The organism is Aequorivita sinensis (assembly GCF_006346335.1).
In the GTDB taxonomy this organism is placed as follows: domain Bacteria; phylum Bacteroidota; class Bacteroidia; order Flavobacteriales; family Flavobacteriaceae; genus Aequorivita; species Aequorivita sinensis.
Map to the genome: position 1 here is coordinate 518,924 of NZ_VDMC01000002.1, position 57,671 is coordinate 576,594.

The 57,671-nt window shown below is 34.4% G+C and carries 50 protein-coding genes (2 of these 50 running past the window's edge); 29 read left to right on the plus strand and 21 right to left on the minus strand.

All coding sequences use genetic code 11. The features are described 5' to 3' along the window. From FHP04_RS05370 to FHP04_RS05390, 5 genes are all read left to right on the plus strand, one after another. Positions 1-578, plus strand: partial view of a DUF3810 domain-containing protein gene (locus tag FHP04_RS05370; protein WP_139854958.1) — the 3' portion only. The gene continues 490 nt to the left of window position 1, outside the view; the window shows 578 of its 1,068 coding nt (coding positions 491-1,068); its start codon lies beyond the left edge, outside the window; it ends in the stop codon at positions 576-578. 150 nt (positions 579-728) lie between these two features. Continuing rightward, entirely contained in the window at positions 729-1,439 is a 711-nt protein-coding gene (locus FHP04_RS05375; protein ID WP_139854959.1) for a carboxypeptidase-like regulatory domain-containing protein, read from the plus strand. Next, the gene (locus FHP04_RS05380) at positions 1,423-2,058 is read left to right on the plus strand and encodes a hypothetical protein (RefSeq protein ID WP_158319119.1); all 636 of its coding nucleotides are present in this window, start codon (positions 1,423-1,425) and stop codon (positions 2,056-2,058) included. The genes FHP04_RS05375 and FHP04_RS05380 overlap by 17 nt, the downstream gene beginning before the upstream one ends. A 14-nt stretch (positions 2,059-2,072) precedes the next feature. Beyond that, positions 2,073-2,912, plus strand: a complete 840-nt coding sequence (locus FHP04_RS05385; RefSeq protein WP_139854961.1) for a TrmH family RNA methyltransferase — start codon at positions 2,073-2,075, stop codon at positions 2,910-2,912. 104 nt (positions 2,913-3,016) lie between these two features. Continuing rightward, the gene (locus FHP04_RS05390) at positions 3,017-4,249 is read left to right on the plus strand and encodes a M48 family metallopeptidase (protein WP_139854962.1); all 1,233 of its coding nucleotides are present in this window, start codon (positions 3,017-3,019) and stop codon (positions 4,247-4,249) included. 5 nt (positions 4,250-4,254) lie between these two features. Here the strand turns inward: FHP04_RS05390 and FHP04_RS05395 are convergent, their stop codons facing one another. The 6 genes from FHP04_RS05395 to FHP04_RS05420 form a co-directional block, all read right to left on the minus strand. Continuing rightward, on the minus strand, positions 4,255-5,547 hold the full coding sequence (locus FHP04_RS05395) for an erythromycin esterase family protein (RefSeq protein WP_139854963.1): 1,293 nt from the start codon (positions 5,545-5,547) through the stop codon (positions 4,255-4,257). Positions 5,548-5,653: 106 nt separating this feature from the next. Next, positions 5,654-7,015: an aldehyde dehydrogenase gene (locus FHP04_RS05400; protein WP_139854964.1), complete on the minus strand. Its 1,362-nt coding sequence runs from the start codon at positions 7,013-7,015 to the stop codon at positions 5,654-5,656. A 222-nt stretch (positions 7,016-7,237) separates the two neighbouring features. Further along, positions 7,238-8,002 (minus strand): carboxypeptidase-like regulatory domain-containing protein, encoded by a 765-nt coding sequence (locus FHP04_RS05405; RefSeq protein WP_139854965.1) that lies wholly within the window; start codon positions 8,000-8,002, stop codon positions 7,238-7,240. 278 nt (positions 8,003-8,280) lie between these two features. Next, positions 8,281-10,074, minus strand: coding sequence for a DEAD/DEAH box helicase (locus FHP04_RS05410; RefSeq protein ID WP_139854966.1), 1,794 nt, complete (start codon positions 10,072-10,074; stop codon positions 8,281-8,283). Between the two features lie 238 nt (positions 10,075-10,312). Then, entirely contained in the window at positions 10,313-10,885 is a 573-nt protein-coding gene (locus FHP04_RS05415) for a non-canonical purine NTP diphosphatase (protein ID WP_139854967.1), read from the minus strand. 53 nt (positions 10,886-10,938) lie between these two features. After that, positions 10,939-11,592, minus strand: a complete 654-nt coding sequence (locus tag FHP04_RS05420) for a TrmH family RNA methyltransferase (RefSeq protein ID WP_139854968.1) — start codon at positions 11,590-11,592, stop codon at positions 10,939-10,941. Positions 11,593-11,807: 215 nt separating this feature from the next. Here FHP04_RS05420 and FHP04_RS05425 point away from each other — a divergent pair, with 215 nt between their 5' ends. The 5 genes from FHP04_RS05425 to FHP04_RS05445 all read left to right on the plus strand — a co-directional run bounded on the left by FHP04_RS05425 (position 11,808) and on the right by FHP04_RS05445 (position 17,732). Further along, complete coding sequence (locus FHP04_RS05425; RefSeq protein ID WP_139855030.1) at positions 11,808-12,491, plus strand: SIR2 family NAD-dependent protein deacylase; 684 nt, start codon at positions 11,808-11,810, stop codon at positions 12,489-12,491. A 168-nt stretch (positions 12,492-12,659) separates the two neighbouring features. Further along, complete coding sequence (locus tag FHP04_RS05430; RefSeq protein ID WP_139854969.1) at positions 12,660-14,768, plus strand: tetratricopeptide repeat-containing sensor histidine kinase; 2,109 nt, start codon at positions 12,660-12,662, stop codon at positions 14,766-14,768. Positions 14,769-14,794: 26 nt separating this feature from the next. Then, a complete protein-coding gene (locus FHP04_RS05435) occupies positions 14,795-15,346 on the plus strand; it encodes a globin family protein (RefSeq protein WP_139854970.1) in 552 nt (183 codons plus the stop codon). Between the two features lie 93 nt (positions 15,347-15,439). Further along, a complete protein-coding gene (locus FHP04_RS05440) occupies positions 15,440-15,931 on the plus strand; it encodes a Dps family protein (RefSeq protein ID WP_139854971.1) in 492 nt (163 codons plus the stop codon). Between the two features lie 184 nt (positions 15,932-16,115). Next, a complete protein-coding gene (locus tag FHP04_RS05445; protein WP_139855031.1) occupies positions 16,116-17,732 on the plus strand; it encodes an FMN-binding glutamate synthase family protein in 1,617 nt (538 codons plus the stop codon). Positions 17,733-17,756: 24 nt separating this feature from the next. On the opposite strand, the gene FHP04_RS05450 is transcribed toward FHP04_RS05445, so the two are convergent. From FHP04_RS05450 to menA, 5 genes are read right to left on the minus strand one after another with little or no spacing between them, the layout of a single operon-like run. Continuing rightward, complete coding sequence (locus tag FHP04_RS05450; RefSeq protein ID WP_139854972.1) at positions 17,757-18,824, minus strand: AMP-binding protein; 1,068 nt, start codon at positions 18,822-18,824, stop codon at positions 17,757-17,759. After that, complete coding sequence (locus FHP04_RS05455) at positions 18,824-19,795, minus strand: CPBP family intramembrane glutamic endopeptidase (protein WP_139854973.1); 972 nt, start codon at positions 19,793-19,795, stop codon at positions 18,824-18,826. Before FHP04_RS05455 ends, FHP04_RS05450 begins: the two co-directional genes overlap by 1 nt. A 38-nt stretch (positions 19,796-19,833) precedes the next feature. Next, positions 19,834-20,868 carry an o-succinylbenzoate synthase gene (locus FHP04_RS05460; RefSeq protein WP_139855032.1) on the minus strand — a complete coding sequence of 345 codons (1,035 nt, stop codon included), beginning with the start codon at positions 20,866-20,868 and terminating at the stop codon, positions 19,834-19,836. A 41-nt stretch (positions 20,869-20,909) separates the two neighbouring features. Beyond that, positions 20,910-21,590 (minus strand): metal-dependent hydrolase, encoded by a 681-nt coding sequence (locus FHP04_RS05465; protein ID WP_139854974.1) that lies wholly within the window; start codon positions 21,588-21,590, stop codon positions 20,910-20,912. Between the two features lie 14 nt (positions 21,591-21,604). Further along, positions 21,605-22,564 (minus strand): 1,4-dihydroxy-2-naphthoate octaprenyltransferase, encoded by a 960-nt coding sequence (gene menA / locus FHP04_RS05470; RefSeq protein ID WP_139854975.1) that lies wholly within the window; start codon positions 22,562-22,564, stop codon positions 21,605-21,607. A gap of 113 nt (positions 22,565-22,677) precedes the next feature. Between menA and FHP04_RS05475 the strand changes: the two genes are divergently transcribed. Then, on the plus strand, positions 22,678-23,055 hold the full coding sequence (locus tag FHP04_RS05475; RefSeq protein ID WP_139854976.1) for a DoxX family protein: 378 nt from the start codon (positions 22,678-22,680) through the stop codon (positions 23,053-23,055). Positions 23,056-23,085: 30 nt separating this feature from the next. Here the strand turns inward: FHP04_RS05475 and holA are convergent, their stop codons facing one another. Continuing rightward, positions 23,086-24,090, minus strand: a complete 1,005-nt coding sequence (holA, locus tag FHP04_RS05480; protein WP_139854977.1) for a DNA polymerase III subunit delta — start codon at positions 24,088-24,090, stop codon at positions 23,086-23,088. A gap of 86 nt (positions 24,091-24,176) precedes the next feature. Here holA and FHP04_RS05485 point away from each other — a divergent pair, with 86 nt between their 5' ends. The 4 genes from FHP04_RS05485 to FHP04_RS05500 all read left to right on the plus strand — a co-directional run bounded on the left by FHP04_RS05485 (position 24,177) and on the right by FHP04_RS05500 (position 27,077). Beyond that, complete coding sequence (locus tag FHP04_RS05485) at positions 24,177-24,620, plus strand: type I restriction enzyme HsdR N-terminal domain-containing protein (RefSeq protein ID WP_139854978.1); 444 nt, start codon at positions 24,177-24,179, stop codon at positions 24,618-24,620. A gap of 35 nt (positions 24,621-24,655) precedes the next feature. Continuing rightward, positions 24,656-25,648, plus strand: a complete 993-nt coding sequence (locus FHP04_RS05490) for a glycosyltransferase family 2 protein (protein ID WP_139854979.1) — start codon at positions 24,656-24,658, stop codon at positions 25,646-25,648. Between the two features lie 100 nt (positions 25,649-25,748). Continuing rightward, positions 25,749-26,612 carry an OmpA/MotB family protein gene (locus FHP04_RS05495; RefSeq protein ID WP_139854980.1) on the plus strand — a complete coding sequence of 288 codons (864 nt, stop codon included), beginning with the start codon at positions 25,749-25,751 and terminating at the stop codon, positions 26,610-26,612. Positions 26,613-26,738: 126 nt separating this feature from the next. Next, positions 26,739-27,077, plus strand: a complete 339-nt coding sequence (locus tag FHP04_RS05500; RefSeq protein WP_139854981.1) for a tellurite resistance TerB family protein — start codon at positions 26,739-26,741, stop codon at positions 27,075-27,077. Between the two features lie 26 nt (positions 27,078-27,103). On the opposite strand, the gene FHP04_RS05505 is transcribed toward FHP04_RS05500, so the two are convergent. Continuing rightward, entirely contained in the window at positions 27,104-27,721 is a 618-nt protein-coding gene (locus FHP04_RS05505) for an L-threonylcarbamoyladenylate synthase (RefSeq protein WP_139854982.1), read from the minus strand. Between the two features lie 115 nt (positions 27,722-27,836). On the opposite strand from FHP04_RS05505, the gene FHP04_RS05510 reads away from it, so the two are divergent. Beyond that, on the plus strand, positions 27,837-28,709 hold the full coding sequence (locus FHP04_RS05510; protein WP_139854983.1) for an alpha/beta hydrolase: 873 nt from the start codon (positions 27,837-27,839) through the stop codon (positions 28,707-28,709). Here the strand turns inward: FHP04_RS05510 and FHP04_RS05515 are convergent, their stop codons facing one another. Further along, positions 28,710-31,028, minus strand: a complete 2,319-nt coding sequence (locus tag FHP04_RS05515) for an ATP-dependent helicase (protein ID WP_139855033.1) — start codon at positions 31,026-31,028, stop codon at positions 28,710-28,712. A gap of 173 nt (positions 31,029-31,201) precedes the next feature. After that, positions 31,202-32,059, minus strand: coding sequence for a hypothetical protein (locus FHP04_RS05520; RefSeq protein WP_139854984.1), 858 nt, complete (start codon positions 32,057-32,059; stop codon positions 31,202-31,204). Between the two features lie 131 nt (positions 32,060-32,190). Between FHP04_RS05520 and FHP04_RS05525 the strand changes: the two genes are divergently transcribed. Then, positions 32,191-32,715 carry a DUF7935 family protein gene (locus FHP04_RS05525; RefSeq protein WP_139854985.1) on the plus strand — a complete coding sequence of 175 codons (525 nt, stop codon included), beginning with the start codon at positions 32,191-32,193 and terminating at the stop codon, positions 32,713-32,715. Here FHP04_RS05525 and FHP04_RS05530 read toward each other — a convergent pair. The 6 genes from FHP04_RS05530 to FHP04_RS05555 all read right to left on the minus strand — a co-directional run bounded on the left by FHP04_RS05530 (position 32,712) and on the right by FHP04_RS05555 (position 40,274). Then, a complete protein-coding gene (locus tag FHP04_RS05530; RefSeq protein WP_139854986.1) occupies positions 32,712-33,344 on the minus strand; it encodes a response regulator transcription factor in 633 nt (210 codons plus the stop codon). The genes FHP04_RS05525 and FHP04_RS05530 overlap by 4 nt on opposite strands. 37 nt (positions 33,345-33,381) lie before the next feature. Continuing rightward, positions 33,382-34,134: a sensor histidine kinase gene (locus FHP04_RS05535; RefSeq protein WP_246051392.1), complete on the minus strand. Its 753-nt coding sequence runs from the start codon at positions 34,132-34,134 to the stop codon at positions 33,382-33,384. A gap of 644 nt (positions 34,135-34,778) precedes the next feature. After that, entirely contained in the window at positions 34,779-35,447 is a 669-nt protein-coding gene (locus FHP04_RS05540) for a hypothetical protein (protein WP_139854987.1), read from the minus strand. A 182-nt stretch (positions 35,448-35,629) separates the two neighbouring features. After that, positions 35,630-36,544, minus strand: a complete 915-nt coding sequence (locus tag FHP04_RS05545) for a patatin-like phospholipase family protein (RefSeq protein ID WP_139854988.1) — start codon at positions 36,542-36,544, stop codon at positions 35,630-35,632. Between the two features lies 1 nt (position 36,545). Beyond that, complete coding sequence (locus FHP04_RS05550; protein WP_246051393.1) at positions 36,546-38,576, minus strand: M1 family metallopeptidase; 2,031 nt, start codon at positions 38,574-38,576, stop codon at positions 36,546-36,548. Positions 38,577-38,702: 126 nt separating this feature from the next. After that, positions 38,703-40,274, minus strand: a complete 1,572-nt coding sequence (locus tag FHP04_RS05555) for a T9SS type A sorting domain-containing protein (protein WP_139854990.1) — start codon at positions 40,272-40,274, stop codon at positions 38,703-38,705. 185 nt (positions 40,275-40,459) lie between these two features. On the opposite strand from FHP04_RS05555, the gene recG reads away from it, so the two are divergent. The 12 genes from recG to FHP04_RS05615 all read left to right on the plus strand — a co-directional run. Further along, the gene (recG, locus tag FHP04_RS05560) at positions 40,460-42,565 is read left to right on the plus strand and encodes an ATP-dependent DNA helicase RecG (RefSeq protein ID WP_139854991.1); all 2,106 of its coding nucleotides are present in this window, start codon (positions 40,460-40,462) and stop codon (positions 42,563-42,565) included. A gap of 525 nt (positions 42,566-43,090) precedes the next feature. Further along, the gene (locus FHP04_RS05565) at positions 43,091-44,155 is read left to right on the plus strand and encodes a T9SS type A sorting domain-containing protein (RefSeq protein ID WP_139854992.1); all 1,065 of its coding nucleotides are present in this window, start codon (positions 43,091-43,093) and stop codon (positions 44,153-44,155) included. A gap of 205 nt (positions 44,156-44,360) precedes the next feature. Further along, positions 44,361-46,565 (plus strand): RelA/SpoT family protein, encoded by a 2,205-nt coding sequence (locus FHP04_RS05570; RefSeq protein WP_139854993.1) that lies wholly within the window; start codon positions 44,361-44,363, stop codon positions 46,563-46,565. A gap of 166 nt (positions 46,566-46,731) precedes the next feature. Beyond that, on the plus strand, positions 46,732-47,202 hold the full coding sequence (locus FHP04_RS05575; protein ID WP_139854994.1) for a Fur family transcriptional regulator: 471 nt from the start codon (positions 46,732-46,734) through the stop codon (positions 47,200-47,202). Positions 47,203-47,208: 6 nt separating this feature from the next. Continuing rightward, the gene (locus FHP04_RS05580; protein ID WP_139854995.1) at positions 47,209-48,483 is read left to right on the plus strand and encodes an adenylosuccinate synthase; all 1,275 of its coding nucleotides are present in this window, start codon (positions 47,209-47,211) and stop codon (positions 48,481-48,483) included. Positions 48,484-48,592: 109 nt separating this feature from the next. Further along, the gene (locus FHP04_RS05585; protein ID WP_139854996.1) at positions 48,593-50,290 is read left to right on the plus strand and encodes an OstA-like protein; all 1,698 of its coding nucleotides are present in this window, start codon (positions 48,593-48,595) and stop codon (positions 50,288-50,290) included. 162 nt (positions 50,291-50,452) lie between these two features. Beyond that, entirely contained in the window at positions 50,453-51,643 is a 1,191-nt protein-coding gene (locus FHP04_RS05590; protein ID WP_139854997.1) for an aspartate aminotransferase family protein, read from the plus strand. Positions 51,644-51,779: 136 nt separating this feature from the next. Further along, on the plus strand, positions 51,780-53,180 hold the full coding sequence (locus tag FHP04_RS05595) for a tetratricopeptide repeat protein (protein ID WP_139854998.1): 1,401 nt from the start codon (positions 51,780-51,782) through the stop codon (positions 53,178-53,180). A 35-nt stretch (positions 53,181-53,215) separates the two neighbouring features. Next, positions 53,216-54,196 carry a DUF368 domain-containing protein gene (locus FHP04_RS05600; RefSeq protein WP_139854999.1) on the plus strand — a complete coding sequence of 327 codons (981 nt, stop codon included), beginning with the start codon at positions 53,216-53,218 and terminating at the stop codon, positions 54,194-54,196. A gap of 24 nt (positions 54,197-54,220) precedes the next feature. Then, positions 54,221-55,243: a DUF368 domain-containing protein gene (locus FHP04_RS05605; protein WP_139855000.1), complete on the plus strand. Its 1,023-nt coding sequence runs from the start codon at positions 54,221-54,223 to the stop codon at positions 55,241-55,243. Further along, complete coding sequence (locus FHP04_RS05610; protein WP_139855001.1) at positions 55,236-55,967, plus strand: shikimate dehydrogenase family protein; 732 nt, start codon at positions 55,236-55,238, stop codon at positions 55,965-55,967. The genes FHP04_RS05605 and FHP04_RS05610 overlap by 8 nt, the downstream gene beginning before the upstream one ends. 102 nt (positions 55,968-56,069) lie before the next feature. Beyond that, positions 56,070-57,671: the 5' portion of a DUF349 domain-containing protein gene (locus tag FHP04_RS05615; protein WP_139855002.1), read on the plus strand. It continues 393 nt past the right edge of the window; 1,602 of the gene's 1,995 nt are visible here — the first part of the coding sequence; the start codon lies at positions 56,070-56,072; its stop codon lies beyond the right edge, outside the window.

The window sequence follows — 57,671 nt, forward strand, 5'->3', positions numbered from 1 at the left end:
CAATGTTGGAAAAATCCACAAACGGTTATGTTAATTTAGAAAAAGAATTTCCACAACTCGCCTATTCTCCTAGAAGTATCAAAAATAGCGGTTGGAGCTTAGGTTTGACGTATATGGGGTACAGTGGATACTTAAATCCATTTTCTGGGGAAGCACAAGTGAACAATTTAATTAAAACTTATAAGTTCCCTGTAGTAACATGCCACGAAGAAGCGCATCAAATTGGTTATGCTGCAGAAAACGAAGCTAATTTTATTGCGACTTTAGCAACCCTTCACAACAACGAAACTTATATACAATACGCTGGTCACATATTTACACTTCGCTATTTATTAAGCGATGTGTTTAGAAACAGTGAAGATGATTTTTTTGAATTAACAAAAACCATTAACCCAGGAATTTTAGCCAGTTATAGAGAAATGCAAGATTTTTGGGGAAACTATGAAAATCCTTTCGAAACATTTTCAAAAGTGTTTTGGGATAATTTCTTAAAAGTGAATAACCAAAGTGATGGTATAAAAAGTTATAATTATATGGTGGCTTTGGTGGTTAATTATTTTGAAGGGAAAGCTTTATAATCGTTTTGGTTTCTTTAAATAATAATTAAATAAGACGATTTAATTGATGAAATGATTAAATCAGCCCTGTTTTCAAAGTAAAAATTAGCGATTTCTTTAACAATTGAGGTATTTTTTTATTATTCTTGCCGCATTGAAAATTGCCTATTTATGAAAAGAAAACATTTATTTCAATACTTATTTTTAGGTATTGCGTTTGTTCTTCAATCTTGTGAGGTTGATATAATGAATGATAAACGTGTTTTGGTTACAGGAACCATTGTTGACAGCAACAACAACCCTATTTCAAATATTTCTGTTCGTTCTGAGACTAGCCGTGAAGCATTATTAGGTGAGACTATAAGTGACGAGAATGGACAATTTGAATTCACTTCGCTTATGTCAAAACCTCCATATAATTTTTATATAGCTGTTAATTCAAAACCGTTTAGCGAAATCTGGCATTATCACTATGATACCGAACTAATTGAAAATATAGATTATTCTGCCAAAGCCTTTTACGACGAAAGCAATAATCGTAATGCTTCTACATATCATTTAGGTGTTATTCAGCTAAATAAGTATGCAAAACTTAACCTTCATATTAACAATATTCCAGGAGACACAAACACCCTTGAATACAAACTAAATTATGATTCCGCTATTTGTAGAGTAAACTTAAATGGCAATGATTTAAACCGATGTGAGGATGATGAATCTGAATTTCGGTTTTTAGATTCAGAATACTCAGATATTCATATAAATGTAGAAAGCCAATTAGGTACGACTGTAACGTTTATTTACAAATTGAATGGCGAGCCTGAACAAACAATTTCCATCCCACTAACAAACCCTGAAAATACATATGTTTTTGAATATTAGAACTTTTGTGTTGGCGTTATTTATTTCATCTACCGCATTTGCACAACAAACAGAGACTACTAAAATAGACAGCTTAGGACCAGGTAAGAACATTGGCAATATCAGTTTTGGCCCATATTTTCCAATTGCATTTGGTGATAATTTTGCAAATAATGGTTTGGATTTAAAAATGGGGGCGAGATTTTCTTTTAAAATTAAAACAACTAAAGACTTTTATGTTGGCCCATATTTTAGTTTCTTCAAATCTAATGTTTCGGACCCAGAGCTAATAGGAAACTACTTCCGTTCAAACAACTATTTAGTTGGAGGTATGGTTAACTATGAAAAGCACATAGGAGATTTTGACGCTAGCATCGGAATTGGTGTTGGGTATTCAACCTATCGCAATCACGCCACAGGTGACAATTTTAGCGATACCGCGACTGCAGTTTGGTTAAATCCAGAGCTAAGCTATCGATTTTCAAATTATTTAGGTGTTTATGCTTCTACTGAATTACGTCACGATTTTATGAATGTGAATGTTCCTAAGGAATTAAAAGACACTTTTAATGGTGCTAATTACATCAACATTAGTTTCGGACTTCGTATAAATTTAGGAACTGCACATAAGTATATGTAGCTTATCTTTGCAAAATGCAAAAATCAATTAAAAGTCTTCAAAATCCGTTGATAAAACAGATTGTTCTCCTTCAAGAAAAATCGCGTGAACGTAGAAAAACAGGTCTTTTCTTTGTAGAAGGACTACGTGAAATTTCACTTGCAGTTAAAGGAGAATATCAGTTAAAAACCTTATTATATTGTCCTGAAATTATTTCTGAAAAAGATTTTGATGCGCTAAAGAAATATGTAAGTACTAACACTGAAATCATAGAAATCACTTCAGAGATCTATGAAAAACTAGCTTATCGAAGTTCAACGGAAGGAGTTTTGGCGATTGCAATGGTAAAAGATTTAAGTCTTTCTACATTAACGATTTCGAACTCGCTTAATAACGGTTCCTCGAACGAATCTAGAGGACCTTTAATCTTAATTGCTGAAGCTCCCGAAAAACCCGGCAACATTGGGGCAATTCTTCGTACTGCCGATGCTGCTAATGTTGATGCTGTAATAATCGCCAACCCTAAAACTGATATGTACAACCCAAATATTATCCGCAGTAGTGTGGGATGTATATTTACAAATAACATTGCGACGGGAAGTACTTCGGAAATCATCTCTTTTCTGAAAGAAAACAATATCAACATCTATTGTGCTGCCTTACAAGCGTCCGTACCATATCACACTTGCGATTTTATAGAAAGTACAGCAATTGTAGTTGGCACCGAAGCAACTGGTTTAAGTGATGAATGGTTAGAAAACAGCAATCAAAACATCATCATCCCAATGCAAGGGGAAATTGACAGTATGAATGTATCTGTAGCTGCGGGAATCCTTATATTTGAAGCTAAAAGGCAGCGAAATTTTCTAAAGTAAATTTCGCAAATCACATAAGTGCAAATCCTAAATCCCAAACTAAGTCAGAGTTTTATTTAATGACTTTTATTGGATTTTGGTGCTTAAAATTTAGAACTTAAATTATGAGTCCAGAAACTCTTTTCTATATAATAATAGCGATATTAATTGTCAGTTTTATTATTGACCAGGCGTTGGATTACTTAAATGCAAAACACTTTGGAGATAAGCTACCTAAGGAGTTAGAAGATATTTTTGATGAACAGGAATATCAAAAATCCCAACGATATAAATCGGAACGTTATAAATTCGGACTGCTTACTTCAACCATTTCTTTAATAGCCACGCTCCTATTCTTCTTTTTTGATGGCTTCGCGTATGTTGATAATTTAGCGCGTTCTATTTCCAACAATGAAATTCTAATTGCCTTGGTTTTCTTTGGCATTATAATGATCGCTAGTGATATATTAAGTACTCCATTTAGCTATTACAGCACATTTGTTATTGAAGAAAAATACGGTTTTAATAAAACAACTCGAAAAACATTCTTTCTCGATAAATTGAAAGGATGGCTTATGGGTGCTGTTCTTGGTGGAATAATTCTAGGAGCAATAATTTGGATTTATCAAACCACAGGAGAAAACTTTTGGCTTTATGCTTGGGGAATTATAACCGTATTTACTGTACTGATGAATTTATTTTACGCACGTTTTATTGTTCCTTTATTTAACAAACAAACTCCTTTAGAAGAAGGCTCACTGCGTTTAGAAATTGAAAAATACGCGTCGAAAGTTGGTTTTACTTTAGATAAAATTTTTGTTATTGACGGAAGTAAAAGAAGTACAAAAGCAAATGCATATTTCTCAGGATTTGGAAGCGAGAAACGAGTAACACTTTACGACACATTAATTAATGATTTAAACGAAAAAGAAATAGTAGCTGTACTTGCTCACGAGGTGGGTCATTATAAACGAAATCACATTATTATCAACCTAATAGTTGCCATTTTAACCACAGGATTTACTTTGTGGTTATTGTCTTTATTTATTGGTAATCCCTTACTTTCTGAAGCATTAAATGTTTCTCAACCTTCATTTCACATTGGGTTGGTAGCATTTGGAGTGTTATATAGCCCGATTTCCGGGATTACGAGTTTAATAATGAATTACCTAAGTAGGAAGTTTGAATACCAAGCAGATGATTATGCTAAAAACACTTTCGCATCAGAACCGCTAATTTCAGGTTTAAAAAAGCTTTCGAAGAATAGTTTAAGCAACCTTACCCCGCACCCACTGTATGTTTTTGCACACTATTCACACCCTACGCTGTTGCAAAGATTTAAGAATTTGAATAAGTAGCAATTCTATTTATGCAAGGGCTGCAAAGCTTTTGTTTCATTGAAAAAAATTAACGCATCGTAACGAAGTGGCACAATAGTAGGCACAAACTGTCTTCTGTCAAATTGAGGATTGTAAACCACTCCTATCGCACGGTGCCCCCTAACCTTTAAATTTTCTTCCTTTCTATCCTCTTCGTCAAAAATAAGATAGAAAGAATCCAAACCTGTTTTCTTAAGTTTATACTCAACACTACTTCTTAAAGCTCTAGGAATCGTCATTTCTTCCATTCTAGCGCCCCAACTAGAACCAGCAATTACTTTTCCTTTGTAACTAGAAAAACCTATTAGAAAAACATTTTCCTTTCCTAAACTTTCTCGTTTTAGCTGACCAATATTTTTTTCACCAGTATTTCGCATACTGGTAAACGAAGCATCGCCTATATGCGTGTTGTGTGCCCAAACCACACCTTTAGAGTTTTTACCATAGAGCGCCAGTAAATCGCCTACTGTTTCTCGCATATGAAAAACTCTAGAGTTCCAAGAAACAGCATCTTTAGAAGCTATACTTTCACGATAAAATTCTTCAGCATTATGTACTACAATTGCATTCTGAAGCAAGTAAAAATATTCATCATTTGAAAGGCCTTTTAAGATTTCACGATTATTTCTAATATAAGAAACTACCCTTTCGGTAGCAGCTTCGCAATCTGGTTTTCCGTCTTTTACTGCACGAGCATATTGCCAACTATCGCCTTTATGAGGATTAAAGCAATTGTATTGGAGTTTAACGTAATTATAGCTCGATTCATCTATTTTTTTAAGCGTTTCCAACACCATTTGTTTTGAAACCCATTCATCGTAAACATCCATTCCGTAAAAACCAACTTTCTTATCTTGCGGCAAACGATCATTATACTCTCGTATCCATTCAGCAAGAGCTACAACTTCTTCATTTGCCCACATCCACGTAGGCCAACGATTGAGCCGCATTAAAACCTCTCTTGCCGACTTTCCTGAACCCTCAATATTCTTAACATATTGGTTTAACTTATAAAGACTAGCGAAATCACCTTCCACGGCAATGAAATTAAAACCGTGTTCTTCTATAAGCCTTCTGCTAATTTTATCGCGCCATATGTAATACTCATGGGTACCGTGGCTGGCTTCTCCTAGCAAAACTAACTTTTTATCACCTGAAGCCGCAATAAGTGGGTCTAAACTAGATGTACCATCCAGTTTAATTGCTTTATCTGTAAGATTTTGAGCAGAGAGCATCATAAGTGAAAGAACCATTAATAGCGTTAATCGCAACTTCATATATTGACTTATTAATTAGTACAGAATATAAGCAATAATAATGAGATTACTCAAAATGAGTTTCTTCCTACTTGTAAAAGGTAAGCTTGAAGTTATAGAGAGGTTCTTACAACTTCATAATCCAGCGCATCAGCTTTAATCTAAAGCTTGTATGAGGATAATATTTTATAAAAGGATCGAACCATGTTGGTTTATCCATAATACTTTTATAATGGGTAAAAGCTTTAAATCCTGCTTCTCCGTGATAATTACCAATTCCACTAAAACCAACACCTCCAAATAGTAAATTTTCGTTTGTGATGTGCATTACGGTTTCATTAATTGCCCCGCCACCGAAAGAGATTTCTCTTAAAATTTTCTTTTTAATTGTATTGCTTTTTGTGAATACATAGCAAGATAATGGTTTTGGCAAGATATTTACTTTGGCAATCGCTTCTTCAATAGTTTCATAGGTAATTACAGGAAGTATAGGCCCGAATATCTCTTCTTGCATCACGGCATCGTCAAAACTTACATTTTGCATTACAGTAGGTTGAATATAGCGCGATTCGCGATTCGTTTCGCCTCCGTAAAATATTTTTTGTGGGTCGAGCATTTTAACCAACCTATCAAAGTTTTTATTATTGATAATTTGAAGAAAATTATCATTTTCAAAAGCAAAATGCTGACTTTCAATTTCTATTTTTAGTTGATTGAGAAATTTTTGTTCAATACTTTTATGAACCAGTACATAATCTGGAGCGATGCAAGTTTGGCCGGAATTTAAAAATTTACCCCAAACTAATCGTTTTACTGAAACTTTCAAATGACAATTCTCCGTAACAATAGCAGGGCTTTTGCCTCCAAGCTCTAGGGTTACCGGAGTTAAGTTTTCGGCAGCAGCTTTATAAACTATTTTACCAACTGTAGTACTTCCAGTAAAAAATATTTTATCGAATTTCTGTTTTAATAATTCTTGAGTTTCTTCCACTCCACCTTCTACCACTGTAAAAAACGCAGGATCAAAATTCTCCCTTACAATTTTAGACATAGCTGCCGCAGTATTGGTCGGTAATTCACTAGGCTTTAAAATTACAGTATTACCTGCGGCAATTGCAGCAATTGCTGGAGCAAAGGAAAGCTGATAAGGATAATTCCACGCCCCAATAACTAAAGAAACTCCTAAAGGCTCAGGAATAATATAACTTGAGGCAGGAAAATTGAGAATTCCAGTAGGCACACTTTCCTTTCGCGCCCATTTGTAAATCATTTTTCGCGCTTCCTTTATATCTTTATAAAGCAGGGAAAGCTCAGTACTGTAATTATCAAATTCAGATTTTTTGAAGTCTTTGTATATTGCTTCGTGAAGTAATGCTTCATTTTGCTCTAAAGCTTGTTGAAGTTTTTTTAACTGAGTCCTTCTAAACTGTATGTCTTTTGTAGCGTGAGTATTAAAGAAGTTACGTTGCGCATTAATGATTTCTTTCATAATTGTTGTATTTTCTTAAATTTAGAAAACTTCCTTAAGCTAAACAACACAGAAGCACAAAGGAACACAGAGATACCAAAGAAATAATCAATAAATAAATTTAAATTTCAGTTTAAAGTAACTGAACCAGGCCGAAAGGCGACTTCATCTTCGATTTCAATTTCAATTTCAATTTCGATTACGTTTTCGATTTCGATTTCGTTTTCGATTTCGATTTCCAGACTACTTATCCCTATTCAAAATTTTATACTCCTCATAACAACCACTAATTGCATCTAAAATTTGAAGGTCGTTTGCTGTTCTAATAAAATCTTTAGAGTAATTACATTTATTTAATATCTCATCAATATCAACACGTTCTAACTGCAGTACGGCCATTAGGGTTTCACGGTCGAACTTACTTTGAAGCAAGTTTCTTATTTCATCATCCTCTTTCATCTTGCGCATTTTCCGCATCTGTTGTGGCCGCTTCCCAAATACATTATAGAGGAAGTCGGCAGGATTAAAAATAGAGCTTAAAACTTTGCTTACAGCGCCTGGTTGATTACTACCTCCTTCATAACCCGTGCTCAACCCAGAAATTCTATAACGGTAATTGTCATAAACAGGTATTAACTTAGCGTCAATTTCTACATAACCCGTTAGCTGAACAGGTTTTACAACTACCTCTTCTAACGCAATCCCAAGTTCAGTCATTTTTACTTTAATATCTCCGAATTTAAGCCAATCATTGGTAACACGAACGCGAAGCGATTTAAAACCTAGATATGAAAAATACAGTGTATCGTTTACTGCTGCTTTTAATGCAAACTCTCCTTTGTCGTTAGTAGTAGTTCCTTTTACCTGATTAAGGTTTACGATGTTTACGTTTTCTAAAATTTTATCGTTAGCATCATTCATTACAACTCCTTTTATATCGTGTAATTCCTGGGAGAATGATGAAATTGAAACAAAAAACAGAAGAATTAGTAAGAGATTTTTTTTCATAGTAAAAATTTCATTCGTCTTATTCAAAAATAACAATTAACAAACTAAGACAAATTAATGTTTATTCAAACCCTAATATGGTAAACATTATAATTTAAAGTAACATTTTTAAGAAGCTAACCTTAGGGATGGTAAACCTCCTAATTAATCAGTACACGCTCTATGCCAAAAGCTCATTTTAAATAAATAAAAAACGGGCCCTTTTAAAAGGCCCGTAAATATAATTATATAGTCGTTAAGATGTCGCTAAACTTTAATAATTCAGTATTATGAATTATTTATGCATTTCTTCTACGTCTTCCGCCAGTCCCTTTTGCATTTGGGCGCTCGCTACTTCTTCTACTTTTTCCTTTAAAAGCTGGTTTGTCGCTGCTTGAATTGCTGCTGCGTTTCTTAAAGCCCCCTCTTCTCCCGCTATCATTACGATCGCCTCTATCGCTTCTTTTCTTTCCGCGACTACGACCGCTTCCACTGCGACCAGTGTCTTTAGAGATTTCAATGTTTATCTGTCTGCCATCAAGCTTAAAGTCTTTGAATACACTCATCACCATTTCCTGATGCTTTGTATCGGTATTAAAGAATGAGAAACTATCTTTTACATCAACTTTGTAAACATCATCTTTTCCAAGGCTTAATAAATCACGAAGGAAGTCTTTCAAGCTCATCCAATCGAAATCATCTTTTCCACCAACGTTTAAGAAATAACGAGTGCTATCTCCTCCATCTTCAGAAAAGTTACGATCTCCACCAGAGATATTTAAATCTTTACTGTTTTTGTAGTAATTTAAGAAACGAGTAAACTCTACTGAAAATACTTTCTTGATTAAATCTTCCTTTGAAAAATCTGCTAATACTTCGTTTATATTTGGAAGGTAAGCGTTAATCTCAGGATTTATCTCAGTGTTTTTTATTGTATTTGCTAAATGAAACATTTGTACTTCACAAATTTCCATTCCCGAAGGAATTTCCTTAGCAACAAATTTCTTTTGAATTATCTTTTCAATAGATCTTATCTTTCTAACTTCACTTTTAGAAACAATAACTATTGAAACTCCTGTTTTACCAGCACGTCCGGTACGACCACTACGGTGAGTGTACACTTCAGTTTCATCTGGAAGTTGATAGTTTATAACGTGCGTAATATCATCTACATCAATTCCACGTGCAGCAACGTCTGTTGCAACAAGCATTTGAATTTGACGGTTTCTGAATGATTTCATAACTGTATCACGTTGACTTTGACTTAAATCTCCGTGAATTGCAGCTGCGTTATATCCATCTTCTATAAGTTGTTCAGCTACTTTTTGAGTATCGCGTTTTGTTCTGCAGAAAATTACAGAAAAGATTTCTGGATTTGCATCTGCCAAACGTTTTAAAGCGTTGTAACGATCTCTTGCGTTAACTAGGTAATATTCGTGTGTTACTTGATCTGAACCTACATTCTTTGTTCCTACAGTGATTTCCACTGGAGTATGCATAAACTTTTTGGCAATTGTAGATACTTCTTTAGGCATTGTAGCACTAAACAACCATGTACTCTTGTCTTTAGGTGAATGCGAAAGAATTTCGGTGATGTCTTCGAAAAAGCCCATGTTAAGCATTTCGTCTGCTTCATCAAGAACGCAATATTCAATTTTTGAAATATCTATTAAGCCACGACCAATCATATCTTTCATACGACCTGGAGTAGCTACAATAATTTGCGAGCCTCTTTTAATTTGGCGTGCTTGATCGGTTATACTTGCACCACCATAAATAGCAGTAACGTTTAAACCTGGCATATACTTACCGTAAGCCACCATTTCATTTGTAATCTGTAAACACAATTCACGTGTTGGTGAAAGGATAAGTCCTTGTGTAGTGCGACTGTTTACGTCTATTTTTTGCAACATAGGAAAACCGAAAGCTGCGGTTTTACCTGTTCCTGTTTGTGCCAAGGAAACCATATCGGTCTCGCGGTCTAATAAAATTGGAATTGCTTTTTCTTGAACTTCAGAAGGGGTTTCAAAACCCAAGTCTGCGATGGCTTTTAGAAGATTCTCTTCTAAGCCGAGTGCTTTAAATGCTGTCATTTTTTGTAAAATAAATTTTTATATGCGTGCTAACGAGAAGCGACTGGACATATAAAATAAAAACGGACAGCTTCACTATAACACTCCTCACCCTGAGGATTTCTTGATAATCAAAAGCCTTACGCTATGATTTTTCAAGGCCGCAAAAGTAGTGTTTACTTTTTAACTAACAATATTTATTGGGATTTATTTAAGGTTTTCCACAAAAATAATTTTCTATCGCCAATAAAATTGGCACTTATTCGGTTAGATAATCAATTAATTGACGCATTGCTTTTCCTCTATGACCTATTTCACCTTTTTGTTGAAGCGTCATTTCGGCAAATGTTTTATCATAGCCGTCAGGTTGAAAAACTGGGTCGTAACCAAAACCTGAATCCCCACGCAATTCTTCTATAATTTTACCCTCACAAATGCCTAAAAATAAGACTTCTGAGTGATTCATTGAAAGAACTATGGCAGTTTTAAATCTTGCACTTCTGTCTTTTTTATCAGCTAAATTATTCAGGAGCTTTTCAATATTTGCTTGAGAATTATTATCCTTCCCAGCGTATCTAGCACTATATACCCCTGGCTCGTTGTTTAACGATTTTACCTCTAACCCGGTATCATCTGCAAAGCAATCTAAATGATAATTATCTCGAACGTAATTAGCTTTTAAAATAGCATTTCCTTCGATGGTGTTGGCAGTTTCTTCAATATCTTCATTACACCCTATATCGTCTAAGCTTAATAATTCGATATGATGTGGCAGAAGGGCTTTAACCTCTGCAAATTTATTTTTATTGTGAGTAGCGAAGACGAGTTTCATTTTAATAATGGAATTGCGATTTATAATTTACGTAATTTGGAATTTATAGTTCCTTATTTAGCGTTTTTATAACGCTCAATAATTTCATCTGAAGACTTTATAGTTTTTTTAGCCCATTCTAGTTCTATTTCACGTTTTTCTTCTTCTGAAAGCTGCCAATTAATATTACTTTGTTTCAGTTTTGAAACCACACTTTGTAAAATAATTGCAGCAGAAACTGAAATATTTAAGCTCTCTGTAAAACCGTACATTGGGATTTTTAAAAAACCATCGGCTGCTTCCATCACTGTATCACTTAAACCATCACTTTCTTTTCCGAAGAAAAAAGCACTTTTCTTAGACACATCAAAATCATGTAACATCATTGAAGATTTATGTGGTGTTGTAGCAATTATCTGATATTCAGAATCTTTTAACTCACTAATACAATTTTTTATTGCATTATGCCTTTTAAACGAAACCCATTTTTGGGCCCCCATAGCAATTTCTTTATCTATGCGTTTACTCACTCTTTCTTCTACAACGTGTAAATCCTGAATACCAAAAACATCGCAAGTACGCATTACGGCGCTTGTATTATGGAGTTGGTAGACATCTTCGGTAACTACCGTAAAGTGGCGGGTTCGTTCTGATAGCACTTCCTGAAAGCGCTCTTTTCTATTTTCTGTAAGGTAAGTTTGAAGGTATTTTAAAAGTTCTAAATCCATACTTCGATTTCGCTCATTAATCGACTTGAAAAGCTAATGAGTTTTGGGTTTATAGGTTTGTGAATTAAAATAAACTTTTCAAGTTAGATTTCAAATTCAATTTTAAGTTTGCGAAGATAAAAGTATTTGTTTTATTGATGGTTTCTTATATTCATATTTTTAAATAACTTAGTAAAGAATTCAATTAATAAAACTCCCCGTTATTGCGGGCAAAAATTATGAAAATTGTAGTATTATCAGGAGCTGGAGTAAGTGCAGAAAGTGGCATAAAAACTTTTAGAGATGGCAACGGATTATGGGAAAATCACGATATAATGGAAGTAGCCTCACCCGAAGGATTTAAGCGTAATCCTGCCTTAGTACTCGATTTTTACAATCAACGTAGAAGGCAACTGCAAACGGTAGAACCTAACAGCGCTCATATTGCGTTGGCAGAACTTGAAAAACATCACGATGTAACAATAATCACTCAAAATGTAGACGATCTTCATGAACGCGCCGGAAGTACTGATGTTATACATCTACACGGCGAACTTCTTAAAGCAAGAAGCACTGTGGATGAAAATTTAATTTTAGAATGGAAAGACGACTTAAACATAGGTGATTGCTGTGATAACAACCACCAACTTCGTCCACATATAGTTTGGTTTGGCGAAATGGTTCCAATGATTGAAGTTGCCTCGGAGATTATTGAAGATGCCTATGCTATAATTATTGTGGGAACTTCTATGCAAGTATATCCAGCTGCAGGCTTAATACAATATGCTAAAGCTAATGCTCAAGTTTATTTTATAGACCCCAATCCTTCAATAAACCCAACTAAAAGAATCTCAGTTTATGCCGAAAAAGCCTCTACAGGTGTTCCTAAAGTTGTAGAGAAACTTGCGAGTATGTCGTAATATCATAATAAGATTTACTGATTTAATAGATGTTAAATTATTTTTTTTGTATTTTTCAACATAATTCAAACATTCTAACTTTACAGCTTAAACTCCCTAAATATTCAATAAAAACATACCTCAGAATTATTCTATTTTCATAAATTTCAGAATATAAATCTCTACCCTTTGAAACAAAATATAATTTCCCCACTCCTCTTGGTATGTAATATAAAAAGCATAACATTTTCTCTGTTAGCCCTAGTATTACTATGCACTTCTAATGAAATATTTGGACAATCCAATTCACGTATTGATAGCTTGAAAACAGCTTTTGAAAATGAAACCAATGATTCTTTAAAAGTTTTGTCGGAAATTAATTTAGCTAAGGGAATTCATAGAATGCAACACGACCTAGAGTCGGAATACTTTCACGCTAAAGAAGCAGTAGACCGAGCATTGCGAATAAATGATACGGTTTTATACGCTAGAGCTTTAGACAATCTTGGATTGTTGTACCGTTATCATCAACGTTACGATCAAGCGCTATCACTTCACACTAGAGCTTTTGAATTAATAAAAGATAAAGATGTAGACCCAATTTTCAAAATGATAATGGGGAATAACGCAGGTGTTGCTGGCCGTTACAATCACAAAAACGACACAGCATTTCTCTATTATATGCAAGCCTTAAAAATTGCCGAAGACGTAGATAACTTAAAAAACATAGCTATTTCTACTAACGGAATTGGCAACACCTTAAGCAATATACCTGGACGAGAAAATGAAGCTTTACCATATTTTGAACGGTCTTTAAAAGCACAACAAGAAATAGGCAATGATTTAGGAGTTGCTATGAACTATCTTTCAATTAGCGATTATTATATTGTAAAAGGTGATTTTAAGACTGCAAATGAATATTTAAAAAAACTTTTAAAATTAAATCAAGATAGAAATGATGAATTTGGAATAGCTATTACTTATGAGTATATGGGGATTTCTAAGTTAAAAGAAGGGGAGGATTTAGATAAAGCTGTGACTTATTTTCAAATTTCAGCCGATGGGTACAAGTCACTTAAAAACATCCACAGACAAGCAGAAATTCTTACCCACTTAGGGAACACTTATTTAAAAAAAGGTGAATTAAATCGCGCCGAAGACTATTATAAAGAATCCTTACAACTCTCTAAAGGCCTAAATGCCTTAGCAATGATAAGTACAAATGTTTTAAAACTTTCTGAAGTTTCTGAACAAAAAGGAGATTACAAATCGGCATTATCAAACTTTAAACTCTCTCAAGTTTATAAGGATAGTATAAATATAAATGAACAAAATGTAAAAATTGAAGCTCTCACACAGGAGTACAATTTAGAAAAAAAGGAAAGTCACATTCAATTTTTAGAAAAGGATAAAGCTTTACAGCAAGTGCTTTTGAATACTCAGAAAGATGAACTTAAGAGAAGGCAGATTATCACCATCCTTTTAGCGATTGCACTAGGTGCGATATTAATTATCTTTTTCATGCAGTATAGAAATTACAGAATAAGAAAAACAGCGAATGAGCGTTTAAATCAAGCTGAAAAAGAAAAAATGGTTACTATTTACGAACGAAACTTAGCACAAGCGGAAATTCTTGTAACTAGACTTCAAATTAATCCTCATTTTATATTCAACAGCCTTAACGCTATTACCTATCTTATACAAAGTGAACAGAACTGTAAAGCAATTGAATACTTAGGAATATTCAGTCATTATACAAGAATGGTACTTGAAACATCAAAACAGCAAGTTATCTCCCTTCAAGAAGAATTAGAGTTGGCCGAAAACTATCTTAAGCTCGAAGAGAACAGGTTCTCAAATGACTTTAAATATGTTATTTCAGGCATTGAGAACCCAGACCTTGAAGATGTCTTAATTCCGCCATTATTAATTCAGCCGTTCTTAGAAAATGCAATTTGGCATGGCCTTTTAGCCAGTCCACGTAAAAAGAAACTATTAAGCATTCATATAGAAATCGATGAAAACCAAACACAAATTATTATTGATGATAATGGCGCTGGAAGAGATAATAAAAATAAAATTAACACCATTAAAAGTCATAATAGTATGGGGATGGGAATAATCAAGGAGCGTATTGAACTTTACAATAAAACGAATGAAGGGAAAATTAATTATAAGATTATCGATAAGAAGGACGACGAAGGAAAGCCTTTAGGTACACGTATCATCCTAGAACTTTACAACACTATGGATTATTTTAGAAATCATCCAAGTAAAATGTCTGTAAGTCATGCTTAAGTCTTAAGGTTTAAATAAATTCGCTCGTGCTATCAAATATTTTAAAGCTTAAACTATCAGAAATTGACACTAGTCGAAATAAGAGAGAAGAAATTGCAGATTGGATAATTAATAACCCAAGGTATTTACCACAAACGCTTAATACATACTTTTCTTCTAATAATTCGCTATTGGTTAAGACGGCTTTCGTATTGGAAATTATATGTGAAAGGGAATTAAGCCTTTTCAGTGAATATCAAAATATTTTTTTTAAAGAGTTACCCAAAATAACAAACAGTTCTGCCTTAAGAGCGAGTGCAAAAATATGTGAGATACTCTGTAAAGAGCATTATTTACATCATTCTTCTATTTCTTTAAATATTGATGAGCAAAAAATAATGACCGAATGCTGTTTTAATTGGCTTATTACAGAACAGAAAGTAGCTTGTCAAGTACCTGCCATGACGTGTCTCGCTTTATTAGGAATGGAAAGCAATTGGATACACGAAGAATTGAAACAAATTTTAATAAAAAACATCCCAAATAAAAGCGCAGGGTATAAAGCACGAGCTAGAAAGGTTTTAAAAGAAATTACTTAGATTATTAGCGTTAAAATAAAGCTAAACCCCTCTAAAACATTGATTTCAGCATAATAGTTTCTTATTTTTGAGGAAACCTTAAAACAAAAAAATATGAGCTATTTAAATCTAGATAAAAAGAAAACTGCAACAATTGCAAAAGAACTTAATGTCCTTTTAGCAGACTACCATTTATACTATCAAAAACTACGTAATTTCCATTGGAATATCGTTGGAAGTAATTTTTTCGAACTTCACGTAAAGTTTGAAGAAATGTATGACGATGCTAAGTTAAAAGTAGATGAAATTGCAGAAAGAATTTTAACCCTTCGTTTCCAACCTACAAGTAATCTTTCAGATTATATTAAAATGAGTAACCTAGAAGAATCTTCAGAAAACACTAAAGATGTTGAAATGGTGAAAATTCTACTTGACGATCATGGGAAACTTCTAAAGCAGATGCGTAAGGTGGTTGAGAAAGCTAGCGGCGCTGATGATGAAGGAACAATCGATATGGTTGGAGGTTTTATAGGCCACATAGAAAAAATTAGCTGGATGCTAGATGCTTGGTTGATGAAAGCAACCGATAATCATCCAGAAGCTTAATAAGTACTTAAGTTATAAGTTTAGCAACCGTGTTAGAAAAAAGATATTTTTAACACGGTTTTTTTATTAGATTCATATAAATATGCTTAATAACTTTATTAAATCAATATTTAAATTTGATACCTTTATGTTTTAAAATTAATTAACTTTCTTTTCTAAACCTGAAATTTAATAAGCAAAAATGATGAATGGAATATTAGAGTTTTTGTCGAACATCCCTTGGTGGGCTTGGATACTTATAGTTTTATCAATAATCGCCATACGTGATGTTTTCTTTAATAAACGTCACACTATCAGTCACAACTTTCCTATAGTTGGTCATATTCGTTACATGCTCGAAAGTATTGGCCCTGAATTAAGGCAATATATAGTTGCCAACAACAGAGAAGAACTTCCATTTAATAGAATTGAAAGAGGTTGGATTTATGCTTCGGCAAAAAATCAAAATAACTACGAAGGTTTTGGTACAGACCGTGATATTTACGAGCCAAACTATATTTTTATAAATAATGCATTATTACCTTATAAGGTTGAAAAAGATAATCCGAATTACAAAAACCCATATTTTTTACCTTGTGCTAAGGTTATGGGAGCCTATAATAAACGTCGCAGACCTTACCGCCCTACGTCAATTATAAATGTTTCTGCAATGAGTTTTGGCTCTTTATCGGCACGTGCTGTAGAATCATTAAACAGAGGTTGTGCGCTATCCTATGCGTATCACAATACAGGTGAAGGTGGATTGTCGCCTTATCATAAAACCGGTGCCGATGTAGTGTTTCATTTCGGAACAGGATATTTTGGAGTTCGAGATGATGATGGCAATTTCTCGATGGAGAAAATGGTTAAAATGGTAAATGAAAATCCACAGGTTCGAGCTATAGAAGTAAAACTTTCTCAGGGTGCAAAACCAGGGAAAGGTGGGGTTCTTCCGGGAGCTAAAATCACAGAAGAACTTGCTGAAATAAGACACGTTCCTATTGGAAAAGATGTACTGTCTCCTCCTACACATTCAGCTTTTAAAGGTGTAAAAGGTTTAGTTGATTTTGTTGAAGATATTGCTCAAGAAACTGGCTTACCTGTTGGAATTAAATCGGCTGTTGGTAGATTAAACGAATGGGAAGAGTTGGCTAAAATAATGAAGGAAACAGGTAAAGGTCCAGACTTTATTACAATTGATGGTGGTGAAGGTGGAACAGGTGCAGCACCTCCTAGCTTTGCAGACCACGTTTCGCTTCCTTGGCTTTTTGGTTTTGCTGAAGTTTATAAGATTTTTAAAAAACACGACTTATGTGATAGAGTAGTTTTTATTGGCAGCGGTAAACTAGGTTTTCCTGCAAAGGCTGCTATGGCTTTCTCGATGGGTGCAGACCTGATAAACGTTGCTCGTGAAGCTATGATGAGCGTTGGATGTATTCAAGCACAGTTATGCCACACCAATACATGCCCTACAGGGGTTGCAACACAAAATAAATGGTTACAACGCGGTATAAATATTGAAGATAAATCGGTTAGAGCGCATTTCTATTTTAAAAACTTTAGAAAAGAACTTTTAGAAATGACTCACGCCTGTGGATATGAGCATCCTGCACAATTTACAATGGACGATGTAGATCTTACCGTTGGAGATAAGAACCTTATTAAAACCCTAGCTCAATCGTTTATGTATCACAAAGTACCGGTGCCTTTTGAAAGCATGAAAGCGCTTGCACATTGTCCCTACCTAGGAGGAAATTTTCACGAAAAAGAAGCTAAAAAGGAAGTTAAGGAGATGAAGAAACTGAATAAAGTTCGCTACTAAAAATTATGAAAACTCTTGGTTAGCTTAACCCTTGTTTAAAGTCTGTATAACCTCAACTCTCTTAATTTTTGAAGTTTCAGTATAAATAAACTGTGGAACGGTATAAACCTTTTTAGGCTTTTCGTATGCAGAAAGCGATGTAAAAGCTTCTGAAAAGTCCTTAAGTTCTAAAGTGTTTTCTGCTTCAACAATCATAATTACTCGCTCCCCTAATGCCTCATCTTTTTCTGAAGCGATAAAAAATGGGGTGTCTATATGAAGTGATAATTTTTCTTCAACTTCTTCAGGATGAACTTTAACACCTCCCGAATTAATAACGTTGTCTTTTCTTCCTAGGAAAATAAATGATGTTGGTGATATTAAGTTTACTACATCATTGGTTACAACTACTTCTTCTGAAATTTTTGGAGCTGATATTCGCAAACACCCTTCCGAAGTCTGAGAAAACTTTACTGTAGGAAGCGCATTAAAAGCCTTAGACTTATCAATTCCGTTTAAAGCTCGGATTGCAATATGACTGATGGTTTCTGTCATCCCATACGTTGAAAAAGCTAGTGTATCTTGAAGTTGTAATTCTTTTTCTAGTTCTACTGAAACAGCTCCCCCACCTATAATTAACTTCTTCACTTTATACAAATCTTTCAATGAATGAAAAACTTGATAAGGCACCATAGCTGTAAAATCGAAGTCTATTTCTAAATTTTCCAAAGGGCTCTTAACAGGGGCTCTGGTATATAAATCCCAGCCTGCAATCATTCCACGGACAAGCATCATTTTTCCTGCAATATATGCTGCTGGAAGACACAATAACGCTTTACAGTATTCTTTTAAGTCGAAGTAATTTACAGTTGCAGTGGCACTGTTAAAAACATGGTCTTTCTGAAGTTTAATAACTTTAGGAGTACCTGTAGACCCAGAAGTTTTAACAGTAATAAAATCTTTTTCATCTAGCCATTCTAAAATAAAATTCCCAATTGCTACTTCGTATTCTTCCTTGCTATTGAGTAAAAATTCGGCGTGCTTCTTCAAACCTTCTTCAGCAGAAAAAGCTTCTCCATTTAATCTAAAATTTGGATGTAGCAAACGTTTCACTAATCTATGTAAGTTGAATTAGATTCATTTTCTTCAATTACAACTATTGGCTCTTCAACTCTACCAAATAATTTTCCGCTCCAATCTGTCCATTTATAGCGCCACGCCATTAAAAGCAGGAAAATTGGGTAAATAATCAGTACCGGGGCAACTACATCAAAACCAGCAGAAGGGTCGGAAACATCTTTAAAAATTGAGTTTGTTTGAAATACCGTCCAATCTGCAGTTACTAGTAGCGCTGTAATTAAGTTGTTCCCTGCGTGAAATCCGAGGGCAAGCTCCATTCCTTCATCCATTAAGGTCATAATTCCTAGGAAAAACCCTGTCCCGATATAATATATCATTATAACATTCCCTAGTTTGTCAACCTCTGGATTTGCTAGGTGCAGCGCACCAAATATTACAGATGTTACAACCAAAGGAATCCATTTATTTTTAACAATAACACCGATTCCCTGCATTAAATAACCTCGAAAGAGATATTCTTCAAAACTTGTTTGTAAGGGTATCATTACCACTGCTATTAATGCTAAAATTAAGAATGGCACCAATTCAAATTGAAGTACATAATCTTCTGGATTGCTGTTGTAATCTAACAATGTAACTACCAAAGTCGTTATTGTAATTAGCCCAAAACCAAAGAAAACTCTTCCCCAGTCGGTTTTTTTACGCGAAGTTGTTAAGGTTACAAAAGGTTGTTTATGTAGGTATTTCACCACCAAAATAATTGCCGCTAAGCCTACAGCAAAACTTAACAACATCAGGAAAAAGGTTAAGTTCGAATCTAATACCGTCATCAAAACCCCAGGATCTTGTACCGATTCTATATCTCCACCTTCAGTCATTACCTTCAGCATTACAGCAACCAAAAATGGAATTGAACCTAATTGACTTGCTATGAAAATAATTAGAAATCCTACTAAATAACGCCACCAGTCGTGAAGAAAATTAAAAGCTTGTTTTATGTACATTTTATAAAAGTTTGATTTTTATGAAAGTGATTTGATTGTTAAAACTTAAAATTCCATTCTGCTTCTGCATCGTAATGCAAAGCTCCATCTGCAACGTTAAGAGGGCTGTCTATGTTATTTGTATACAAACTACCTGTACCTAGACCTTGAGGTAATTTACTGTTTTTTGTAAAAGTGTATTGTGAAATTGTATTTAAACCTATATTACTTTCTAAGGCAGAGGTAATCCACCAACCTGCATTGTATTTTTCAGCTAATTTAATCCAAGTATCACTTCCCTGAATCCCACCAATTAATGAAGGTTTTAGGATAATGTATTGCGGTTTTATAGTGTCAAGAAGCTTCTGTTTCTCTTCTTCTAAAAACACCCCTATTAACTCTTCATCTAAAGCAATAGAAAGCGGTGTATCTTCACAAAGACGCGCCATTTCTTGCCATTGTCCTTGTTTGATTGGTTGTTCGATAGAATGTAATTTTAAATCTGATAATACCTTCAACTTTTCTAAAGCTTCCTTAGGGGAAAATGCACCATTTGCATCTACCCTGAGTTCAACTTCTTGTGGTGAAAACTCTTTTCTTATGGATTTTAAAAGTTCTATTTCAGTTTTAAAGTCGATAGCTCCAATTTTCATTTTGATGCAAGTGAAGCCTTGCTTTAGTTTTTCTGAAATTTGTTCTTTCATAAAGCTTTTGTCCCCCATCCAAACCAAGCCATTAATGGGAATAGCTTCTTCTCCACGCGTAAATGCAGAAGGATAGATTTCAAAAGGGTTTTTGGAGTTTAAAGATTGGATAGCAGCTTCAACCCCAAACTGAATAGATGGAAACTCTGTTAAAGCTTCGTAGAGATTATCTTTTCCTAAATCAATATTATCGCAAACCCATTGAAGTTTCTCTTCGTAATCTGGGCGGTCGTCAATACTTAAACCTCTTAAGATACCACACTCCCCTACTCCAAAACTGTTTTCAGTTTTCAGGATAATGAAAAAAGTTTCTTTAGTATTTAAAACGCCTCGAGAGGTTCCACTCGGGCGTTTAAAGTTTAGAATATGTTTTTTGAAATGTGCTTTAATCATTAAACAACCCCTTGCCTATGCTTAGGGAAAAGTTAAAATTATAAATCAATAGACTCCCCGATTTCGAATAACATTAAATCTTTATTAGCGTCATAAAACTTACGCTTTGCCTCCTCGTGGTCTATTTCAATATAGCCAAATGTATCGTAATGAACACCAAGAACCTTATCGCATTGAACATAATCACTAGCAATAATAGCATCGTCTATTCCCATTGTAAAATTATCTCCAATAGGTAGAATTGCTAAGTCTAATTTAGTTCGCAGAGGAATCAATTTCATATCCATAGTTAAGGCTGTATCACCTGCTATGTAAATATTTTTATGTTCGCCCTCAATAACGAATCCGCCAGGTTGTCCACCATAGCTACCATCAGGAAAAGAACTTGTATGAATAGCTGTAACGTATTTTACATTTCCAAAATCGAATTTCCAGCTACCGCCGTGATTCATTGGGTGAACCTCGATACCCTTTTTTTCGTAATGTGTTGCAATTTCAAAATTACTTACAATTATAGCACCCGTTCTTCTAGCAATATTTGCAGCATCGAGGGTGTGATCCTGATGAGCGTGAGTAAGTAAAATGTAATCTGCCTTTAGGGAGTCAACATCTACTTTATCTTTTGCAAGTTCGTTTCCAGATATAAATGGATCTACTAAAATGTGTTTCCCTTTAATTTCAAGGGCTAAGCAATTATGTCCGTAATATGTAATTTTCATGATATGTGTTTTTTCTACATAAATATACTAAACAAGACAGCAAACAAAAAAGTGCCTAGTGCAACCTTTTTTAATTCGGCGTCTAACAATCTTGGAATTTTGTTAGTAAACACGGTTTTAATGTTTAATAAAAAAGGAATAAAAGCAATAATATAAACAAATTGCAATGCTTCTCGATAATTCAATGCAGTATAAAGAATAGCGCAAGCAATTCCAAAAATCAATAAAAAGGCGTGATATCTTTTAGCTTTGTCTATACCAAGCTTTACTACTAAAGTGTTTTTTCCAACAGCAGCATCGTTATCAATATCGCGCATATTATTCAAATTTAACACTGCAGTGCTAAAACAACCTACTGCTATGGCTGGCAACAGTAATTCCCATTTTAAATTATGTGTAAACAAGAAGAAACTACCTAAAACACTTAATATTCCGAAGAAAAGAAATACAAAAATATCTCCTAAGCCCGAGTATCCATAAGCATTTTTACCAACTGTATATTTTACCGCTGCTATAATAGACGCAATTGTGAGATTAAAAAATATAAAAGAAATTATAAAGTTTTCATTTCCGAAGGCTAAGAAAATTAAGAAAGTCGCCAACAAGAAAGTGAATGCTCCCACCACAAACATTCCAATTTTCATTTGCTTTGGTGTAATAATTCCCGAAGCAACCATTCGTTTTTCGCCTTCTCTTTTAGCATCGGTTCCGCGAACACCATCGCCATAATCATTTGCAAAATTGGACAGAACTTGAAAGCCAACAGTAACCATAATCGCTAGCCAAAAAATAGGAGAACTTAATACAGTTGAGTGAGTTAAGTATTCTACCCCTCCAAAATCGAGGTCAGCTTGAGACTGTAATACATGATTTCTCTCAATTATTCCAGCAGTTGCTCCTATGATAATTCCCGATACCGAAAGTGGAAGGGTACGTAATCTAGCGGCAGCAAACCAAGCCTTAATTTTTTTCATTCACTGTTTATTTGGCTCGCAAAAATACATTTAAAAAAGTGCTGCTCCAATTTTTTGAATTAGTGCTTTTTAGATTCAATTATTTATATTAGCATCTATAAAATCAAAAACGAATGAATAAATCTAGTTTTAACAATATTGCTTTACTGCTATTACGCTTAGGTTTTGGTGGTTTGATGCTTACTCACGGATTACCAAAGTTGCAGAAACTACTTGCTGGGGATTTAACTTTTAGAGACCCTATTGGTGTGGGAGAACCAGCTTCTTTAATTTTAGCCGTACTTAGCGAGGCAATATTCCCAATTCTAATTATTATTGGATTTAAAACTCGTCTATCTTCAATTCCCGTAATTATTACAATGGCGGTTGCAGCTTTTATCGTACACGCAAATGACCCTTTTGCAGTAAAAGAAAAAGCTATCTTATTCTTAATTGGATTTATTGCAATTGCTTTACTAGGTCCAGGAAAGTTTTCTATAGATAAGAAATAAGTTGCTCTATTTAGAATTGAACGATAAAAGTTAATTGAAAATCTTTACTAGCAATTCCTTCAGCAAGTCTCCTTGTGGAACGTTTGCTGCACCTACCCCTTTGCTTTTCATATCAACTTCACGAATGGCCGCAATAATTGCACTCACCTTTTTCATTGGGTAATTTGCTGCTGCTGTTTGATAATCTTTTACAAAAAACGGATGTACCCCTAGTACTTTCGCTGCTTCACTTTTGTTTGAAAGCGCGTGGTATTTCAATAATTTTGAGAAAAAACTATACAGTAATGCAATTGTCATTACCAGCGGATTGTTTTTCGGGTTTTGCGAGAAGTATTGAATAATTGCAAATGCCTTCTTTATATCCTTAGATCCTATTGCATTTTGAAGTTCGAAATTATTAAAGTCCTTACTTATTCCTATATTTTCTTCAATTATTTGAGGTGTAATTTGTTCTCCAGGTTTTAGAATCAACTGAAGTTTTTCTAATTCGTTATTTACTTTGCTTAAGTCGTTACCAAGAAATTCGACAAGCATTTGAGCTGCTTTGGGAGTAATGGTATACCCTTTTCCCGCTAAAACTCGTTTAATCCAATCTGGAACTTGATTGTCGTAAAGTTTTTTGCTTTCAAAAATAACTCCGGTTTTAGCGATTGTTTTTGCGAGCTTTTTACGTTTATCTAAGGTTTTATATTTATAACAAAGTACCAATATAGTAGTTGGTTGTGGATTTTCGGCGTAAGGCACAAGGTTTTCAATTGTGCGAAATAGGTCTTGCGCTTCTTTAACAATAATAACTTGTTTTTCTGCCATCATGGGAAATCGTTTGGCATTGCTGATTATTTCATCAACAGAAACATCACGACCATAAAGCACCATTTGGTTGAACCCTTTTTCCTCTTCAGATAAAACATGCTCTTCTATATATTTAGCTATCCCATCAATATAATACGGTTCTTCTCCCATCAAAAAATAGATAGGTTTTGTTTTTCCGTTTTTAATATCAGTTATAATGGACTTTACTTTGTCGAGTGGCATTGGACGATTTACGGTTAACGATTGAAGATTTTAAGTAGAAGAAATCTAATTTTGAAATTTGAATTTTAATTTTTGAATCTTTGCAAATGCAAAAGTTGAATTTTCCTCAGTATTCCTTCCGCTTCAAAAGTAGCGAAAATAAAACATTGGTTTTTGATGAAATTAGAAAAAAGTTCGTGGTACTCACTCCCGAAGAATGGGTGCGTTTACACGTAGTTCAATTTCTTTTACAAGAAAAAAACTACCCAAAAAGTCTTATAAATGTTGAAAAGCAATTAAAACTGAACAAAACAACCAAGCGTTATGATATTGTGGTTTTTAACAATGACGGGAGCATTTTTCTAATTGTGGAATGTAAGGCGCCTTCTATACCAATTAGTCAAATCACTTTTGATCAGATTGCTAGATACAATCTGGCTTTAAACGCGAGTTTTTTAATGGTTTCCAATGGGTTAGAGCATTACTACTGCCAGATGGATTATGAAAACGAACGCTATATTTTCCTAAAAGACATTCCGAACTATAAATAAATTCATAATACCCCCTAAAAATCTATCTTTACAACGTGAAAGTAGCCGTAGTCATCTTAAATTGGAATGGAAAGAGTTTATTACAAAAATTTCTTCCATCAGTTGTAGCATTTTCAAAGGAAGCAACCATTTATGTAGCAGATAATGCCTCTTCTGACAACTCGATTAAATACGTTTCAGAAAATTTTCCTACGGTTAAAATCATTCAGAACAGTGTAAATGGTGGCTATGCTAAAGGCTATAATGATGCTTTAAAAACACTTTCAGAGGATATTTTTGTTCTTCTTAATAGCGATGTTGAAGTAACGGAGAATTGGTTACAACCTATCGTTTCACAATTTGAAAGCAATCCTTCAATCGTTGCTGCGCAGCCAAAAATTTTAGACTATAAAAATAAAGCGTATTTTGAATATGCTGGTGCTGCCGGCGGCTTTATAGATAAGTATGCATATCCTTATTGTCGCGGACGTATTTTCAACACTTTGGAAAAAGATAGCGGTCAATACAACGATACTGCTACAATTTTTTGGGCTTCTGGGGCTTGTCTTTTTGTTAGGTCTGCTGCTTTTTGGAATGCAGGAGGTCTCGATGAAGATTACTTTGCACATCAAGAAGAAATTGATCTTTGTTGGCGTTTAAATTCTAAAGGAGGAAAGGTAGTGTACATAGGAGCATCGAAAGTATATCACGTAGGTGGTGCAACATTGGATGCTATAAATCCTAAAAAAACTTTTTATAACTTCCGTAATTCACTTTTAAACTTATTAAAGAATGTAAAAGGCTCAGAAGTTATTTTAACGATTTTAGTGCGTTTTATATTAGATGGTGTTGCAGGTATACAATTTTTATTGAAAGGAAAACCCAAACATTGTATGGCAATTGTAAAAGCTCACTTTAGTTTTTATGGCTTACTTCCTAAATTTATTAAAAAACGTAGAGAATATGCTTCAAATTTTGAATATTTCGAAACAAAATCTATTGTTTATCAATACTTTATAAAAAAAAGACGAAATTTCGAGAAACATTAACCTAAAGTATTGTTAATCGTTTCTTCCTAGAGCGCTATTTTAATATTTTTGTTCTTGATTAAATTTTAAAACAACAATCTAAACATAATACCTACAAACTATGAAGAAACTATTGATTTTAGCAATGTGTTCAGGTTTAGTATTCACTTCTTGTGTTTCAAAAAAGAAGTACACTGAGCTTGAAGCAAAACAAAAAAATACTCAAGATCTTTTAAACACTGCAACAGTTAAACTTAATGACTGTCTTGCAGAAAGAGCAGCTTTAAATGCTCGTGCAAAACAACTTGAAGAAAGATTGGCTGATATGAGACAAACTAATGCTGATCTTATCCAAAGTTCAAAAGAGCTTACAATGTTAACTTCAAAAGGAGCTACCAACCTTGAAAAGTCTTTAGAGAGTTTAAAAGAAAAAGATCTTAAAATTAGCCGTCTTCAAGATGCACTTAACAAGAAAGATAGTGTAACGCTTGCACTTGTTACAAGTCTTAAGAAAGAAGTTGGTATAAACGATCCAGACATTGAAGTAAATGTTGAAAAGGGTGTAGTTTATATTTCACTATCAGACAAAGTAATCTTTAGAAGTGGAAGCTACGATATTTCTGCTAGAGCTACTGAAATTTTAGGTAAAGTTGCAAAAGTAATCAACGGCAAGCCTAATTTTGAAGCTATGGTTGAAGGACATACAGACAACGTGCCTTATAGAAAAAGAGGTGATTTAATAGACAACTGGGATTTAAGTGTGAAGCGAGCTACAGCTATCGTTAGAGAGCTTCAAAAACTTGGAGTTGAACCAGGACGTTTAGTTGCTGCAGGTCGTTCAGAATACGTTCCTTTAGTTCCTAATACAACTGCTGAAAACAGAGCTACAAACAGACGTACTCGTATTTTAGTACTTCCTAAGATCGATCAATTCTACGATATGATTGAAAAAGAAATGAAAAACCTTGAGGCTTCTGGAAGTTAATCTTTCTGAAAACCTTTAAAACTAAACCCAGCCATAACAGGCTGGGTTTTTTGTTTTTTTTATAATTGGAAATCCTCCTCGATATTTTGTATCTTGTATAGTGCTAATTAATTAAAGAGAAATGCTATGGAAGATTTTACCACAACTTGGACTCACGAAGAGCTTAAAGGGTATATACTACTCTACTGTGCTCATGCAGATTTTAGTGTTTCTAAAGAAGAAAAGGAATATATAAAATCTAGAGTTGGAGATAAGAAGTTTGAAAAAATTCGAAAAGAATTTGAAAACGATAACGATTACCAGCAAATCCAAAAGATACATACCACTATTGAACGTTTTAATTATTCAAAAGAGGAAATTGATGAAGCCTTTAGAAGTATTAAACAATTATTTTTAGTAGATGGTGAAATGGATATACTAGAACAAAATATTTATCGTGGGTTAAAGCAGTTGTTACAAAAATAACAAGTGTTTCAAGAAAGATAAATTATTTAAAGTTCAAGACTACCCTTCCCTTCACGAATAACTTCTGGCTCGTCACCGGTAAGATCAATTACTGTAGATGCAATATTACCACCATAACCGCCATCAATAACTAAATCGACTAAGTTACCCCATTTCTCTAATATAAGTTCAGGATCGGTTGTGTATTCTATCACCTCATCCTCATCTTTTATAGATGTAGAAATAATAGGGTTACCGAGTTCATGAACTATTGCCTGAGTAATAGCGTTATCCGGCACGCGAATTCCCACTTCCTTTTTCTTTTTAAACACGGTAGGAAGGTTGTTATTACCAGGTAAAATGAAGGTATAAGGACCAGGTAAATTTCTCTTAAGCAACTTAAATGTAGAAGTATCAATCTGTTTTACATAATCACTAAGATTACTCAAATCCTCACATACGAATGAAAAGTTAGCCTTTTCAAGTTTTACCCCTCTTAGCTGAGCCACCCTTTCCATTGCTCTGGTATTTTTTATATCGCAACCAAGCGCGTAAACAGTATCACTAGGATATATAATAACACCACCATCGCGAAGAATTTTTACAACGCGTTTAATTTCCTTAGGATTCGGATTCTCTTCGTAAATTTTAATGAATTCAGCCATAGCGCGGTATTTTAATTTAAATATAATCCAATTTTAAAGAAATAACAACTAATCGAGTGTTGACTTAACATAAAGATAAAATAATTACGTTATAGAAAACAACAAACTTAATTTTATGAAAAAGAACTTTTTCTTTTTACTGTTTTCTTTACTTCTACTAGCCATTTTTTCCTGTTCTAAAGACAATGATAACAACCCTGAACTATCACAAGATGAGCAAGTTTTATTAAATGTATCTTATGGTAACCATACACAACAAAAATACGATCTTTATCTACCAGCAAATCGTTCGGAAGATAAAACAAAAGTAATTGTTTTGGTTCACGGTGGCGGTTGGGTTGAAGGAGATAAAGCAGATATGGATTTCTTGATTCCGCAGATAAAGCAACGACATCCAAATCACGCAATAGTAAATATTAATTATGTGTTGGCTGATATCAACACTCCTGCGTTTCCAAATCAGTTTTTAAACATTGATGAAGTAATAAATAAGTTAACATCGGAAAAGGAAGCATTACAAATATTACCTGAATTTGCACTTATTGGGGCTAGTGCTGGGGCACATATCTCGCTTATGTACGATTATGTTTATGACACAGATAATCAAGTAAAGATGATTGCCGATATCGTAGGACCAACAGATTTTACAGATGAATTTTACAGTTCGAATCCGAATTTCCCATTTCTCTTGGCTGCATTAGTAGATGAAACTGCATACCCTCCTGAAACAAATTACTCAGAAGTATTAAGCCCTGCCTTACAGGTTTCTAACGCCTCTAGTCCTACGCTATTGTTTTATGGAAGTACAGACACACTTGTACCCTTATTAAACGGTGAAACCTTAAACACTGCATTAAATATTGCAGAAATAGACCATAACTTTACCGTCTATAACGGTGGCCATGGCGATTGGGCGCAAAGTGACATTGAAAATATGATTGAACAAATAAGCAGCTACATAAATACTTACCTCAAGGTTTCAGAATAATTAATCTAAAACCTTAAGCTTGGCAAAGCGTAAAAGTAGTTTTTTAAGGCCTCCATTATCAAAGTTTATTTCGGCTTTAGTATCGGCACCAACACCTTCAATTTTTAAGATTTTCCCTTTTCCAAAACGAACGTGCTCCACCATAGTTCCAATACTTAGGTTTGCATCTTCTGCGCTAAAATTTTTATTTGTATCACTTGTAACAGGCTTTAGCCTACGTAATTTTCGTAGTTGTTCTTCTGTAGGACCTGTAGGTGGTTTACCTGCAGTAGGCTTTCTAAGTCGAAGTTTACTATGATCTACCTCATCAAAAATATCTGCATTTAATAGAGGTTTGTATCGATTTTCTGTGATTGGAGTTAAGTATTCCAAATAGCTTTCATCAATTTCTTCTATAAATCTACTGGGTTCTGCATCAATCAATTTTCCCCATCGATAGCGGGATTGTGTATAGGTAAGATAAGCTTGTTTTTCGGCTCTTGTTAGCGCTACGTAAAACAAACGTCGTTCTTCTTCTAGTTCGCTACGAGAATTCATATTCATTCCGCTAGGAAATAAATCCTCTTCCATCCCAACGATATAAACATATGGGAATTCTAGTCCTTTCGCCAAATGCACCGTCATAAGTGCTACTCGGTCGTCGTCGCCCTTGTCGTTATCTAAATCAGTAGCTAGGGCTACATCCTCCATAAATTCTGAAAGCGAACCTGTAGCATCGGCAATTTCTTTTTGCTCCTCCACAAAATCACGCATACCGTTTAGCAATTCCTCAATATTTTCAATGCGAGCAATTCCTTCTGGTGTACCGTCTTTCTTTAATTCTTGGTATAAACCTGTTTTTTTAATTACATGCTCGGTAATAGTGAAAGCATCGTAATTGTGGTTTAAAACTTGGAAGCTCTCAATTAAAGCCACAAAGTCTAACAATTTAGATTTTGTTCCAGAATTAATTTTTAAATCGATTTTATCGATGTTTTTCATCACTTCAAAAATCGAACGATTGTAATGGTTTGAAGTAATAATTAAACGATCCATTGTAGTTCCTCCAATTCCTCTAGCAGGATAATTGATTACTCGTTTAAGCGCTTCTTCATCCTTTGGGTTGAGAACTAATCTTAAATACGACAGAACATCTTTGATTTCTTTTCTTTGGTAGAAACTCAATCCGCCATAAATTCTATAAGGAATATCTTTTTTACGTAGAGCATCTTCAATGGCACGGCTCTGAGCGTTTGTTCTATATAAAACTGCAAAATCCCCTTCTTTTAGCTGATGGTTCATTTTGTTTTCGAAAATCGAACTTGCAACAAATCGGCCTTCATCACCATCTGTCATCGTTCGATTTACTAGAATTTTATTTCCTTCTACATTATCTGTCCAAACTTCTTTATCTAGACGGGTTTTGTTTTTTTCAATTACACTATTGGCAGCGTTTACTATATTTTTTGTAGAACGATAGTTTTGCTCTAGTCGATATACTTTTACGTCGTCATAATCTTTCTGGAAATTAAGAATATTGTTGATGTTCGCGCCACGGAATGCATAAATACTCTGTGCGTCATCCCCTACTACGCAAATGTTTTGGAATTTATCTGAAAGCGCTCTAACAATTAAATACTGGCTGTGGTTTGTATCTTGATACTCATCTACAAGTATGTAGCGAAATCGGTTTTGATATTTAGCTAATACATCTGGAAAGCGGGTTAACAGCTCATTTGTTTTAAGCAATAAATCGTCAAAATCCATTGCTCCTGCTTTAAAGCATTTATCAACGTATGATTTATAAATATCTCCCAGTCGAGGCATTTTAGCCATAGCATCAGCCTCCATTAATTCTGGATTATTGAAGTAGGCCTTTACCGTAATCAGACTGTTTTTATAAGAAGAGATACGTGAGTAAACTTGTTTGTACTTATAGACATCCTTATCCAAACTCATTTCTTTAATCACAGATCGAATCACACTTTGTGAGTCTTGTGTGTCATAAATTGTGAAGTTTGAAGGGTAGCCAAGTTTATCAGCTTCAAAACGAAGAATTTTTGCGAATATACTATGGAAAGTTCCCATCCACAGATTTTTAGCTTCACTACTTCCAACAATACTAGAAATACGGCCTTTCATCTCGCGAGCGGCCTTATTGGTAAACGTTAGTGCTAATATATTGAATGGATCAACTCCCTGCGACATCAAATACGCAATTCGAAATGTAAGCACTCGAGTTTTTCCAGATCCAGCACCTGCTATTACAATCATCGCTCCGTCTTTTTGCAGTACTGGCGCACGTTGAGCATCATTAAGTTGTTCTAAATACTTTTCCAAAATTTTGCTTTTTTTCAAAGTGTGAAATTAGCCATTATAAGCTTTTTAAACCCGAAATTATCAGTCAAATTATAAACAAAAAAAAGTCACCCCTTGAGGAAGGCCCTTAGTTCGTGATTAATATATATTTCTAGAGAAATACTAGTGTAACTTTCAGTATTCCTAATTACCTATTATTTTTTTGGTTTTAAAAGCGGTAAAGCTTTCTCTTGCCAATCTCCGTTTGGCAGTTGCTCAGCATATTGATAGTTGGCAGCTTCAACAAAATAAGGGTTAAATTCGTAGGATAAGAGTTCAACTTTAGTTGTTCCAGATTTAAATTCAGTTATGGTTTGATTTTTACCAAATACTCCTACAAAGTCTAAAGAAGAGTACGGCAGCGATATATCACCTTCTAATTTATTAAATCCATATACCTGATAAAAATTAATGGGAATCATATTCGTGATAAATGTAGACTGCTTCCCTTTCATTTTAGTAAACTCCCATTTATACTCTTCTGAAATAATTTCTTTTCCATCTATTTTAGAGTATTCATTTAGTACTTTTTTCTTTCCTGTAGGAATCAGCTTTACATATTGGTCTGAAATTGGATAAGTTTCATTTTCATCATAAAATTCAGGATTGGCAACCCATTCAACAAATTGAGCATCAACCATATCATTGCCGTGACCGTCATTTCCAAAGAAGTAATAATTACCATCAGGGTCACTTATAACGAAATCTATCATTTCATCTTCTGGCACATATAGCAATTGTCCATTTTCGGGATTGTGATACAGCCAAAATTCTTTCGATTCATCTTCATCGGTATATTTATAGATGAAAGCGTGACTAAAGTACAATGTTTTAGAGGGGTCATATTCTAAATGATTTGCTTCTTCAATATATTCTTGAGCTTCAGAATTTGAATTCTGCTCTTCTGCTATTATTTCTTCAGAAGTTACAAATTCAGTTTTACTATTATTTTTCGAATTACAACCTAGCATTAACCCTATGCAAATTGTAAGAGTTATTAATAGATATCTCATAATATTTGTTTTAACAAGTTTAATCAATATTTATAAATTTAAAAAAAGTAAAACCTGAGGCATTTTTATAACATTATATCTCTTGTCAATTTTCATAAAACAATTAAGTTTGTTGTGATTAAAAAAACACTATGAACGAAGCAACACAAATTATAAGTTATTTTGCCTATTTACTCCCTGCTGCTGTAGTAGGTGTTGTGGCATATTATTTTTTTAAAGGACATACTGCCAATGAAGAAGGAAGGCGCAGGTATTTAATTCAAAAGGAAGCTCAAAAGCAGGTGTTACCGCTTCGTTTACAAGCTTACGAACGCCTTACTTTATTTTTAGAGCGTATAGATTTAAATAAGTTGCTGGTACGTGTAAAACCATTTTCGGATGCTAAGGATGAATATGAGAAGCTATTAGTGCGAAATATTGAGCAGGAATTTGACCATAACTTAACGCAGCAAGTTTACGTAAGTGTTGAATGCTGGAATGTTGTAAAAGCGGCTAAAAACGCTACTATAAACATTATTAGACAAGGAAATATGCACGTGAAGGATGGGGATGTGGATAAAATGAGAGAATATTTATTACAACAATTTATGGAAGAGGTTTCTCCTTCACAAAAAGCAATGGGATACGTTAAAAAAGAAGTGTCTGAACTATTTTAAGGTGTAAATAGATTGTGGTGAATTGCAAAAAGCACAAGACCTATTCTATTCTTAATTCCTAACTTTCTATACAGAGAATCTCGATACCCTTCTACTGTTTTGTAACTGCAACACATAATATCTGCAATTTCTCTATAGTTCATTTCGGTACAAGCTAATTTTATAAACTCCAGTTCTCTATCTTTAATTTCAGTTCTTACGTCATTTTCTAGTGAACCTGTAAGGATTTTAGAAACGTTATTTGTGTAGTAGCTTCCTTCTTCAATTACTTTTGTTAAAGCTTCTTCAAGGATTTCTTTTTTGGTGTCTTTTAGTAGATATCCACGCGCACCAGCACGCAACATTTTTAATATAGTATATTCATCTTCTTCAATAGAAAGCGCTAGAACTTTTAGATTAGGATATTCCCTATTAATAATTTCTGTGGTTTCAATACCATTCAAAATAGGCATTTTAATATCCATCAAAACTATATCTGGGATATTATTCGGCTCTTTTAGTTTATCCAATAATTCCTGCCCATTTTTACATAAGTAAAGCACATCAAACTTCTCAAACCCCTGAACCATTCCTCCTATGGCTTGAGAAAGCAAATAATGATCATCTACTACTACAACCGAATACTTCATAAATTTTGGAATTAAGAATTACACTTATAAACTTAAATTATGTAAAGTTATAATTTAAATGCAAAGTAGTCCCTTGTTCTCTTTCCGAATTAATAGATAAAGTTGAATTAATAAGTTTAGCACGAGTTTTCATGTTTTTTAGACCGATACCTAAAAACACATCGTTATCATCAAACCCAATACCGTCGTCTTTTGCACAAATTGTCAATTGGCTATCTGTATAATCGAGCGTTACTGTTAAGTTAGAAGCCTTAGAATGTTTAATGGTGTTCGAGAAGAATTCTTGTAGTATTCTAAATAAGATAACTTGTATGTTACTTTCTAAAGGAACGACTGCTCCATTTACTTCTAAAGTTGAAGTTATGAATTTCAATCTATTAAATCGTTCTATTTCAAGAGTAATAGCTTCTACTAAACTCAAGCTTTTTAACGCTTCCGGGTTTATCAATTTGGAAAGCGATCTAAGTTCGTCAATTCCTTGGCCAATGGTATCGGAGACCTCTGGCAATAACTCAGGTTTATCTACAGCTAACTGAGATTGTATTTTGGCTAAGGTCATTAGTTGGCCAATGTTGTCGTGTAATTCCCAGCTAATGTTTCTTAATGTTTCTTCTCGCATTTCAATTTGCGACTCAGCTAATTCGCGCTCAAATGACTTTTTTGCTTCTTCTTGTTCTTTAAGTAATTTATTTTTTCTGTTCGAGAACACACTAAAAAGCACAATAACTATGATAACCAAAGTCACAGGTATCGCAATTGCCATTAGTACGATTATCTCTTTTTCATCCATATAAATCCGATAAGAAAAAACAAATACATCACAATAATAAGTGAAAACTGAATGATAAGTAAGATTAAATAAAATTTTGTAAGGTCAAAAAACAATGTTCTCATAATTTTTATAGGAAGATATCCTATATAAAACAAAAACAAGCCTACGCTTACCCAAAATAGCAAATCGTTTTTGATTACTAAAACTAATGAAGATTGTAAAACGCTTATATAGTATAGAATTATACAGAAAATCAATACTCCTGCACCAACTATATAGGAGGCAATAAACGAATAATTGAAAATATCCACTAATAGTATATCTCGAAGATAAGATATCCAAAATAAAACTATCCCCACCTTTATATATTTCTTAAAATGCGCTTCTTCGATAGCTTTTAGAAACACATAATGAAATAAGGTGAAGTAAAAAAAGTAATAAATATTGAAGATTATCAAATTCGATGTACCGATAAAATCTCTGATATACCCCCCTAAAAACTCCGTAATTACTGTAAATAACAAAATTAGCGGAAAATATTTTAGAGGAGAATCTTTATAAAGCGGAAAACGAATTAAAGAGATGACAAATACAACCAGGTATAAAGTCAAGAATATATATTCAAGGGGTTTTACTACTGCCTCCACAAATCTTAAATTATATTAGTTATTGTCTCCAAAGTCGTTGGAACCAAGTATTGGTGGGGGCATTATTGTTCCGTCATTAAGTATTAAACTTGTGGTATTAACTTGAAGTGTAGTAGTATTTGAAGATAAAAAACCAGCTTCATTCACTACTTCATTTTTATCATTATTACCGCCATCCCTTTTTCTGATAGGCACAGCTGTATATTTACCTTCTAATTCTTCTATCGAAAAACCGACGTTTTCTCCATTATGATCCATAGTTGGCACAACGAAAATGCTGTTTTGTCTAGGGTATTTTACGGCATCACCATTTGGATAATTATTGCTATTTGGATAATTAGATAAGTAAAATCGCAAAGTACTTACGTCAATTTTAGCTCTATTAGCTTCGTGTTCTATAAAAGCTATATATTGTTTAATAGTAGCTAGGTCGAATTCTGCATATCGTGTTGCCCCAAATGACTCTGGTGTAGGTTTAATACTGTCTTCGTATTTTTTTATAATTGAAACTCGTCGTTGAGAATAAGAGTCATACATTTCTTGAGCACGTTCTACAGTAATAATATGTCCTTTAGGAGGTCCTTCGTAAGGCGGTTCAGTAGTAGTTGTGCCTTCGTGACAGCTATATAAAGACAAACAAAAAACACAAATTAAGGATAATCGATAATTAAAAATTGATTTCATAATAAATTTGGTTATGGTTATATAAAAAGATGATTTTAATACGATTAGTGAATATAACTCAATTATATTGATTTATAAACAACTAACATTGCATTAACCATAAAAATCGGGGAATACACATAAAGATTAGGGGGTTTCCCCCCATTATATTTTGAAATTTGAAAAGGAAGACTAATTAATGCTTAATTGTCTTTAGTACGGAGCTCACTTAATGCTTCATTTTTGTGATGGGCGTACTCATAGCCGTGTTTCCACCAACTAGCCATTTTGTCTTTTTCGAAAATTAAGGAATTAGTTGTTAGCACAGTAGGCGTGTAATAAATATTAATAATCACCCCTTTATTAGCGGCTACAAACTTCCCTATACGGATGTTTTGTTTTTCAATTCTATCGGCCATAAAAGTGTGCATGTTGGTAAGAAGCGAAAAAACATTCTTTGAAGGTAATCGGTTATAGTAGGTCACCTCGGTTTCAAGAATTATAACATCTATAGTTTTAGCACCTCGATTTATAGCTTCTTCAATAGGCACCATACTCCCAAAGCCACCATCTGCATATTCACAGCCATTCTTTTTCACAAGACTCATAAAAGGTGTGAAGTTTGACGAAATCCAAATCCAATCTAAAAAATCTTTGTAATCAAAATCGGATATAGACTTATATTCAACCTGATTAAGTGAAAGGTTGGAAACGGTAACAACCACATCTTTAGATGAAGCTTTCAATATGTCAAACTCATCTTCGGTAAAAGTCTTTTCAATAAGTTTACGCAGATTTAAACTTTCTCCAAAGGTTTTCTTTCCTTTTATAAAATTTTTTAAAACCGTGTAATGATCTATAGCTATCTGCTTCCCTCCTAGCTTGTCTTTTTTTATAATAAACGGGCAACTATTGAAGATGCTATTTTGATTAACAGAGGTAAAAACATCTCTAATTTTATCTACTTTATCTAATGCTAAATGTGAAATTAGTAGGCTACCGGTAGAGGTTCCGACAAAAAGATCGTATTCTTCGTGAAGTTCGTCCATAAGGTATTGTGCAACACCTCCAGCAAATGCTCCTTTACTTCCTCCTCCCGAAATAACTAATGCTCTCATTTTATATCTTTAATGTTTTCAAGTATTCAGCAGCTTCTTTCGAGATATTTGCTTCTATACTTTTTAATTCGTTATTAAACGATTTGCTTTCCACTACAGATTTCATCAATATTTTAGAAGATTTTGAAAAGCGCCAAGTCGGATGAACACAAGCTTCAGCCAAATTTTTGAGCGTTGCAATATCCCAAAGTTGTAATTCATTAATATATTCAAACGCTTTTTCGCGAATTTCAAAACTATAGACTGAAGCACTATAGCTCTTCAACTCATTCAAATAATTAACCTTTTTAGAAGTATTATATCCTTCCGTTATTAATGCTAAAGCTAGCCATAATTGCTTTACATTTTTATTCTGAAATCCAACTACGCCTTTCGTTCTATTCAAATATTCTTCTCTTTTTTCTGGAAACTGCATCCATAATTGATATAAAGCAGCTTCTTTGGTTACATAAGAATCATCATTTAAAAGTCCTTCATACTCTTTTTGAAGTTCATTTGGAATTGTTTGTAACGATAGTGCAATTGCTTGTCTTACGTAAATGTTATTGCTTTCAAAAGCTCTCTTATAAAGTTGAACCGTTTCCGAAATTGGTTCATCCATCAGCTGATAGACAGCTTCTTGCCCAATAAAATCGTTTGGAAAAGTAAGTGCGGTTCTCAACTGATTTCTTTTCTCTGAAAAAGGCATCACTCGTAACGCAGAAACTTCAAAGTACTTTTTAATAAAAGGAGACTTAAGTAAAGCTTGGTAAGCATCTTCACTTTGAAAAGCTGTTTGTTGCAGCCAGTCCGCTTCGAATGCCGTAATATCAACATCAGAAACCATTTTCACTTCTTTTAAAAAATCTTCGGTAACTACATTTTTGAATTTATGCTTTTTGAGATAGTTTTTTACGGCAAGTCTAAATGGTTCATCCCCTATTCGTTCGCGTAAAATATGCAATGCCCACGCACCTTTTTGATAAAAAGTAAGTGAACTTGCCTTAGGGTTTAATAGCGATTCTCCCTTACCTTCATCACTCATTGCTTTTAATTGCTCGGCAGTTTGATACAATTGCCAGTAATAATAATCTTCCCCAAAAACATCTCTTTCTGCTAACAGCGAGTAATAAGTTGCAAAACCTTCCTGCAACCAATGATGCTTTTCTGCCGTTGCGGTAACCAAGTTTCCAAACCATTGGTGGGCCAATTCGTGAGCGTTAACGTTTACGTAATTTCTATCGGTAAACCCCATTTCATCAACAATAAATGCTTCTGAAAAAAATGTAGCAGTGGTATTTTCCATGCCCGCATATAAAAAATCACGTACGGGAACTTGCTTGTAATTTTGCCAAGGGTATCGCACCCCTATTTCATTTTCAAGAAAGTCGAATATTTTTTTGCTATACCGATATGTGGGTTCAACTTTTATAGAGTCGGTCGGTTTATAGTACAGTTCAATTGGAACTCCAGAATCTGAAACTAGCTCGATCTTATTGTAATCTCCAATTGCTAAAGCTACTAAATAGCTAGACATTGGCTCTTTCATATCAAACCTCCAGCTATTTAGCTTTTCTGAATTATCAAATTCTATTAATCTCCCATTTGCAATTACAGTTTTGTTTTTAGGAGCTTTAATTTTTAAATCGAATTCAATCTTTTCGTTTACATCGTCTATACTGGGCAACCAATGCGAAGTGTATTTCCCTTGACCTTGTGTCCAAATCTCATTCCCAAAAAAATAAAGAGTTTGTTTTGGTTTCATCTCATAATGAAAATCTGCTATGTAAGTATTTCCTTTTTTGAAATTACCAACAAACCAAACTTTCTTCTCATTAGACGCAATTTTAAATTCTTCAGTTACAACCTCATTAATTTGAATATTTACAGCATCCATAAAAATGGAATCTGTTGCTTTTAAAGCATTAAACGTCGCAGTAAATTTCCCCGATACTTTTTTGGTAACAGCATCGGCTTCAATTAAAGCATCAATCTTCAAAAAATCCACTACATCGGTCTGCTGTGCTTGCAACCTAAAGGTAGCTGCAATCACAAAAAATAGTAAAAACAAAAATCTTTGTGAGAAATTGGTGGTGTTAAAATTCAAAAAATAAAGCATAAAAAAAGGTTATTCTTGATATTCAAAAATAACCTTTTTAAAAGTCTGAGAATTAAAATTCTATTCTAAAATAATTCTTTTCACTCCTGTTCCGTAACTATTTTCAAGATTTATGAAATAAACTCCACTCGAAAGACTAGTAACATCAAACGTAAAGTTTTTAAGTTCTGCAAGAGTATTAAAGTAATACGCTTTTACTGTTTTCCCTTCTATTGTATTTACCGTTAATCTTGTAGTAGATTCTGGGTAAGAGGTATTAATTTGAAATACACCTTTAGATGGGTTCGGATAAACACTCACATCGTAAATCTGAGTATTATCTACAGCATTGATTCCTAAAGTATTTCCATAAACCATCGGGTGGTTACTCTTATTTATAATATGGGTATCTACGTAGTAATGTGGATTATACCCATCGTTACAATCTGCGCAAGTTTGCCCTGAAACACAGTTTGGATTGTTAGGATGGCAGTAATCTTGATATGTAGGATGGAAACGGTAATCCAAATTGAAAGAACTACCAATATAAGAAGTTAAATCATAAATATCTGGTGGTGCAATAGCTCCTGGACACCATCCAGCACGAGGATAACTCCAAGTTCCTTGTTGACCTGTACAGCCATCAGGGTTTGGGTTACAAGCATTCCAAAGGTTTTGTGTAAAAGTTTGTTCTCCGTTTATATCAAAATAGTGCGTAGCATTAAAAAACTCTGCAGCATTGGAAGTATTGTTTCCTCCCCAACCGTGTCCAGTATTAGAAACTCTTAAATGTGAAGATTGAACTCCTGCAGGAATTTCTACATTAAAAGTCTCTACTGGTTGTAAGTTTGCAGGATCACCAAAAGAATAGGCATCGTCCCACACCTCTACTACATTGCTGTAAGCGTATTGAGGCGTACCTGCTGTATATTCAGCATCTAGAGTAAGTTGCCATCCACCTGTTCCCCAAGTATCAATAAACACACGAATTTCTACTTCACCTTGAAGTAACGACATATAATCTGTAACGTTAAGTTCGTGGTCGCATGCTACACGATACGGAGTAATATATCGAATAAGTTGAATCCAATTACCGTCTGGTGCTTTAATATCTATGTATGCCAATCTATCCCAATCATCACATCCACCAGGAATATTAGGGCACTCTACTTCTAAAACAGCATTTATATCGTTGTAAGCACCTACAAACTGTGGAAAAGTGTGCGTTCCATAGTACCATCTATCATTTTGTCCTGTAAACTCAATTACTACATCTTCTAAGCTTCTTACCACTTGTGAATTTACTGAATTTGTAACAGTAATATTACGAGTTAAGGTTGTTTCTTCACCTTGAGCAGTTTTTGCCGTCATCACTATTTCGTGATTCCCATAACTACTAGGCTCCCATAAATAGTAATAAAATCCAGTTTCTATTTCAGCAGGAAACTCTTCACCATTTATAGTTAAGGTTACTTCAGTAACGCTATCTGGTTCTTCAACCTCAGCATTCAAATAAACAGGATACGCTCTTAACGTAGGCATCTCCAAAGGATAATCTTCCGTAAGCCTCGTAGAAAGCTCTAATGTGGTTTGTGCAAATGCTGAAACCTGCATTGCAATTGCCAAGAGAAATAAAATGTAGAATTTTTTCATTGATTAATTGGTTTTGAGGGAAGATGAAGTACTCAATCATTCTTCCTAGGTTGTTTATGATAATTTCTAGAGTATTTGATTAAATAGATTGTTTAAATTAGCTGAAATATAGCAACAAATATATAATTATAGCTTTCAAAACTTAATTTTAATTTAGTTTTACTCAATAATATCAAGTGAGCTTTATGAATGCAAATTTCTTGCAAACCCCTATAGATTACTTAAAAGGCGTTGGACCTAATCGAGCTACTTTACTTAAAAAGGAGCTAGGGGTTCATACATTTCAGGATTTGCTAAATCTTTTCCCTAATAGATATTTAGACAGAACGCAATACTATAAAATCTCCCAGTTACAACAAACCAATGCTGAAGTACAGATTGTTGGGAAAATTACACATATAAAAACAGTAGAACAAAAACGAGGAAAAAGACTAGTTGCCACTTTTAGAGATGAAACCGGACAAATGGAGTTGGTTTGGTTTAGAGGAGTAAAATGGATTAGAGAGAATATAAAAATCAATGTTCCTTACGTGATCTTTGGTAAAACGAATTTTTTCAATGGGAACTTTTCAATGCCACATCCAGAAATGGAATTGCTCGAAATACACGAAAAAAGTATTCGATCTGCCATGCAACCTGTCTATCCTTCTTCTGAAAAATTAAGTAATAGCGGCATCACAAATAAGGTGATAAACGGACTGATGCAACAGTTGTTTTTAGAGAGTAAAAATGCCTTCTTTGAAACCCTCTCAAAACCCCTTTTAGAACAGTTAAAATTAATGTCAAAAAAGGACGCACTTTTAAACGTGCATTTTCCAAAAAGTCAGGCACATTTAGCACGGGCCCAATATCGATTAAAGTTTGAAGAATTATTCTATATTCAACTTCAATTGGTACGAAAAAATCTTGTACATAAATCTAAAATTAAAGGTTATACTTTTGATAGAATAGGTGAGAATTTCAACACCTTTTTTAACGAACATTTACCCTTCGATTTAACCAATGCTCAGAAGCGAGTTATTAAAGAAATTCGCAACGATTTAGGCAGCAAAGCACAAATGAATCGTCTTTTACAAGGAGATGTAGGTTCTGGGAAGACTATAGTTGCGCTAATGTCAATGTTAATAGCACTTGACAATGGTTTTCAAGCTTGCCTAATGGCTCCAACTGAAATTTTGTCAGTCCAACATTATCAAGGGTTAGTTGAATTATGTAAAGAACTGAACACCAGTATAGAATTGCTTACAGGTTCAACTAAAACTTCAAAGAGAAGAGAAATTCACGAAAAACTTGAAAATGGAGAAATAGACATTTTAATTGGCACCCATGCGCTTCTCGAAAATAAGGTAAAATTTAAAAATTTAGGCCTTGCAATTGTGGATGAACAGCACCGTTTTGGAGTTGAACAGCGAAGCAAATTATGGCATAAAAATGAGTACCCTCCACACATACTTGTGATGACCGCCACCCCTATTCCACGCACCCTTGCAATGAGCGTTTATGGCGACCTAGATATTAGTATAATCGATGAGCTTCCACCCGGTAGAAAAGACATAAAAACTGTCCATCGTTTTGACGCAAATAGACTGAAGGTTTTTCACTTTATAAAAGAGGAAATTTCAAAGGGCAGACAGGTATATATTGTATACCCTTTAATACAAGAAAGTGAGAGCATGGATTACAAGGATTTGATGGACGGATACGAAAGTATTTCTCGTGAGTTTCCTATGCCCGAATATCAAATTTCTATTGTACACGGACAAATGAAACCTGCAGATAAAGATTATGAAATGAACCGTTTTGTTACAGGCGAAACTCAAATCATGGTTGCCACCACTGTTATTGAAGTTGGTGTAAACGTTCCAAATGCCAGTGTAATGATTATTGAAAGCGCTGAACGTTTTGGGCTTTCGCAGTTACACCAATTGAGAGGTCGTGTAGGTCGAGGAGCCGAACAGAGTTACTGCATATTAATGACAGGCCACAAACTCTCTTCCGACGCTAAGACAAGACTCGAAACCATGGTTCGCACCAGCGATGGATTTGAAATAGCCGAAGTAGATTTAAAACTTCGCGGTCCAGGAGATATGATGGGAACACAACAAAGTGGCGTATTAAATCTTCGGATCGCAGATATTGTAAAAGACTCCGAAATTTTAAAAATAGCACGCATTTACGCTTTACAAACACTGAAAGCAGATCCAAATCTCACATCAGATGAAAACAGACCAATTAAAAACACCTATGCTCAACTAGTGAAGTATCGAAATATTTGGAATTATATTTCTTAGCTAAAACTAACCCTTAGTCTTAAATAGATTTAGCTATTTCCGATAAAATCACGAGTAAAAAAGGATTTAAAATAAGAAGTAAAACCCTCTCAATTATACCCTAACAATTAGAATGGCGTTTCTTTATATTCTTTAATTAACATTATTATTACTCAAATTAGGCCTCTTAAAAACAAATATTGATACAACATCTCTATCAATATCAAGCAGATTTTACACGATTTTCATCATATTCTTACCCAATCCAGATTCGTTTATCCAATTTCTTCACCTAAACCCTATAACAATAACCTATTATACAGTAAGATGTAAATCACGAAAAATTATTTTAATAAAACGCAATTTTTTGATAATCAGCTATATAACCCCTTATACGAGTTATTATTCAAGAAATACAATAAAAATAAAATATCTCTAAATAATATCTTAAAAATTTACACATTTACTATTTGTTTATGTATTAATTATGAATACATTTAGTACGATTAAACTAAATATTAAATAACCCTTTAAAAAATCCTTATTATGAAGAAAATTACTTTTTTAGCACTTTTTTCATTTTGTGCAATCGGTTTGAGCCAAGCACAAACTGTAGAATTACCTGCTGCCTATTACAACAATAGCGCAACCACAGTTGGTGAAAACGCAGGTATTGTAAACAATGGCCCGAGAAACACTAATGTTTCGATACCATTTACGGGAACCTATTATAACAATATGGCTCCTAACGGCTTATTATACGATAACGGTCCTTATTGGAATACCGCTGGTAATCCAAACGTGAGTCTTTTAGAATCTGTTACCTTAGGCATGAACACTTTAGGGTCGGGTGCACAATTCGGAAGTGGAAATAGCGTAGCCGATGACGTAATCTTTCCAGAACCAGTAGAAATTACCTCTATAGAAGTATTTGCTTACCAAACAGGCTCTAGCGCTCCATCAATAACTGCTGTTTACTTACAAGTATACGATGGTGATCCAAGTGCTGGAGGAAGTGTAATCTGGGGTGATTTAACCACAAATATTATTGATGAAGCCATTTACGCTGAAGCTAATAGATATTCAGAAACCAATATCGGGGATACATCTAGACAAATTCAAACAGTAATTGCACTTACACCAGGACTTTCTCTTGCAGCTGGAACTTACTGGATAGAATACTCTTTTGAAGGTTCTGGTTCGTCTGGACCTTGGGCTCCACCAATTGCAATTTTAGGAGAAACAACTACTGGAAACGCAATACAATACCAAGCATCAATTAGCAGCTGGGTAGCTCTTGAAGATAGCGGAACATTTACTCCACAAGGATTACCATTTTTAATTTATGGCGATGTTGTTGCAGGCGTAAACGACAATAAGTTAGCTGGATTTAATTTTTCTCCTAACCCAACTTCCGGTTCTCTATCATTAAAATCTTTAAACAATATAGAGTCTGTTTCTATTTTTAACCTTTTAGGTCAAAAAGTAAAAGACGTTAAAATAGGCGCTACTACTTCTGATATTAATATCTCAGATTTAAACTCTGGAACTTACATAATGCAAGTAACTGTAGCAGGTCAAATAGGGACATACAAGGTTATTAAGAACTAAGAAGTTACAACATCTTAAATTTAGAGCCACTCAACATTGAGTGGCTCTTTGTTTTTAATATTGTTATGTTTAATTTAAAGGGTAATTTTGAGGAGAATTACAATTCAATTTTTACGAATTTTATTGGCACTAATCCTCAAATTATAATCATCACAAACCCCTATTTTTTTTGCCCGTTTAAATACTTTTCAATACTTTTAGATGTATGACAGAAGCAGACTTAGAAGAAGAAAAAAAAGAAATTGCAAAGCAGTATAAAGAGTTGCTAAAAATCAGTTATCGCACCTTAACCAAGGAAGATAAAAAACTGATTCGCAGCGCCTTCGACCTTGCTGTAGATGCACATAAAGAGCAACGCCGTAAAAGTGGTGAGGCTTATATTTTTCATCCTATTGCAGTTGCAAAAATCGTTGCCTCGGAGATTGGTTTAGACGCCACCTCTATCGCAGCAGCACTATTACACGATGTTGTGGAAGATACCGAGTACACTGTTGAGGATATCGAAAAAATGTTTGGCAAAGTGGTTGCTCGCATTGTAGATGGACTTACAAAAATTGCCCACATATCACTTTCGGAAGATGTTTCTATGCAAGCAGAGAATTTCCGTAAAATGTTGCTTACTCTAAATGAAGACATTAGGGTAATCATCATTAAAATTGCGGATAGGCTTCATAATATGCAAACCATGGATAGCATGCCGCCGCATAAACAGCGTAAAATTGCTTCCGAAACACTTTATATATACGCGCCTCTTGCACATCGTATCGGTCTCTATAACATTAAAACAGAACTTGAAGATTTAGGTCTTAAGTTTACTGAACCCGATGTTTACGCCGATATTTTAAGCCGAATTAAAGAAAGCAAAGAAGAGCAAGATGCTTATATCAATGCTTTTAACAATGTTATAAAAAATTCCTTAGATGCCGAAGAATTAGAATACGATATTAAAGGGCGTCCGAAATCTATTTTCTCTATTCGCAGGAAAATGCTGGCTCAAAACGTAACTTTTGATGAGGTTTACGATAAGTTTGCCGTTCGTATTATCTACAAGAGTAAACCTGAAAACGAAAAGTTTTTAGCCTGGAAAATATATTCTATAGTTACTGATCATTTCCGTCCTAACCCAATACGTTTGCGCGATTGGATTTCCTCACCTAAATCAACAGGATACGAAGCCCTTCATATTACCGTAATGGGGCCTAAAGGGCGTTGGGTAGAAGTACAAATTAGAAGTGAGCGTATGAATGAAATTGCTGAAAAAGGTTTCGCAGCGCACTACAAATATAAAAACAAAGAGAAAGACGATGGTGGTTTAGAGAATTGGCTCAATAAATTACAAGATACTTTAGAAAATTCAGAAATAAGCGCTGTAGATTTTGTTGAAGAATTCAAACTGAACCTGTACGCAAAAGAGATTTTCGTTTTCACACCAAAAGGAGACTTATACTCCCTTCCAAAGGGCGCAACTGCTTTAGATTTTTCTTTTCATATTCACACCGAAATCGGGATGCATACTCGTGGAACAAAAGTGAATGGAAAACTAGTTCCCCTAAGTCATCAATTGAAAAGCGGGGATCAAGTTGAAATAATTACATCTGATAATGCAAAGCCAACTGCCAACTGGTTAAACTATGCAACCACTGGTCGTGCGCGATCAAAGATTAAATCTTCTTTAAAAGACGAAAAGAAACAAATTGCCGCTGAAGGAAAAGAAATTTTAACGAGGAAGTTAAAATCATTAAAAATAAATCTTGACGAAAACACCATCAATCAAATGGTTGTATTCTTTAAGGTAAAAACCAGCCTCGATCTGTATTACCGTGTAGGAGCAGGAATTATCGACAACCAAAAGTTGAAAGATTTTGCTTCATCCAGAAGTAATGCCTTTATCAGTTTCTTTAAAAATAAAATCAGAAAGCCAGACAGGCCTGAAGATATCCACAAAGAAGAAATTACTGAAAAGTTCGATCAGCTAGTATTCGGAAAAAACGAAGACAAGTTAGATTACAAAATAGCGAATTGTTGTAACCCGATTCCTGGAGATGATGTTTTTGGATTCGTTACAGTAACCGACGGAATAAAGGTGCATAAAACCACCTGCCCTAACGCTTTACAATTACAGAGTAATTATAGCTACAGAATTATGCCTGCTAAATGGGTAGATTCTACTCAGCGTGAATTCAAGGCAATACTTAATATTAGCGGAATAGATACAATTGGACTTGTAAATGAAGTTACCAAGGTAATTTCAAACAACCTTAATATCGACATGAAGAGTGTTCATTTTGATAGTGACGATGGAGTTTTCACAGGGAAAATTATTGTTATTGTTAAAAACAGAACCATCCTTAACAACTTAATGGATAACATTAAAAAGATTAATGGAATTGACAAAGTTTCCAGAGAATAAGTAAAATAGATGAAGATTTAAGGTGTTCCAAGAATTGAAAACTACAGTATACTTCACGTATTTAGGCCTAAAAAGCTGAATTCTATAGTTCCAAATACCTGAAGTTTCTTTTTCTTCAATTTCCATAATAGAACATCTAAATTTTGAGTAACTTTGCATCCTTATTATGAGCATTAAAACAGACTTAAATAATCAGGCTATTGTAAAGAACGTTTTCACGGGTTTCTTAGAGGAAAAAGGACACCGTAAAACGCCAGAGCGCTTTGCTATACTTCAAGAAATTTATGACCACGACGACCATTTTGATATTGAATCGTTGTATATAAATATGAAGAATAAAAATTATCGCGTAAGTCGCGCAACGCTTTACAACACTATTGAATTACTTTTAGAGTGTGGTTTGGTTCGCAAACATCAGTTTGGACAAAACCAAGCGCATTACGAAAAGTCATATTTCGACCGCAACCACGATCACGTTATCCTTTCGGATGGCGAAGTGATTGAGTTTTGCGATCCTAGAATACAAAGCATTAAAAAAACTATTGAAGAAGTTTTCAATATTGAAATAACCAACCATTCACTATATTTCTACGGAAATAAAAAACCCGCAACAAATTCTGACGCGGACAATTCTTGATAAATTATGGCAGTAGACTTACTACTTGGACTACAATGGGGCGACGAAGGCAAAGGAAAAATTGTCGACGTACTTACAAAAAACTATGATATAATCGCACGCTTTCAAGGCGGGCCAAACGCAGGTCACACCTTAGAATTCGACGGTATTAAACACGTTTTAAGAACAATTCCATCTGGAATTTTCCACACAAACGCAATGAACGTAATTGGTAACGGTGTTGTTATCGATCCTGTTGTTTTTGTAAAAGAACTTGAAGGACTTGACAAATACAATATCGATTACAAGAAAAACTTAATTCTGTCAAGAAAAGCACATATCATTTTACCAACACACCGTTTGCTTGACGCAGCTTCTGAAGCTTCTAAAGGAAAGGCGAAAATTGGTTCTACTTTAAAAGGTATCGGACCAACTTATATGGATAAAACCGGAAGAAACGGAATTCGTATTGGTGATTTAGAATTAGACAACTGGAAAGATAAATATCGCGCATTAGCAGATAAGCATGAAGCGTTAATTGCTTTTCACAATGTTGATGTTCAGTACGATTTAGCAGATCTTGAAGCCGAATTTTTCGCTTCAGTAGAAACGCTAAAAACACTAACATTTATTGATAGTGAAGAATACTTACACCAAGCACAAAAATCTGGAAAGACAATTTTAGCTGAAGGAGCTCAAGGTTCGTTATTAGACATCGACTTTGGAACTTATCCTTTTGTAACGTCTTCAAATACAACTGCTGCTGGTGCTTGTACTGGTTTGGGAGTACCGCCTAACAAAGTAAAAGACGTATTCGGAATATTTAAAGCATACACAACCCGCGTTGGTAGTGGTCCATTCCCTACCGAACTTTTTGATGAAGTAGGCGCAAAAATGGCAAAGATTGGTAACGAATTTGGAGCTGTTACAGGGCGTGCAAGACGTTGTGGATGGTTAGATTTAGTTGCGTTAAAATACGCTGTTCAAGTGAATGGTGTAACACAATTAATAATGATGAAAGCCGACGTTTTAAGCGGATTTGATACATTAAAAATTTGTACTGCATACAATTATAAAGGCGAAACTATTCAGCATCTACCATACAACGTTGAAGCCGAAAACGTTACTCCTATCTATACAGAAATGAAAGGTTGGAAAGCCGATTTAACTAAGATGAGTGAAGCATCTCAGTTACCTCAAGCGCTAAAAGACTACATAGATTTCCTTGAAAAAGAATTGGAAATTCCTATCAAGATAGTATCTGTAGGTCCAGATAGAAAACAAACAATTCTTAGAGATTAAGAATTAGTTTTTAAACATCATAACTTTCAAATACATAATCCTACAAGGTTTTAAAAACCTTGTAGGTATTTGAGTTTAAAGCGGAGAACAAATAAAAGAGAAGCAGCATTTGAAAGCAATAACGGCATATATTTTACTTTTTCTTTTCTTCGGAATACATCTTTCCGCACAGGAAAAACAGAAAGTTGATATACAATCTGGTTATCTAGAAATACGACCAGAGTTTCCGAATGCAGCAATATACACTAAAGACGAATCGGGACAAGTTTATATTGTTCATGAAGGTGTAGAAATGTGGTGCGACCAAGCTTTTGTTTATTTAAAAAGCAACTTCGTTAAAGCTTACGGTCAAGTACGAATTACGCAGGGCGATACTATTTCAATGAATAGTAAATACGCCGAGTATAACGGAAATACTCAATTTGCCTTTGCAAGTGGTGATGTAGTACTTACTGAACCAAAAACTACACTGAAAACAGATACCCTTTACTTCGATAGGGTTAAACAACAAGCTTTTTACAGATCTGGAGGAACTGTACAAGACACCTCGAGTGTATTGACAAGTAGAATTGGAAGGTATTTTGCAGAAAGTCAGAAGTATCAGTTTTTATCAGACGTAAAGATTGTAAATCCAAAATACACGGTAAAGAGCAATCAATTAGACTTTTATTCCGAATCTGGTGATGCTTACCTCTACGGTCCTTCAACTATAGAAAGTGAAACTAGCACTGTATATTGCGAGCGTGGATATTACGACACTCGCGGAGATACAGGTTATTTTGTGAAAAATTCTAGAGTAGATTACGAAAACAGAACCCTTTATGGCGATAGTATTTATTTCGACCGTAATAAAAGTTTTGCTTCGGCCACCAATAACATTAGAGTAATAGACACTATTAACAAAAGCTTTATCCGCGGGCATTACGCTGAAGTTTTTCGCGCTAAAGATTCTGTTTTTATAACCAAAAGAGCTGTTGCAATTACAGTTCGTGACAACGACTCTATTTACGTTCATGCCGATACCTTACAGGTAACAGGAAAGCCTGAAAATAGAATCCTAAAAGGTTTTTACCAAGCAAGAATGTTTAAACCTGGCAAAGAAGGCGATGAACCTACTAGCGGTAAATGCGATTCTATCTACGTAAATGAAAAGCGAGGCATCACAAAGTTATTGCGAAACCCTGTGATGTGGAGTGGTGAAAATCAAATGACTGGTGACACCATTCATATTTTATCAGACACTTTAACGAATAAACTAGACACATTAAAAGTTTTTAATAATGCGTTTTTAGTTCAGAAAGATAGTTTGGGTTACAATCAAGTAAAGGGAGAAAGTCTCATTGGGCTTTTCACAAACAACGAGTTAGATACCGTAAACATCAACAAAAACACTCAAGTAATTTATTATTCTCGAGACGATAAAGAGCAATTAGTTGGGATAAACAATACTGTTTCGAGTTCGATACAAATGTATTTGGAGCAACAGCAAATAACAGGAATTAGATTTATTAAAAAAGCAACAGGTAAAGTATATCCACCATCAATGCTTCCTGAAAACGCTCGGATTTTACCTGGTTTTACATGGAGAGGTGACGAACGTTTATTAAAAGTAGAAGATTTATTTAAAGATAAACCAGCCCCTATTTTACCTAAAATTCAAGGCATTCCGTTGCCTTACGACGAAAGTGAGTTTTTTGAAGATATACCTGAAGATAAAATTCAACTCCCAAAAGAGTCCAAGTTAAGTCCGAAGGATCTCCAAAACCGCCCAGACGACCCTAAAGCGGAAACGGAAGAAGACGAGTAGTTGGAGGTTAGAAGTTGGAGGTTAGAAGTTAGAAGTTGGAAGTTGGAAAATAAATTTCTTTTTTTAAAGATTTCTCAAATTCTTTTGGTTTTACTTTCAATTTCTACAAAACCAAAAGCATTTCTATAGATTTAAATTGCGCATATAATTATTCATAATACAATGAAAAACGACTTCTTCAAATATCAGGCACAAACCACTCCTCACCCATTGGCGATGGAAATTTCTCGTGCAGAAGGGAGTTATATTTACGACAAATCTGGTGGAAAACACCTCGATTTTGTCGCTGGAGTTTCAGCTTGTACACTTGGACATTGTCATCCACGAGTGGTTTCGGCTATAAAAAATCAGACTGAAAAATATCTTCACGTTATGGTTTATGGAGAATACATTCAAGATCCAGCCGTAGCGCTTACAAAATTACTCGTTGAAAATTTACCTGAAAACCTAAACACCACATATTTAGTAAATAGCGGTACAGAAGCCATAGAAGGGGCTTTAAAACTAGCACGACGCGCAACAGGTAGAACACAAATTCTATACGCAAATAACGCCTATCACGGCAACACTATGGGGTCTATGAGTGTTATGGGCTTCGAAGAGCGCAAAAAAGCATTTAAACCTTTAATACCTAATTGTTTTCCTGTTACTTTTAATAACGAAGCAGACCTTGAAAAAATAACTTCAGAGACTGCTGCTATTATTTTAGAAACCATTCAGGGTGGAGCAGGCTTTATTCAGCCAGACAATAACTATCTGAAAAAAGTACGTGAAAAGTGTGACGAAACCGGCACTTTGTTAATCCTAGATGAAATTCAACCAGGCTTTGGCCGCACAGGAGAGCTTTTCGCATTTCAACATTTTGGAATAGCCCCAGACATATTAGTTATGGGAAAAGGAATGGGTGGAGGAATGCCAATTGGTGCGTTTACGACTTCACACGAAGTGATGACATTACTTCAAGACAATCCAAAATTAGGGCATATCACTACTTTTGGTGGTAATCCTGTAATTGCTTCAGCTGCCTTGGCGACACTTCAGGAATTAATTGAAACCGATATTATAAAGCAAACCCTTGAAAAGGAAAAACTGTTTAGAAAACTACTAAATCACCCATTAATTACAGAAGTTCGCGGACGAGGTTTAATGCTTGCAGCAATGGTGGAAACCCCAGAAATTACAAACGAAGTTATCCTTGCTTGTAAGGACCGAGGATTAATTCTTTTTTGGCTACTTTTCGAAGGAAGAGCCATACGTATTACACCTCCCCTAACAATTAGCAATGACGAAATTACAGAGGGTTGTAATATAATTTTAGAAGTTTTAGATTCAATTCAAAAGAAAGCAAACTAAATCATACTATTGATTTTCAGATGTTTATACACTTATTTTCTTGTTGATAAGTTCGTTAACAAGAAACTCGGCATAACAATTGAACTTAAATTATCATTACTATCTTTAAAATAGTTACAACCGTTAAAACGAGCGTATGCAATTAAGTTCAAACGAGCATAACAACTTTGCCCTTGAGAAATTCGAATCTATGCTGAAAACCAACAGCGTACTGTTTTTCGATTCCGAGGAATTTGAAGAAATAGTGCATCATTACCTTGCAAACGGAAAAATGGCACTAGCTAAAAAAGCGACTAAATTAGGTTTAGAGCAACATCCTACTTCTACCAACCTTAAGCTTTTTAAAATTGAAATTTACATCTTCGAAAATCAATTAGATATTGCTGAAGAGCTTTTAAATGAACTTTATTTATTAGAGCAAAGCAACGAGGAAATTTACATTCAAAAAGCAAATATCTTCTCTCGTAGAGATCAACACAAAGAAGCAATTTCGCTATTAGAGCAAGCTTTAGACATCACAACAGATGAAAGCGATGTGCTTTCATTGCTAGGTATGGAATATCTTTTTATGGAAGATTACCAAAACGCCAAGCGATATTTTATGAAGTGTTTAGAGAAAGACGAACAGGATTATTCTGCACTTTACAACATTATTTACTGTTTCGAATATCTTGAAGAATACGAGCAAGCAATAGATTATCTAAATGATTTTTTAAACAAAAATCCTTATTGTGAAGTAGCTTGGCATCAAGTGGGGAAGCAATATTTCGCTTTAAAAGATTATAAAAAAGCACTTGCGGCTTTCGACTTCGCTATTATTAGCGATGATAGATTTATTGGCGCATACCTTGAAAAAGGCAGAGTACTTGAAAAACTCAAAAGATATAGAGAAGCAATAGAAAGTTATTCTATTACATTAGGATTAGACGACCCTACATCATACGCCCTACTTCGCATTGGAAAATGTTATGAGAAATTAGGTAATGATGAAATGGCACTTCAGTTTTTTACTAAATGTGTAGAAGAAGATTCTTTACTAGATAAAGGTTGGATAGCTATTACTGATTATTACTACAAAAACAAGCAGTATCAAAAAGCCTTATACTATATCGAGAAAGCTATTAATATTGATAGTGAAAATGTGCTTTATTGGAAACGTTACGCCAAAATCAACAACAAACTAAGTCTTTTTGAAGAAGCTGAAGTTGGATTTCGTAAAACCTTAGAATTAGGGAATTATGAATTAGAATCTTGGTTAACACGTAGTGATATTTTAACGAAGTTGGGCGAATTTGAAGCAGCTGTAAACAATCTAAATCAGGCACTTGAATTTTATTCAGAAAATGCTGAGTTAGAATACCGACTATCTGGATTGTATTTCATCTTAAACGAACATGATAAAGGTGCGTTTCACTTGAAAAATGCACTAAAATCTGAACCTGAATTTTTTATGATACTTGAAGAATTATTTCCTTCAGTTCTAGAAATTAAAAGGGTTCAAGAAATAATCAAACAACACAAAAATCCTTCTCTTTAATTTGTGTATTTTTGGGGCTTTAGCAATTTAAAATTATGCCTCAAAGAAATTTCATTCAATACTTATTAATTACTGCGAAAGGTTTAGCGATGGGCGCTGCCGATGTTGTTCCCGGTGTTTCGGGAGGTACTATTGCCTTTATTTCAGGTATCTATGAAGAGTTGATAACAACCATTCACAATTTAGACCTAGGATTCTTTAAAATTTGGAAAAAAGAAGGCTTTTCTAAAGCTTGGAAACACTATAATCTTTCGTTTTTACTAGCCCTATTTTCAGGGGTACTTATAAGCATTTTATCCCTTGCAAAATTAATCACTTGGCTGTTGGCGTTTTACCCAATTGCTGTGTGGTCTTTTTTCTTCGGATTAGTAATCGCAAGTATATTATACGTAGGGAAACAGATTTCAAAATGGCGACTTGTAGTAGTTTTGGCATTAATAATTGCCACAGTCCTTTCCTATTTGGTTACTATTGCAGAGCCAATAGGATCACCAGATAGTATTTGGTTTCTTTTCTTAGCTGGTTTTATTGCTATTATCGCGATGATTCTCCCAGGAATCTCAGGAGCTTTTATCCTTTTACTAATGGGCGCTTACACCACAGTTATAGGGATTATCACACAACTTACAGAAGGTATTTCTACATTAGACACAAATCTTATTTTAAATTCCTTAGGAAAAATCTTAATCTTCGGACTTGGTGCTATAGTTGGGTTAAAATTATTTTCTAAAGTGTTAAACTGGTTGTTTAAACACCATAAAAACCTAATATTAGCAGTACTAACTGGGTTTATGATTGGCGCTTTAAATAAAATTTGGCCTTGGAAAGAAGTGCTTCAATACAGGCTAAATCACGCTGGAGAAGAAGTTCCGTTTTTAGAGAGGAGTATTCTTCCACAAAATTTTGATGGAAACCCTCAAGTAATATTGGCGATAGCTTTTGCTGTCATAGGCTTTTTAACCATATTTTTACTTGAACGTGTAGCCGTAAAAAAGCAAAATCCTACTGAGAGTTAAAACTTAAAAACACATATCCCGATAATGTACGAAAACCGCTCCCTTTCTGATAAAGTTTGGTTAGTCCTAAAAGGGCTAGGAATGGGTGCTGCCAATAAGGTTCCAGGGGTTTCGGGGGGTGTTGTTGCTTTTGTAGCTGGCTTTTACGAAGAGTTTATCTACTCGCTACAAAAAATAAACAAAAAAGCTTTTAAACTCTTAATCGGTGGACGGTTTAAGAGTTTATATCGCTATACAAATGGTCAGTTTTTAACATTGCTAATTACTGGAATGGTAATCAGCTATTTTAGTGTTTCTAAATTATTAGACTACCTCATCGTTCACTACGAGCTCTACGTCTGGAGTGCTTTCTTTGGAATGATAATCGGTTCAATTTACTTTATTGCAAAAGATTTTGGTGAGTGGAACAAAAAGTACATAGCCTATCTTATGGCTGGAGTTATTGCTGGTGTGGCCATAAGCTTTTTAGAACCTGCTAAGGAAAACAGCAACCTAATTTTCGTTTTTTTCTGTGGAATCATCAGTGTTTCAGGAATGACTTTGCCAGGGCTTTCGGGATCGTTTATACTAATACTCCTCGGGAATTATGTACTGCTTCTAGTAGATTCTGTAAATGCGCTTTTCGACTCAATTGCCAATGTATTTCAAGGAGATTTTAGTTGGCTTTACGATCCGCACCGCATTGAATTACTTAAAGTTTTAGCTGTTTTTTCTATTGGCTCATTAGTAGGATTAGTTTCACTTTCGCACTTATTGGCTTATGTATTAAAACGATTTAAAAAAGCTACTTACGCAGTAATTATAGGGTTTATTGCTGGGTCTTTAGGCGTTGTTTGGCCTTGGAAGGAAGAAAAATACGTTTATGATAATCTAGGGAATATTGTTGTTGACGCCAACGGAAGAGATATTATTACAGGATATACTCGATATTTCCCAGAATCTTTTGGAACGGAAACCATACTCGCTATAGTGTTTATGGTAGTTGGCGTTTTTATTGTGTTAAGCTTAGATTGGTACGACAATTATAAAAAACAGCAAAATGTCTAAATTCGGATTGGTTGGCAAAAATATTAGTTATTCATTTTCAAGGACTTATTTTACCGAAAAGTTTGAAAAAGAAAACCTGAATCACACTTATGAAAACTTTGATATTCCTTCAATAAATGACTTTCCTAAGGTTATTTCTGAAACTTCAAATTTAATTGGGTTAAGTGTTACAATACCTTATAAAGAGGAGGTGATACCTTTTTTAGATGATTTAGATGAAGAGGCTAAAAAAATAGGAGCTGTAAACACCATAAAAGTGTCAGAATCTAAAATGATTAAAGGATTTAATACCGATCATTATGGATTTCAGAAGTCTTTAGAAGCGTTTCTTCCTATTCATAAGAAAACTGCGCTAATCCTAGGAACTGGCGGGGCTTCAAAAGCAATTGCCTACGCCCTTGAAATGCTGGGATTCGACTTCAAATTTGTAAGTAGAAATAAAACATCGAGTAATTTAAGCTATGATGAACTTGATGAAAACATCATTCAAAATCACTGTTTGATTATTAATTGCACGCCTTTAGGCACTTTTCCTAATATAACTGACTGTCCTAGCATTCCTTACGAGTTTCTTTCAGAAAAACACTTGCTTTTCGACTTGATATACAACCCTGCAGAAACTGAATTTCTAAAACGCGGAAAACATCAAGGAGCAAGAATCTCTAACGGATTAAAAATGTTAGAGTTTCAGGCTGAAAAAGCTTGGGAGATGTGGAATTCATAAAATTTGAGGAAAAACTTCCAAAAAAGCCTCGTGTGCTTTGCTAGTTGCAGAGTTGTTAGTATATTGAACCTCTAAGATAAATGAACCTAAACATTGAAAGAAATGTCTGACGAAAAAATGCCAAAGGATACATCTACTCCATTGAGTAATCATGAAAATGAAAAAGTAATTCCAGATAACGAAACTACATCTGAAAAAGAATCTGTTGCACCTGTAGAAATTGAAAAGGTTGAAATAGAAGAAAAGGTGGCTTCTGATACAGTTTCAGAGGAAACTACTCCTACTACTGCTGATCTGGACGAAATTGAAATTGAAGATGAAGAGGAAGTAGCTTCTTCTGAAGATGAGGAAGAAGACGAAACTAAAGTAGAAGAGGCACAAAAAGATTACAGTACACTAACTAAAAAAGAGTTGATTGCCGAGTTTGAAACTTTATTAAACACGAAGAAAATTCAAGATTTAAAACACGATGTTGAAGAAATTCGCGCGGAGTTTAACAATCAGTTTAATGAGGAATTAGAGCATAAGAAAGAAGATTTTCTTGCTGAGGGCGGAAACATTATTGACTTCCACTACACTACTCCGTTAAAGAAAAAGTTTAATTCACTTTATTTTGATTATAAGGAGAAGCGTAACAACTATTATAAATCCCTTAAAAAGGATCTTCAAGCAAACTTAGATAAGCGCTGGGAGTTGATTGAAGAATTAAAAAGCCTTTTAGGTGCTGAAGAAAATATCAATACAACTTACAAGCACTTTAAAGAAATACAAGAAAAGTGGCACGTTGCAGGTCCAATACCGAGAGACAAGTATAACACGGTTTGGAATACTTACCATCACCACGTTGAAAACTTCTACGATTATCTTCACCTGAATCGTGAATTCCGAGATATGGATTTCAAACACAACTTAGATGCTAAGTTAAAGTTGATTACCCGAGCTGAGGAACTTGCGCAAGAAGCAAATGTAAACAAGGCATTCCGTGAGTTACAGATGCTTCACAAAATGTGGAAAGAAGATATAGGTCCAGTTGCTAAGGAATATCGTGATGAAGTTTGGGATAAGTTTAGTGAAGCTACAAAGGTTATTCACGATAAACGTCAAGCGTATTTAGCCGAGGCTGAAAAAGAGTTTGAAAACAACCTCGAAAAGAAAAAACAACTTATCGAGGAAATAAAAAAGACAACCGAAGAGACGAAACCAAGTCACCAAGGATGGCAAAACTCAATTAAAAAGGTGCAAGAGTTAAGGGATACTTTCTTTAATACGGGTCGTGTACCAAGAGCAAACAACAAGGATATTTGGAAGTTTTTTAAAGATGCTACAAGTAGCTTTAATTATCAGAAAAACTCTTTCTACAAAAATCAAAAGAAAGAACAGTTTACAAATCTTGAAATGAAGCGCGAGCTTATTAAAATTGCTGAAGACAATAAAGACAGCGAAGATTTTGAAACTACAACCCAGTTGATGAAGAAAATTCAGAATGACTGGAAGAATATTGGTCATGTGCCAAGAAAATACAGCGACAAGATTTGGAAGCAGTTTAAAAAAGCTTGTAACCACTACTTCGACCGACTTCACGCTCAGAAAAATGAAGCAAATAAAGAAGAGGTTGCTCACTATGAAGCAAAAGAAGCAATGCTTTCAAAACTTGCTACTTTTGAATTAAGTGGTGATCATAAAACCGATATCAAAGCTATAAAA

Bases quoted from the DNA above. Each gene is read 5' to 3' on its own strand.
- FHP04_RS05415 (WP_139854967.1), bottom strand. From the start codon at position 10,885: ATGAAACTCGTCTTCGCTACTCACAATAAAAATAAATTTGCAGAGGTT.
- FHP04_RS05525 (WP_139854985.1), top strand. From the start codon at position 32,191: ATGAACGAAGCAACACAAATTATAAGTTATTTTGCCTATTTACTCCCT.
- FHP04_RS05380 (WP_158319119.1), top strand. From the start codon at position 1,423: ATGTTTTTGAATATTAGAACTTTTGTGTTGGCGTTATTTATTTCATCT.
- FHP04_RS05530 (WP_139854986.1), bottom strand. From the start codon at position 33,344: ATGAAGTATTCGGTTGTAGTAGTAGATGATCATTATTTGCTTTCTCAA.
- FHP04_RS05420 (WP_139854968.1), bottom strand. From the start codon at position 11,592: ATGGATTTAGAACTTTTAAAATACCTTCAAACTTACCTTACAGAAAAT.
- FHP04_RS05410 (WP_139854966.1), bottom strand. From the start codon at position 10,074: ATGACAGCATTTAAAGCACTCGGCTTAGAAGAGAATCTTCTAAAAGCC.
- FHP04_RS05400 (WP_139854964.1), bottom strand. From the start codon at position 7,015: ATGAAAGAAATCATTAATGCGCAACGTAACTTCTTTAATACTCACGCT.
- FHP04_RS05475 (WP_139854976.1), top strand. From the start codon at position 22,678: ATGAATAAATCTAGTTTTAACAATATTGCTTTACTGCTATTACGCTTA.
- FHP04_RS05385 (WP_139854961.1), top strand. From the start codon at position 2,073: ATGCAAAAATCAATTAAAAGTCTTCAAAATCCGTTGATAAAACAGATT.
- FHP04_RS05555 (WP_139854990.1), bottom strand. From the start codon at position 40,274: ATGAAAAAATTCTACATTTTATTTCTCTTGGCAATTGCAATGCAGGTT.
- FHP04_RS05565 (WP_139854992.1), top strand. From the start codon at position 43,091: ATGAAGAAAATTACTTTTTTAGCACTTTTTTCATTTTGTGCAATCGGT.
- FHP04_RS05505 (WP_139854982.1), bottom strand. From the start codon at position 27,721: ATGGCTGAATTCATTAAAATTTACGAAGAGAATCCGAATCCTAAGGAA.
- FHP04_RS05445 (WP_139855031.1), top strand. From the start codon at position 16,116: ATGAATGGAATATTAGAGTTTTTGTCGAACATCCCTTGGTGGGCTTGG.
- FHP04_RS05540 (WP_139854987.1), bottom strand. From the start codon at position 35,447: ATGAAATCAATTTTTAATTATCGATTATCCTTAATTTGTGTTTTTTGT.
- recG (WP_139854991.1), top strand. From the start codon at position 40,460: ATGAATGCAAATTTCTTGCAAACCCCTATAGATTACTTAAAAGGCGTT.
- FHP04_RS05375 (WP_139854959.1), top strand. From the start codon at position 729: ATGAAAAGAAAACATTTATTTCAATACTTATTTTTAGGTATTGCGTTT.
- FHP04_RS05600 (WP_139854999.1), top strand. From the start codon at position 53,216: ATGCCTCAAAGAAATTTCATTCAATACTTATTAATTACTGCGAAAGGT.
- FHP04_RS05395 (WP_139854963.1), bottom strand. From the start codon at position 5,547: ATGAAGTTGCGATTAACGCTATTAATGGTTCTTTCACTTATGATGCTC.
- menA (WP_139854975.1), bottom strand. From the start codon at position 22,564: ATGAAAAAAATTAAGGCTTGGTTTGCTGCCGCTAGATTACGTACCCTT.
- FHP04_RS05510 (WP_139854983.1), top strand. From the start codon at position 27,837: ATGAAAAAGAACTTTTTCTTTTTACTGTTTTCTTTACTTCTACTAGCC.
- FHP04_RS05545 (WP_139854988.1), bottom strand. From the start codon at position 36,544: ATGAGAGCATTAGTTATTTCGGGAGGAGGAAGTAAAGGAGCATTTGCT.
- FHP04_RS05595 (WP_139854998.1), top strand. From the start codon at position 51,780: ATGCAATTAAGTTCAAACGAGCATAACAACTTTGCCCTTGAGAAATTC.
- FHP04_RS05500 (WP_139854981.1), top strand. From the start codon at position 26,739: ATGGAAGATTTTACCACAACTTGGACTCACGAAGAGCTTAAAGGGTAT.
- FHP04_RS05580 (WP_139854995.1), top strand. From the start codon at position 47,209: ATGGCAGTAGACTTACTACTTGGACTACAATGGGGCGACGAAGGCAAA.
- FHP04_RS05520 (WP_139854984.1), bottom strand. From the start codon at position 32,059: ATGAGATATCTATTAATAACTCTTACAATTTGCATAGGGTTAATGCTA.
- FHP04_RS05440 (WP_139854971.1), top strand. From the start codon at position 15,440: ATGAGCTATTTAAATCTAGATAAAAAGAAAACTGCAACAATTGCAAAA.
- FHP04_RS05465 (WP_139854974.1), bottom strand. From the start codon at position 21,590: ATGAAAATTACATATTACGGACATAATTGCTTAGCCCTTGAAATTAAA.
- FHP04_RS05575 (WP_139854994.1), top strand. From the start codon at position 46,732: ATGAGCATTAAAACAGACTTAAATAATCAGGCTATTGTAAAGAACGTT.
- FHP04_RS05535 (WP_246051392.1), bottom strand. From the start codon at position 34,134: ATGGATGAAAAAGAGATAATCGTACTAATGGCAATTGCGATACCTGTG.
- FHP04_RS05495 (WP_139854980.1), top strand. From the start codon at position 25,749: ATGAAGAAACTATTGATTTTAGCAATGTGTTCAGGTTTAGTATTCACT.
- FHP04_RS05590 (WP_139854997.1), top strand. From the start codon at position 50,453: ATGAAAAACGACTTCTTCAAATATCAGGCACAAACCACTCCTCACCCA.
- FHP04_RS05485 (WP_139854978.1), top strand. From the start codon at position 24,177: ATGCAAAAGTTGAATTTTCCTCAGTATTCCTTCCGCTTCAAAAGTAGC.
- FHP04_RS05605 (WP_139855000.1), top strand. From the start codon at position 54,221: ATGTACGAAAACCGCTCCCTTTCTGATAAAGTTTGGTTAGTCCTAAAA.
- holA (WP_139854977.1), bottom strand. From the start codon at position 24,090: ATGCCACTCGACAAAGTAAAGTCCATTATAACTGATATTAAAAACGGA.
- FHP04_RS05455 (WP_139854973.1), bottom strand. From the start codon at position 19,795: ATGTACATAAAACAAGCTTTTAATTTTCTTCACGACTGGTGGCGTTAT.
- FHP04_RS05570 (WP_139854993.1), top strand. From the start codon at position 44,361: ATGACAGAAGCAGACTTAGAAGAAGAAAAAAAAGAAATTGCAAAGCAG.
- FHP04_RS05405 (WP_139854965.1), bottom strand. From the start codon at position 8,002: ATGAAAAAAAATCTCTTACTAATTCTTCTGTTTTTTGTTTCAATTTCA.
- FHP04_RS05390 (WP_139854962.1), top strand. From the start codon at position 3,017: ATGAGTCCAGAAACTCTTTTCTATATAATAATAGCGATATTAATTGTC.
- FHP04_RS05610 (WP_139855001.1), top strand. From the start codon at position 55,236: ATGTCTAAATTCGGATTGGTTGGCAAAAATATTAGTTATTCATTTTCA.